The organism is Holdemanella biformis DSM 3989, from assembly GCF_000156655.1.
GTDB classification, from domain to species: Bacteria; Bacillota_I; Bacilli_A; order Erysipelotrichales; family Erysipelotrichaceae; genus Holdemanella; species Holdemanella biformis.
In genome coordinates this window covers 205,941-263,611 of the sequence record NZ_DS996843.1, presented here as the reverse complement: position 1 = coordinate 263,611, position 57,671 = coordinate 205,941, and the positions used below count along the sequence as shown (strand labels likewise).

Annotated in this window: 59 protein-coding genes and 1 pseudogene (1 of these 60 only partly in view); 51 read left to right on the top strand and 9 right to left on the bottom strand. The window is 34.8% G+C overall.

Features of this window, described 5'->3' with window-relative positions; translation table 11 throughout:
- The 25 genes and pseudogenes from EUBIFOR_RS07975 to EUBIFOR_RS13150 form a co-directional block, all read left to right on the top strand.
- Positions 1 to 358 carry the 3' portion of a conjugal transfer protein gene (locus EUBIFOR_RS07975; protein ID WP_003865505.1) on the top strand. 41 nt of this gene lie to the left of the window's left edge, so only the last 358 of its 399 coding nucleotides appear in the window; the start codon falls outside the window, past its left edge; the stop codon is at positions 356 to 358.
- Positions 336 to 2,786, top strand: a complete 2,451-nt coding sequence (gene tcpF / locus EUBIFOR_RS07970) for a conjugal transfer ATPase TcpF (protein WP_003865504.1) — start codon at positions 336 to 338, stop codon at positions 2,784 to 2,786. Before EUBIFOR_RS07975 ends, tcpF begins: the two co-directional genes overlap by 23 nt.
- Complete coding sequence (locus EUBIFOR_RS07965; protein WP_003865503.1) at positions 2,786 to 4,993, top strand: CD3337/EF1877 family mobilome membrane protein; 2,208 nt, start codon at positions 2,786 to 2,788, stop codon at positions 4,991 to 4,993. The genes tcpF and EUBIFOR_RS07965 overlap by 1 nt, the downstream gene beginning before the upstream one ends.
- Positions 4,990 to 5,997 (top strand): C40 family peptidase, encoded by a 1,008-nt coding sequence (locus EUBIFOR_RS07960; protein ID WP_003865502.1) that lies wholly within the window; start codon positions 4,990 to 4,992, stop codon positions 5,995 to 5,997. Before EUBIFOR_RS07965 ends, EUBIFOR_RS07960 begins: the two co-directional genes overlap by 4 nt.
- A gap of 16 nt (positions 5,998 to 6,013) precedes the next feature.
- Positions 6,014 to 6,925, top strand: a complete 912-nt coding sequence (locus tag EUBIFOR_RS07955) for a conjugal transfer protein (RefSeq protein ID WP_003865501.1) — start codon at positions 6,014 to 6,016, stop codon at positions 6,923 to 6,925.
- A 123-nt stretch (positions 6,926 to 7,048) separates the two neighbouring features.
- The gene (locus EUBIFOR_RS07950) at positions 7,049 to 7,417 is read left to right on the top strand and encodes a BlaI/MecI/CopY family transcriptional regulator (protein WP_003865500.1); all 369 of its coding nucleotides are present in this window, start codon (positions 7,049 to 7,051) and stop codon (positions 7,415 to 7,417) included.
- Positions 7,414 to 8,709, top strand: a complete 1,296-nt coding sequence (locus EUBIFOR_RS07945; RefSeq protein WP_003865499.1) for a M56 family metallopeptidase — start codon at positions 7,414 to 7,416, stop codon at positions 8,707 to 8,709. The genes EUBIFOR_RS07950 and EUBIFOR_RS07945 overlap by 4 nt, the downstream gene beginning before the upstream one ends.
- A 425-nt stretch (positions 8,710 to 9,134) precedes the next feature.
- Complete coding sequence (locus EUBIFOR_RS07940) at positions 9,135 to 9,563, top strand: RNA polymerase sigma factor (RefSeq protein ID WP_040466352.1); 429 nt, start codon at positions 9,135 to 9,137, stop codon at positions 9,561 to 9,563.
- Positions 9,553 to 9,795, top strand: a complete 243-nt coding sequence (locus tag EUBIFOR_RS07935) for a helix-turn-helix domain-containing protein (protein WP_003865497.1) — start codon at positions 9,553 to 9,555, stop codon at positions 9,793 to 9,795. Before EUBIFOR_RS07940 ends, EUBIFOR_RS07935 begins: the two co-directional genes overlap by 11 nt.
- Positions 9,796 to 10,208: 413 nt before the next feature.
- The gene (locus tag EUBIFOR_RS12985; protein ID WP_003865496.1) at positions 10,209 to 10,352 is read left to right on the top strand and encodes a hypothetical protein; all 144 of its coding nucleotides are present in this window, start codon (positions 10,209 to 10,211) and stop codon (positions 10,350 to 10,352) included.
- Positions 10,353 to 10,434: 82 nt separating this feature from the next.
- On the top strand, positions 10,435 to 12,003 hold the full coding sequence (locus EUBIFOR_RS07930; protein ID WP_003865495.1) for a recombinase family protein: 1,569 nt from the start codon (positions 10,435 to 10,437) through the stop codon (positions 12,001 to 12,003).
- A complete protein-coding gene (locus tag EUBIFOR_RS07925) occupies positions 11,990 to 12,871 on the top strand; it encodes a PTS system mannose/fructose/sorbose family transporter subunit IID (protein ID WP_050755962.1) in 882 nt (293 codons plus the stop codon). Before EUBIFOR_RS07930 ends, EUBIFOR_RS07925 begins: the two co-directional genes overlap by 14 nt.
- Before the next feature lie 127 nt (positions 12,872 to 12,998).
- The gene (locus tag EUBIFOR_RS07920) at positions 12,999 to 13,931 is read left to right on the top strand and encodes a phosphoglycerate dehydrogenase (RefSeq protein ID WP_003865493.1); all 933 of its coding nucleotides are present in this window, start codon (positions 12,999 to 13,001) and stop codon (positions 13,929 to 13,931) included.
- A gap of 10 nt (positions 13,932 to 13,941) precedes the next feature.
- Positions 13,942 to 14,544 carry an SIS domain-containing protein gene (locus EUBIFOR_RS07915; RefSeq protein WP_003865492.1) on the top strand — a complete coding sequence of 201 codons (603 nt, stop codon included), beginning with the start codon at positions 13,942 to 13,944 and terminating at the stop codon, positions 14,542 to 14,544.
- A 9-nt stretch (positions 14,545 to 14,553) separates the two neighbouring features.
- Complete coding sequence (locus EUBIFOR_RS07910) at positions 14,554 to 14,973, top strand: PTS sugar transporter subunit IIA (protein ID WP_003865491.1); 420 nt, start codon at positions 14,554 to 14,556, stop codon at positions 14,971 to 14,973.
- Between the two features lie 61 nt (positions 14,974 to 15,034).
- On the top strand, positions 15,035 to 16,117 hold the full coding sequence (locus EUBIFOR_RS07905; protein ID WP_003865490.1) for a PucR family transcriptional regulator: 1,083 nt from the start codon (positions 15,035 to 15,037) through the stop codon (positions 16,115 to 16,117).
- A gap of 1 nt (position 16,118) precedes the next feature.
- On the top strand, positions 16,119 to 16,589 hold the full coding sequence (locus EUBIFOR_RS07900) for a PTS sugar transporter subunit IIB (protein ID WP_040466351.1): 471 nt from the start codon (positions 16,119 to 16,121) through the stop codon (positions 16,587 to 16,589).
- 14 nt (positions 16,590 to 16,603) lie between these two features.
- Entirely contained in the window at positions 16,604 to 17,491 is an 888-nt protein-coding gene (dapA, locus tag EUBIFOR_RS07895; RefSeq protein WP_003865488.1) for a 4-hydroxy-tetrahydrodipicolinate synthase, read from the top strand.
- A gap of 58 nt (positions 17,492 to 17,549) precedes the next feature.
- On the top strand, positions 17,550 to 18,206 hold the full coding sequence (gene deoC, locus EUBIFOR_RS07890) for a deoxyribose-phosphate aldolase (RefSeq protein ID WP_003865487.1): 657 nt from the start codon (positions 17,550 to 17,552) through the stop codon (positions 18,204 to 18,206).
- Position 18,207: 1 nt separating this feature from the next.
- Positions 18,208 to 19,026, top strand: coding sequence for a transketolase (locus EUBIFOR_RS07885; protein ID WP_040466350.1), 819 nt, complete (start codon positions 18,208 to 18,210; stop codon positions 19,024 to 19,026).
- A complete protein-coding gene (locus EUBIFOR_RS07880; RefSeq protein ID WP_003865485.1) occupies positions 19,026 to 19,955 on the top strand; it encodes a transketolase family protein in 930 nt (309 codons plus the stop codon). Before EUBIFOR_RS07885 ends, EUBIFOR_RS07880 begins: the two co-directional genes overlap by 1 nt.
- Complete coding sequence (locus EUBIFOR_RS07875) at positions 19,942 to 20,772, top strand: Cof-type HAD-IIB family hydrolase (RefSeq protein WP_003865484.1); 831 nt, start codon at positions 19,942 to 19,944, stop codon at positions 20,770 to 20,772. The genes EUBIFOR_RS07880 and EUBIFOR_RS07875 overlap by 14 nt, the downstream gene beginning before the upstream one ends.
- A gap of 141 nt (positions 20,773 to 20,913) precedes the next feature.
- Positions 20,914 to 21,258 (top strand): annotated as a pseudogene (locus EUBIFOR_RS13160) (PfkB family carbohydrate kinase); the annotation flags it as partial.
- Positions 21,259 to 21,309: 51 nt separating this feature from the next.
- Positions 21,310 to 21,495, top strand: coding sequence for a hypothetical protein (locus EUBIFOR_RS13155; RefSeq protein ID WP_208853803.1), 186 nt, complete (start codon positions 21,310 to 21,312; stop codon positions 21,493 to 21,495).
- Positions 21,489 to 21,842, top strand: coding sequence for a carbohydrate kinase family protein (locus tag EUBIFOR_RS13150; protein WP_003865481.1), 354 nt, complete (start codon positions 21,489 to 21,491; stop codon positions 21,840 to 21,842). The genes EUBIFOR_RS13155 and EUBIFOR_RS13150 overlap by 7 nt, the downstream gene beginning before the upstream one ends.
- Positions 21,843 to 21,884: 42 nt before the next feature.
- On the opposite strand, the gene EUBIFOR_RS07865 is transcribed toward EUBIFOR_RS13150, so the two are convergent.
- Complete coding sequence (locus EUBIFOR_RS07865) at positions 21,885 to 24,179, bottom strand: transcriptional regulator (protein ID WP_003865480.1); 2,295 nt, start codon at positions 24,177 to 24,179, stop codon at positions 21,885 to 21,887.
- Positions 24,180 to 24,452: 273 nt separating this feature from the next.
- On the opposite strand from EUBIFOR_RS07865, the gene EUBIFOR_RS07860 reads away from it, so the two are divergent.
- The 10 genes from EUBIFOR_RS07860 to EUBIFOR_RS07815 all read left to right on the top strand — a co-directional run bounded on the left by EUBIFOR_RS07860 (position 24,453) and on the right by EUBIFOR_RS07815 (position 31,517).
- Positions 24,453 to 24,854: a PTS sugar transporter subunit IIA gene (locus tag EUBIFOR_RS07860; RefSeq protein ID WP_003865479.1), complete on the top strand. Its 402-nt coding sequence runs from the start codon at positions 24,453 to 24,455 to the stop codon at positions 24,852 to 24,854.
- 15 nt (positions 24,855 to 24,869) lie between these two features.
- Complete coding sequence (locus EUBIFOR_RS07855) at positions 24,870 to 25,346, top strand: PTS sugar transporter subunit IIB (protein ID WP_003865478.1); 477 nt, start codon at positions 24,870 to 24,872, stop codon at positions 25,344 to 25,346.
- Positions 25,347 to 25,361: 15 nt separating this feature from the next.
- Positions 25,362 to 26,123 (top strand): PTS mannose/fructose/sorbose/N-acetylgalactosamine transporter subunit IIC, encoded by a 762-nt coding sequence (locus tag EUBIFOR_RS07850; RefSeq protein ID WP_003865477.1) that lies wholly within the window; start codon positions 25,362 to 25,364, stop codon positions 26,121 to 26,123.
- Between the two features lie 12 nt (positions 26,124 to 26,135).
- Complete coding sequence (locus tag EUBIFOR_RS07845) at positions 26,136 to 26,954, top strand: PTS system mannose/fructose/sorbose family transporter subunit IID (protein WP_003865476.1); 819 nt, start codon at positions 26,136 to 26,138, stop codon at positions 26,952 to 26,954.
- 85 nt (positions 26,955 to 27,039) lie between these two features.
- On the top strand, positions 27,040 to 27,804 hold the full coding sequence (locus tag EUBIFOR_RS07840; protein ID WP_003865475.1) for a ChbG/HpnK family deacetylase: 765 nt from the start codon (positions 27,040 to 27,042) through the stop codon (positions 27,802 to 27,804).
- A 22-nt stretch (positions 27,805 to 27,826) separates the two neighbouring features.
- Complete coding sequence (locus EUBIFOR_RS07835; protein WP_040466349.1) at positions 27,827 to 28,462, top strand: beta/alpha barrel domain-containing protein; 636 nt, start codon at positions 27,827 to 27,829, stop codon at positions 28,460 to 28,462.
- Positions 28,462 to 29,400 (top strand): phosphoglycerate dehydrogenase, encoded by a 939-nt coding sequence (locus tag EUBIFOR_RS07830; RefSeq protein WP_003865473.1) that lies wholly within the window; start codon positions 28,462 to 28,464, stop codon positions 29,398 to 29,400. Before EUBIFOR_RS07835 ends, EUBIFOR_RS07830 begins: the two co-directional genes overlap by 1 nt.
- A gap of 66 nt (positions 29,401 to 29,466) precedes the next feature.
- The gene (locus EUBIFOR_RS07825; RefSeq protein ID WP_003865472.1) at positions 29,467 to 30,285 is read left to right on the top strand and encodes a transketolase; all 819 of its coding nucleotides are present in this window, start codon (positions 29,467 to 29,469) and stop codon (positions 30,283 to 30,285) included.
- Complete coding sequence (locus tag EUBIFOR_RS07820) at positions 30,285 to 31,205, top strand: transketolase family protein (RefSeq protein ID WP_003865471.1); 921 nt, start codon at positions 30,285 to 30,287, stop codon at positions 31,203 to 31,205. The genes EUBIFOR_RS07825 and EUBIFOR_RS07820 overlap by 1 nt, the downstream gene beginning before the upstream one ends.
- A 114-nt stretch (positions 31,206 to 31,319) precedes the next feature.
- Positions 31,320 to 31,517, top strand: a complete 198-nt coding sequence (locus EUBIFOR_RS07815) for a type II toxin-antitoxin system HicB family antitoxin (protein WP_003865470.1) — start codon at positions 31,320 to 31,322, stop codon at positions 31,515 to 31,517.
- A gap of 12 nt (positions 31,518 to 31,529) precedes the next feature.
- On the opposite strand, the gene EUBIFOR_RS07810 is transcribed toward EUBIFOR_RS07815, so the two are convergent.
- Positions 31,530 to 31,853, bottom strand: a complete 324-nt coding sequence (locus tag EUBIFOR_RS07810) for an acylphosphatase (RefSeq protein WP_003865469.1) — start codon at positions 31,851 to 31,853, stop codon at positions 31,530 to 31,532.
- Between the two features lie 994 nt (positions 31,854 to 32,847).
- Between EUBIFOR_RS07810 and EUBIFOR_RS07805 the strand changes: the two genes are divergently transcribed.
- Together EUBIFOR_RS07805 and EUBIFOR_RS07800 are read left to right on the top strand one after the other, a co-directional pair.
- Positions 32,848 to 33,843, top strand: a complete 996-nt coding sequence (locus EUBIFOR_RS07805) for a LacI family DNA-binding transcriptional regulator (protein ID WP_003865467.1) — start codon at positions 32,848 to 32,850, stop codon at positions 33,841 to 33,843.
- 898 nt (positions 33,844 to 34,741) lie between these two features.
- Positions 34,742 to 35,821 carry a Fic family protein gene (locus EUBIFOR_RS07800; protein WP_003865464.1) on the top strand — a complete coding sequence of 360 codons (1,080 nt, stop codon included), beginning with the start codon at positions 34,742 to 34,744 and terminating at the stop codon, positions 35,819 to 35,821.
- A gap of 147 nt (positions 35,822 to 35,968) precedes the next feature.
- On the opposite strand, the gene EUBIFOR_RS07795 is transcribed toward EUBIFOR_RS07800, so the two are convergent.
- The 4 genes from EUBIFOR_RS07795 to EUBIFOR_RS07780 all read right to left on the bottom strand — a co-directional run bounded on the left by EUBIFOR_RS07795 (position 35,969) and on the right by EUBIFOR_RS07780 (position 40,052).
- Positions 35,969 to 37,717, bottom strand: a complete 1,749-nt coding sequence (locus tag EUBIFOR_RS07795; protein WP_040466348.1) for a DUF885 family protein — start codon at positions 37,715 to 37,717, stop codon at positions 35,969 to 35,971.
- A gap of 34 nt (positions 37,718 to 37,751) precedes the next feature.
- Complete coding sequence (locus EUBIFOR_RS07790; protein WP_003865462.1) at positions 37,752 to 38,324, bottom strand: xanthine phosphoribosyltransferase; 573 nt, start codon at positions 38,322 to 38,324, stop codon at positions 37,752 to 37,754.
- On the bottom strand, positions 38,293 to 39,483 hold the full coding sequence (locus EUBIFOR_RS07785; protein WP_050755961.1) for a hemolysin family protein: 1,191 nt from the start codon (positions 39,481 to 39,483) through the stop codon (positions 38,293 to 38,295). The genes EUBIFOR_RS07790 and EUBIFOR_RS07785 overlap by 32 nt, the downstream gene beginning before the upstream one ends.
- A 146-nt stretch (positions 39,484 to 39,629) precedes the next feature.
- A complete protein-coding gene (locus EUBIFOR_RS07780; protein WP_003865459.1) occupies positions 39,630 to 40,052 on the bottom strand; it encodes a CBS domain-containing protein in 423 nt (140 codons plus the stop codon).
- Positions 40,053 to 40,164: 112 nt separating this feature from the next.
- On the opposite strand from EUBIFOR_RS07780, the gene pyrE reads away from it, so the two are divergent.
- From pyrE to guaA, 14 genes are all read left to right on the top strand, one after another.
- Positions 40,165 to 40,824, top strand: coding sequence for an orotate phosphoribosyltransferase (pyrE, locus tag EUBIFOR_RS07775; RefSeq protein ID WP_003865458.1), 660 nt, complete (start codon positions 40,165 to 40,167; stop codon positions 40,822 to 40,824).
- A gap of 152 nt (positions 40,825 to 40,976) precedes the next feature.
- On the top strand, positions 40,977 to 42,353 hold the full coding sequence (locus EUBIFOR_RS07770) for an ATP-binding protein (protein WP_040466347.1): 1,377 nt from the start codon (positions 40,977 to 40,979) through the stop codon (positions 42,351 to 42,353).
- 233 nt (positions 42,354 to 42,586) lie between these two features.
- Complete coding sequence (locus EUBIFOR_RS07765; protein WP_003865456.1) at positions 42,587 to 43,153, top strand: cytidylate kinase-like family protein; 567 nt, start codon at positions 42,587 to 42,589, stop codon at positions 43,151 to 43,153.
- Between the two features lie 174 nt (positions 43,154 to 43,327).
- A complete protein-coding gene (locus EUBIFOR_RS07760) occupies positions 43,328 to 44,680 on the top strand; it encodes an MATE family efflux transporter (RefSeq protein ID WP_003865455.1) in 1,353 nt (450 codons plus the stop codon).
- Between the two features lie 56 nt (positions 44,681 to 44,736).
- Positions 44,737 to 46,098 (top strand): replication-associated recombination protein A, encoded by a 1,362-nt coding sequence (locus EUBIFOR_RS07755; protein ID WP_003865454.1) that lies wholly within the window; start codon positions 44,737 to 44,739, stop codon positions 46,096 to 46,098.
- A complete protein-coding gene (locus tag EUBIFOR_RS07750; protein ID WP_003865453.1) occupies positions 46,095 to 47,807 on the top strand; it encodes an RNA-binding domain-containing protein in 1,713 nt (570 codons plus the stop codon). Before EUBIFOR_RS07755 ends, EUBIFOR_RS07750 begins: the two co-directional genes overlap by 4 nt.
- Before the next feature lie 125 nt (positions 47,808 to 47,932).
- Positions 47,933 to 48,385 carry a tRNA (adenosine(37)-N6)-threonylcarbamoyltransferase complex ATPase subunit type 1 TsaE gene (tsaE, locus tag EUBIFOR_RS07745; RefSeq protein WP_040466346.1) on the top strand — a complete coding sequence of 151 codons (453 nt, stop codon included), beginning with the start codon at positions 47,933 to 47,935 and terminating at the stop codon, positions 48,383 to 48,385.
- On the top strand, positions 48,378 to 48,971 hold the full coding sequence (gene tsaB, locus EUBIFOR_RS07740; RefSeq protein ID WP_003865451.1) for a tRNA (adenosine(37)-N6)-threonylcarbamoyltransferase complex dimerization subunit type 1 TsaB: 594 nt from the start codon (positions 48,378 to 48,380) through the stop codon (positions 48,969 to 48,971). The genes tsaE and tsaB overlap by 8 nt, the downstream gene beginning before the upstream one ends.
- Positions 48,968 to 49,402, top strand: a complete 435-nt coding sequence (gene rimI / locus EUBIFOR_RS07735; protein ID WP_003865450.1) for a ribosomal protein S18-alanine N-acetyltransferase — start codon at positions 48,968 to 48,970, stop codon at positions 49,400 to 49,402. The genes tsaB and rimI overlap by 4 nt, the downstream gene beginning before the upstream one ends.
- A 9-nt stretch (positions 49,403 to 49,411) precedes the next feature.
- Positions 49,412 to 50,413, top strand: coding sequence for a tRNA (adenosine(37)-N6)-threonylcarbamoyltransferase complex transferase subunit TsaD (gene tsaD, locus EUBIFOR_RS07730; protein ID WP_003865449.1), 1,002 nt, complete (start codon positions 49,412 to 49,414; stop codon positions 50,411 to 50,413).
- An 8-nt stretch (positions 50,414 to 50,421) separates the two neighbouring features.
- The gene (locus EUBIFOR_RS13265; protein ID WP_003865448.1) at positions 50,422 to 51,378 is read left to right on the top strand and encodes a GNAT family N-acetyltransferase; all 957 of its coding nucleotides are present in this window, start codon (positions 50,422 to 50,424) and stop codon (positions 51,376 to 51,378) included.
- 52 nt (positions 51,379 to 51,430) lie between these two features.
- Complete coding sequence (locus EUBIFOR_RS07720; protein WP_003865447.1) at positions 51,431 to 52,552, top strand: Mbeg1-like protein; 1,122 nt, start codon at positions 51,431 to 51,433, stop codon at positions 52,550 to 52,552.
- A gap of 1 nt (position 52,553) precedes the next feature.
- The gene (locus EUBIFOR_RS12475; RefSeq protein WP_003865446.1) at positions 52,554 to 54,053 is read left to right on the top strand and encodes an HAD-IA family hydrolase; all 1,500 of its coding nucleotides are present in this window, start codon (positions 52,554 to 52,556) and stop codon (positions 54,051 to 54,053) included.
- Between the two features lie 47 nt (positions 54,054 to 54,100).
- Positions 54,101 to 55,648, top strand: coding sequence for a glutamine-hydrolyzing GMP synthase (gene guaA, locus EUBIFOR_RS07710; RefSeq protein ID WP_003865445.1), 1,548 nt, complete (start codon positions 54,101 to 54,103; stop codon positions 55,646 to 55,648).
- Between the two features lie 192 nt (positions 55,649 to 55,840).
- Here the strand turns inward: guaA and EUBIFOR_RS12980 are convergent, their stop codons facing one another.
- The 3 genes from EUBIFOR_RS12980 to EUBIFOR_RS07705 form a co-directional block, all read right to left on the bottom strand.
- Positions 55,841 to 56,005 carry a hypothetical protein gene (locus EUBIFOR_RS12980; RefSeq protein WP_003865444.1) on the bottom strand — a complete coding sequence of 55 codons (165 nt, stop codon included), beginning with the start codon at positions 56,003 to 56,005 and terminating at the stop codon, positions 55,841 to 55,843.
- 234 nt (positions 56,006 to 56,239) lie between these two features.
- On the bottom strand, positions 56,240 to 56,413 hold the full coding sequence (locus EUBIFOR_RS13560; protein ID WP_003865443.1) for a transposase: 174 nt from the start codon (positions 56,411 to 56,413) through the stop codon (positions 56,240 to 56,242).
- A gap of 319 nt (positions 56,414 to 56,732) precedes the next feature.
- Positions 56,733 to 57,323, bottom strand: a complete 591-nt coding sequence (locus EUBIFOR_RS07705) for a transposase zinc-binding domain-containing protein (protein WP_003865442.1) — start codon at positions 57,321 to 57,323, stop codon at positions 56,733 to 56,735.
- Positions 57,324 to 57,671 lie beyond the last annotated feature (348 nt).

Genomic DNA, 57,671 nt, shown 5'->3' with positions numbered 1-57,671 from the left:
AAAAGTCTTGTATGCAATCAATGACTTTAACTTACCCTTTCCCGTTACCTTTACACAGATTACATGGTTTGTGATTACAGAATTTATCATCATTCTGTTTGGGGATATTCCCCCACTTTCCATGATTGAGGGAGCATTTCTCAAATATTTTGGTATTCCCGTTGCTCTCACTTGGTTTATGTCGCAGAAAACTTTTGACGGAAAGAAGCCGTACAGCTTTTTGAAATCACAGATAACCTATGCCCTGCGACCTAAAATCACTTATGCAGGAAAAGCCGTAAAACTGCATAAGCAGACCTTGAATGAAACAATCACGGCAGTAAGGAGTGTGAACGATGTTCCCGATAAAATATATTGACAATAACCTTGTCTGGAACAAGGACAATGAGGTGTTCGCTTACTATGAGCTGATACCGTACAACTATTCTTTCTTATCCGCAGAGCAGAAATTTATCGTGCATGACAGTTTCCGACAGCTTATCGCACAGTCCCGTGAGGGTAAAATTCATGCGTTGCAGATTGCCACAGAAAGCTCAATCCGAAGTCAGCAGGAACAGTCAAAGAAACTGGTAACGGGAAAATTAAAGGAAGTTGCCTATCAGAAGATAGACGAACAGACCGAAGCGTTAGTATCTATGATTGGGGACAATCAAGTGGACTACCGCTTTTTTCTTGGCTTTAAGCTCATGGTTACGGAAGAACAACTCAATCTGAAGAACATCAAAAAATCGGCGTGGCTGACGTTCACGGAATTTCTCCATGAAGTGAACCACACGCTGATGAATGACTTTGTTTCCATGCCGAATGATGAAATCAACCGTTACATGAAAATGGAAAAACTGTTAGAAAACAAAATATCAAGGCGTTTCAAGGTGCGACGCTTGGAAATCAACGATTTTGGGTATCTCATGGAACATCTTTACGGCAGGGACGGTATCGCCTATGAAGATTATGAGTACCAGCTACCAAAGAAGAATTATAAAAAAGAAACGCTGATAAAATACTATGACCTTATCCGTCCGACAAGGTGTGTAATTGAAGAAAGCCAGCGGTATTTACGCTTGGAGCATGAGGACAAGGAAAGCTATGTGTCCTATTTTACCGTCAATGCGATTGTCGGCGAGCTTGATTTTCCGTCGTCTGAAATCTTCTATTTCCAGCAACAGCAATTCACATTCCCCGTTGATACTTCTATGAATGTAGAAATCGTGGAGAACCGCAAAGCATTAACAACCGTCCGCAATAAGAAAAAGGAATTGAAAGACCTTGACAATCACGCTTATCAAGCAGGAAGTGAAACCAGCTCAAATGTGGTGGACGCATTAGACAGCGTGGACGAGCTGGAAACAGACTTAGACCAGAGCAAAGAAAGTATGTATAAGTTAAGCTACGTGATACGGGTGTCTGCACCCGATCTTGACGAGCTGAAACGCCGTTGTGATGAAGTCAAGGACTTTTACGACGACCTCAATGTCAAGCTGGTGCGTCCTGTTGGGGATATGCTGGGGCTTCATTCTGAATTTCTTCCTGCCAGCAAGCGATATATCAATGATTATGTGCAGTATGTAAAATCAGATTTTCTAGCTGGGCTGGGCTTCGGTGCGACACAGCAGTTAGGAGAAAACACGGGTATCTATATGGGCTATTCCGTTGATACGGGAAGAAATGTGTACCTGCAACCGTCTTTAGCTTCGCAGGGCGTAAAAGGCACAGTTACAAATGCCCTTGCGTCTGCTTTTGTCGGTTCGCTTGGCGGTGGGAAGTCGTTCTGCAATAATCTTCTTGTGTATTATTCGGTTCTCTTTGGGGGACAAGCGGTTATCTTAGACCCAAAATCAGAGCGTGGCAACTGGAAAGAAACGCTCCCAGAGATAGCCCATGAAATCAATATCGTAAACTTAACCAGCGATAAAGGAAATCCAGGACTTCTTGACCCGTTTGTGATTATGAAGAATGTAAAAGACGCTGAAAGTCTGGCAATCGACATTTTGACATTCCTTACGGGTATTTCCTCTAGGGACGGCGAAAAATTCCCCGTACTTCGTAAGGCGGTACGCTCCGTTACCCAGAGTGAAAATAGAGGGCTGTTGCACGTTATTGAGGAATTGAGAAAGGAAGATACCGCAATCTCACGCAATATCGCAGACCATATCGACAGCTTCACGGACTATGATTTTGCACACCTGCTGTTTTCAGACGGGACGGTAGAAAATGCAATCAGTCTGGATAACCAGCTCAACATCATTCAAGTAGCAGACCTTGTACTGCCAGATAAGGACACAGCCTTTGAGGAATACACGACCATTGAATTATTGTCGGTGTCTATGCTGATTGTGATTAGTACCTTTGCCCTTGATTTTATCCATTCGGACAGAAGCATTTTTAAGATTGTCGATTTGGACGAAGCGTGGGCGTTCTTAAATGTGGCACAAGGAGAAACACTCTCTAACAAGCTGGTTCGTGCTGGACGAGCTATGCAGGCAGGCGTTTATTTCGTTACACAATCTTCTGGGGACGTGTCAAAGGAAAGTCTGAAAAACAACATCGGTTTGAAGTTTGCCTTTCGTTCTACTGACATCAACGAGATAAAGCAGACCTTAGAATTTTTCGGCATTGACAAGGACGACGAGAACAACCAGAAACGCTTGCGTGATTTGGAGAACGGACAATGCTTATTGCAGGACTTATACGGGCGTGTCGGTGTGGTGCAGATACACCCAGTCTTTGAAGAACTGCTACACGCCTTTGATACCAGACCACCCGTACAGAGAAATGAGGTGGAGTGATGAAAGAAAGGATAAAAGGTGCGTTCACAAAAAAGAAGATGTTCCACTTTCTCAAAATGGCTCTGTTCGTGGTGGCACTTTCCCTTATCCTGTTTTCACTTTTGGGGACGGTGGCTCATGCGACGGGGCTTGTGGACGATACCATAAACGCAGAAAATCTTTACTCAAAATATCCCCTTTCCAACTACCAGCTTGATTTTTATGTGGATAATAGCTGGTCGTGGCTTCCGTGGAACTGGCTGGACGGTATTGGAAAATCGGTACAGTACGGGCTTTACTGTATTACCAACTTTGTCTGGACTATCAGTTTATATTTAAGCAATGCTACGGGGTATGTGGTACAGGAAGCCTATAAGCTGGACTTCATCAACGATGTGGCAGACAGTATCGGAAAGAGCATACAGACCCTTGCAGGCGTAACACAGAACGGTTTTTCCAGCTCTGGCTTCTATGTTGGTTTCCTGCTTCTCATTATCTTGGTGGTGGGACTTTATGTTGCCTATACGGGACTGATAAAAAGAGAAACCAGCAAGGCACTTCACGCTGTTATCAACTTTGTGGTGGTGTTCGTGCTGTCCGCTTCGTTTATTGCCTACGCTCCCGACTACATCAAAAAGATAAATGAATTTTCATCAGATATTAGTACCGCTTCACTTGATTTGGGAACAAAAATCATGCTCCCCAACTCTGACAGCGAGGGCAAGGACAGCGTGGACTTGATACGGGACAGCTTATTTTCTATTCAAGTGGAACAGCCGTGGCTACTTTTACAATTTGGCAACAGCAACGCAGAAGAAATCGGGGCAGACCGTGTAGAAGCTCTGGTATCAGCAAGCCCAGAGGACGAGGACGGAAAGACCAGAGAGAAAGTCGTGAAAACAGAAATCGAGGACAACGACAACAACAATCTGACGATACCGCAGGTGGTAAACCGTTTAGGTATGGTGTTCTTTCTCTTGTTCTTTAACTTAGGTATCACAATATTTGTATTCTTGCTTACGGGTATGATGTTGTTTAGCCAGATACTTTTTATTATCTTCGCTATGTTCTTGCCTATTAGTTTCCTGCTCTCTATGATACCGAGTTATGAAAGCATGGCAAAGCAGGCAATCGTGAGGGTGTTTAATACCATAATGACACGGGCAGGAATAACGCTCATTGTAACGGTGGCGTTCAGCATTTCCAGTATGTTTTATAACATTTCCACGGACTACCCGTTCTTTATGGTGGCGTTCTTACAGATAGTATGTTTCGCTGGTATCTATATGAAGCTGGGCGATTTAATGAGTATGTTCTCTTTAAATGCCAGCGACAGTCAAAGCATGGGACGAAGAATTTTCCGCAGACCGTATCTGTTCATGGCACACAGGGCTAGACGAATGGAACGACGTATGGCTAGAGCTGTTAGTCATGGAAGTATGGTTGGAGCTGGAACGGGGTCTGTCGCAGGTTCTCTTTTATCTTCTAATACAGAAAATAAGCGAAACCGTACCAACACACAGCCAAAGCGTAACAATACTTCTATGGGAAGTAAGGCAGGCTCAAAGGTGGGTGCTGTCTTAGATACGAAAAACAAGCTCAAAGATAAGGCTGGTGCGTTGAAAGAAAATCTCAAAGATATGCCGACCCAGACCGCTTATGCGGTGTATTCCGCAAAGGAAAAGGCAAAGTCCAGCGTGTCCGACTTCAAGCGTGGCATGGTGCAGGAACAGCAGTCCAGACAGTCGGGACGTATGGAAAAACGGGAACAGCATAGACAGAATATCGCTGATAAGCGTATGGAACTTCAAAAGGCACAAGAAGCAAGGCAGGCACAGCGAAAGGCTGACGGATCAGCGACAACGGGAGCTACCCGTCCCCATGAGCGACCAGCCACAGCTTCAACCATTCCAAAGCCGAGTACGGAAAAAACGCAGGAAGTCAAACGCCCTGCCACAGCGACCACTTCAAAAGCAAGTGAGCCAGTCAAGACAAATGTTATCAAAGAGCGTCCGTTATCTTCTGGTGCTTCTGATAGGAAAGCGACCCAGTCTGCACAGCCAGTACATAGGCAGAATGTAGAAAAAGTGGTATCGCAGGAAACACGCCAGAATTACATGAAAGACCGCAGGACAAAGGTTCAGCAGACCCAGAGTGTCCAGAAGAACCAGCAGACCACAGAGAAAACCCGTAACCTTGTAACGAAGAAAGGACAGAAGAAAAAATGAAACTGAAACATATCGCTATTATCGGCAGTCTGTTTCCTATCCTCTTTTCTCTGGTGCTTTTCTTTGGTGTGTTGATTAGTGCGGACAGCGACGACGAGAACAGCAATTTTTCTTCTGGCATTACAGGTATGAATTTATCCGCAGAAGTCTTGAAACATCAGCCTATGGTGGAAAAATACGCCAGAGAATACGATATCTCCGAGTATGTCAATGTGCTATTGGCTATCATTCAAGTAGAAAGTGGCGGTACGGCAGAAGATGTTATGCAGAGTTCGGAAAGTCTGGGACTACCGCCTAATTCCTTAGATACGGAAAGCTCAATCAAGCAGGGGTGTAAATATTTTGCGTCCCTGCTTTCTTCCTGCAAAAATCAAGGTATCGACGATTTGAATGTAGCGATACAGTCCTATAACTATGGCGGTGGTTATGTGGGATATGTGGTAGGAAAAGGAAAAAAGCACACCTTTAACCTTGCGGAAAATTTTGCCCGTGAAAAATCGGGTGGAAAGAAAGTAACCTACACCAACCCGATAGCTGTTGCAAAGAACGGGGGTTGGCGGTATGGCTATGGAAATATGTTCTATGTGGAATTAGTCAATCAATATCTGACCGTGACACACTTTGATAATGCGACGGCACAAGCGATTATGAATGAAGCGTTGAAATATCAAGGCTGGAAGTATGTGTATGGTGGCAGTAACCCGAACACTTCCTTTGATTGTAGCGGACTTGTGCAATGGTGCTATGGAAAAGCTGGTATCTCCTTACCGAGAACAGCACAAGCCCAGTATGACGCAACCCAACATCTTCCACTCTCGCAGGCAAAGGCTGGGGACTTGGTGTTTTTCCATTCTACCTATAACGCTGGTTCGTATGTAACCCACGTCGGCATTTATGTAGGAAATAACCAGATGTACCATGCAGGTGACCCGATAGGATATGCAGACCTAAGTAGTAGTTACTGGCAACAGCACTTAATCGGTGCAGGACGAGTAAAACAATAGAAAGGACTTGAAAAATATGTTTAAGAAGAATAAGAAACAGACAGAAACTATCAAAGAACCAAAAGAAAAAAAGGTGCGTACTGTCAAGGTAGGCACACATAAGAAAACCGTGATTGCGTTGTGGGCGGTGCTTATCGCAAGCGTGAGTTTTGGGGTATATAAGAATTTTACGGCTATCGACCAGCACACGACCCATGAAAAAGAAATCATTGAGCTTCGCTTGCAGGACACCAACGGGATAGAAAATTTCGTGAAGAACTTTGCGAAGTCCTACTACACATGGAATAACAGCAAAGAAGCGATTGAAGCAAGGACGCAGACAATCAACGGTTATCTGACAAAGGAATTGCAGGACTTGAATATAGATACAATCAGAACGGATATACCGACCAGCTCCACAGTTACAGATGTGATTGTATGGAGTATTGAACAGTCGGGAACGGACACTTTTTCTGCTACCTACGAAGTAGATCAGCAGATAAAAGAGGGAGAACAGACAAGCAATGCGAAAGCGACTTATACTGTAAAAGTCCATGTAGACGCTGACGGGGATATGGTAATCATTCAGAACCCTACTCTTGCACCAGCAATCGAAAAATCAGACTATGAGCCTAAGACACCAGAAACAGACGCAAGCGTGGACGCTGATACCGTAAACGACGCTACCGCATTTCTGGAAACATTCTTTAAGCTGTACCCGACAGCCACAGAAAAAGAGCTGGCTTATTATGTATCTGGGAATGTGCTTGAACCTATTGGCGGGGACTACCTTTATTCTGAACTGGTAAACCCTATCTTTACAAAGGACGGGGACAATGTGAAAGTCAAGGTAGCGGTAAAATTCATTGATAATCAGACAAAAGCGACGCAGGTATCGCAGTATGAGCTTGTACTACATAAGGATAGCAACTGGAAGATTGTAGGATAAATGATATAAAAATTATTATCTTGTATCTTAAAGAATTATGGAAAACTCTTGACATATAAGACTACAAAGAGTAGACTGTTATACATAAGACTACTATTTGTAGTCTCGAAAGGAGGACATTACATGGTTGAAATTCAATTAGGTGTTATTGAAGCTCGTTTCGCTGATATGATTTGGGCTAATGAACCAACGACTTCTACCGAGTTAGTAAAACTTTGTCAGCAAGAGTTTAACTGGAAGCGTACTACTACCCACACAGTTTTAAGAAGACTTTGTGATAAGGGTCTTTTTCAAAACATTAAAGGAAATGTAACATCTTTAATTACAAAACAAGATTTTTATGGTATGCAAAGCAAAAAATATGTTGACGATACATTTAATGGTTCTTTGCCTGCTTTTATAGCTGCTTTTACACAAAATAAGACTTTAACAAGCGAAGAAGTAGCGGAAATCCGAAGAATGATTGACAACGCCGAGGAGGTTAAGTCATGACAACACTTTTCTTGAAAATTACTAATATGAGTATCATAGCAAGTTGGCTTATTATTATAATAATTATGTTACGTATAGTTTTGCAGAAAGCTCCTAAGTGGATATTTTGTTTGTTATGGGGAATAGTTGCAATCCGCCTTGTTTTCCCTATATCTTTCCAAAGTACATTAAGTGTTGTATCAAATCCAGAGCCAATTAATCCTGCTACATTTCAGCTATCGCAAGGGACGATAGCACACAGTAGTGATTTAACAACCAACCAAGAATTTCCTATTTTTATACTTGTAACTTTAGTAAGTGTTATTTGGCTAATTGGTGTTATTGCAATATTGTGCTACGCAATTATTAGTTATTGGCGTATCAAGAAGCGTATGCACGAAGCGGTTCTTCTAAAAGAAAATATCTTTATTTGTGATAGTGTAAAATCTCCGTTTATATTAGGCATTGTAAAACCTAAGATTTATCTTTCTTCCAGTTTAGGAGAAAAAGAAATGGCGTATGTTATAGCACACGAAAAGGCACATTTGAGGAGAAAAGACCATTTATGGAAGCCGTTTGGTTTTTTATTATTATCTGTCTATTGGCTTAATCCTCTTATTTGGATAGCATATAGTTTGTTTTGCAAAGATATTGAATTGGCTTGTGATGAAAAAGTTATTAAAGCACTAAATTTTTCAGAGCGAAAAAACTATTCAGAGGCACTTCTTTTTTGTAGCCTGCAAAAAACAAATATAATAGCCTATCCTTTAGGATTTGGTGAAATCGGAGTAAAAGGGAGGATACGCAACGTGTTAAATTATAAAAAGCCTGCTTTCTGGATTGGCATTGTTGCTGTCATTATTTGTATAATAGTTGCCGTATGTTTTTTAACTAATTCCCCTGATAATGTAGTTGAAAACATAGAAAACGTGTCTGAAAAACAAAGTAATTATGAAAGCTCTAATACTTCAAGAGATAGCATAAAAAATGGCTTTTCCGATTTAGAAGAAATAGAACTAGTAGTTGAAGATAATTGGCCTACAAGTATTAGTCGAGTAACGAGTGAAACCACAGCAAAAAATTTATCATTCAATATTCAGATTGATAATCCTATGACCATTATACTATCCTTTGTTACCGAAGAGGGAAAAATAAGCATGGAAATTACAGATGAACGAGGAAATAAACTTTTTGATGAAACAAATATAGAAACAGGAACATTTGAGGTTAATATTGAAGAAGTTGGGACTTATACAGTAACTATACAAGCTAATAATCATACGGGAAGTTTTGAAATTAAATCGAAAAAGTAACAAAGACAAATGAGTCAGTTAACGGCAAGTAAATGGAATTTGTCTATTGTGACAGACTCGAATGTCTTTGCGATAGGTAATCAAGGAACGACAGCCAAAAGTGCTAACGCCCTTTCACATAATTGAAGAAAGAAAATAAAAGTTTAATACAAATCAAGTGCTGTAAGGGGGCTTGTATTATGGAAAGTTTTAAGCATAAGTTTATACACTCATACACTACCTAACAGCATTTTATCGACAACTGAATATCTCACAGCTTTAATAGCTCGTACAGACTATATGTTTTGTGCGGGCTTTTTTTGTACTCGAAAAAATTTTTCAATTTTTTTCAAATTCCTGCAACAAATCACACCTTGCCGTACAGATATGGTGCGGAAAGAGGGATAAACACTTTTCACGTCATAACGGAAAGGGGGTGTGATGATATGAAACCGTCGGACTTCCAAAGAACGATACAATGTCAATTCGACTGCAAGCTCAAACGTGTAGTAAAAGGCATTGTCCGTAATTACCGCAAAGAATTAAAGCGACGAAGAAATAAGGAAATTTCCTATTGTGAACTTCCAGAAATCGTCGTGGAAAAGCTGGCTGTCTGGGACGAATACGAAAGCGATTATACCGCCTTTGATGTATGCGGTATTGAGGTTCGTGTTCTTGATGATGATTTAGCAGAAGCGATTAAGTATCTGTCTGAAAAGGACAGGGAAATCTTGTTGATGTACTTCTTCTTAGGCATGAGCGATACAGAAATCGGCGACAGATTAAAGATTAACCGTTCAACGTCGTTTCGCAGTAGGAAGAACTCACTTGAAGAAATCAAGAAAAAGTTAAAGGAGACCATGAATGATGAATAACACACGCCCGTCATTTTACCTTATCTCGTCGGCTGTGGACGGGAACGTAAATTCGATTGAAAAGATACTGGCATTTTATGACCCGTACATATCAAAATGTTGTTTACGTCCATTCTATGACAGATATGGTAATGTCTGCATAGTCGTAGACATGGAATTAAAGGGACGTATCAGAGAAGCACTTATCAAAATGATTTTGGACTTTGATATTCCTTTAGAAACCGAAGAATAACACGCAGTAACCGCAGAGCATGATTTGTTCAATCCCCTCTTTCCTGCTCTGCCCCTGCTTTTACATGAAAGCAACAGGCTTTCGCCACAGCTCTTTGACAACTGAATAAAGCAGACAGATACGTTTGTGAGATAGCGAGCCACGGGGACTGTACGCCACGACCTTTTCAAAAGAAAGCGAGCGACCCACGCAGTGATCCGAGAGCGACTGTTGGAAAAGTCGTTTTGCCACGACCTATCCTCACAGAATAATGATACGTCCGCATGGTGCGGTTCTGCCCACAGGAATGGGAATAGTTGAGATACTAACGGAGCTTTCCAAAGCCGTCTGCCTGCTTCTGAAATTGACAAAATCTTTCATAAAGTACAAGCATTTTTGCATATCTTCTTAATATATTGTTGTGAGGTGGTCGAATGAAAAATGATGTGAAGATAATCTGTAAAAATGTTTTTAAAAACAATGATAAACGGATGTTTAAGAAAGCATACACTTCTATATGGATAGAATTGATAAGTGAACTTGAAAAAAATAAGGGGCAGGTTACTCCTGCTAGATGATAGACAAATTATCCTGCTAAATGTTATAATAATATTGCAGAGATAGTTTGTTTTGTCTTCTCTTAAAAGGGGAAAACAAATTATGACAAATCAAATAAAAGTTGCTTTATATTGCCGTTTATCAGAGGAAGACAGAAACAAACAATCAGAAAGTGACGATAGTAACAGTATTCAAAATCAAAAATCTATGTTGCTTCAATATGCATTAGAGCAAGGGTGGGAAGTTTACAATATTTATAGTGATGACGATTATACAGGTGCAGACAGACGCAGACCAGCTTTTAATCAGTTGTTAGAAGACGCTGAAAAACGAAAATTCAATATTATTCTTTGTAAAACACAATCCCGATTTACTAGAGAACTGGAATTAGTAGAAAGATATATACATGGACTTTTTCCAGTTTGGGGTATTCGTTTTGTTAGTATTGTTGATAATGCTGATACTGCGAATAAGGGAAACAAAAAATCACGCCAGATTAACGGTTTGGTAAATGAATGGTATTTGGAAGATATGTCTGATAATATCAAAAGCGTGCTTACGGACAGAAGAAAAAATGGTTTCCATATTGGTGCATTTGCCTTATATGGTTACAAAAAAGACCCTGACATAAAGGGACATCTGATTATTGATGAAGAAGCGGCACAAATCGTTAGAGAAGTTTTTACCCTCTTTTCACAGGGATATGGTAAAACAGCTATTGCTCGTATGCTGAATGACCGTGGTGTACCGAACCCGACAGAATACAAACGACTTCATGGGTTACGTTATAAGCAACCCACAAGAAAAAACAGCACACTTTGGAAATATTTTGCTATTTCTGATATGTTGTGCAACGAAATGTATATCGGAAATATGGTACAAGGAAAATACGGTAGTGTTTCTTACAAAACCAAACAGAACAAACCCAGACCAAAAGATGAGTGGTATAGGGTTGAGGGGACACATGAAGCTATCATTGACCGAGAACTTTGGGATAAAGTACAATCGCTGATTGAGCAAAAGGCAAAACCTTTTTCCGTCGGTACTATCGGGTTATTTGCTAAAAAAACTCGTTGTATGTATTGTGGTTATACAATGCGTTCTAATAAGCAGACAGATGGCAGACGGTATCTGCAATGTTCTAATCGCCACGTATCAAAAGACGCTTGTATCGGTTCTTTTATATCTGTTCCCAAACTGGAACAGGCTGTAATTACAGAATTGAACCGTATGTCAATGGCATATCTTGATAAGGATGAACTGGAACAAAATGTCACTTTTAATAATAATTTAAAAGAAAAGCAAGAAGCCCTAAAATCTACTATTTCTACTTATGAAAAGAAAATTGCCGAATATACAAAAGGTATTCGTGAACTATATTTAGATAAGGTAAAAGGTATTCTTTCAGAACAAGATTATTTAGATTTATCAAAGGACTTCGTTACTCAAAAAGAAAGGCTTGAAAAACTGGTGGCTGATACGCAAAAACAGCTTGATACGCTTGAAAGAAAAATGGAAAACGGCGATAATCGTCGCCAGTTAATTGAGCAATATACAAATCTTGAACACTTAGACAGGGAAATTGTAGAAAAACTGATTGACTATATTCTTGTTGGCAAAAAAGACCCTGTAACTAAGGAAGTACCTATCGAAATTCATTGGAACTTCTAATTTTTATTCTTATTGTTGTTCTTACAAAGTTGCACCAGAAGAAAAACAAACATTAGTCAGCAAAAAAGATTTAGTAAAAGCATGGTGGCGTTGGACTACAGCAGTAGAAGTTCCTGTTAGTTTTGACCGTATGCAAGCATTAGCATTTGGATATTCAATGAATGGCGTAATGCGTAAAATTTATAAAGATAAACCTGAAGAATTAAAGGATGCTATGAAGCGTCATACTTCAATGTTCAATACGAACTGTGACTGGGGAAGTATCATTCATGGTATTACTATTTCATTAGAAGAACAACGTGCATTAGGACATGAAGATGAAATCACTCCAGAAATGATTCAATCATTAAAAATTGGTTTGATGGGACCTTTAGCAGGTATTGGTGATAGTGTTGACCAAGGTATCGTTGCTACAATTCCATTAGCAATCTTTGTTCCAATGGCACAACAAGGATCCGTTCTTGCAGCATTTATTCCAGGATTGATTTATATCGCATGGTCATATTTCTGGTCATGGACATTATTTAATAAAGGTTACACTTTAGGTAAGAACTCAGTATTGGAAATCTTGCATTCAGGTGCAATCAAAAAAGTTATTGATATTGCTAGTATTGTTGGTTTATTCATGATTGGATGCTTGTCAGCTTCTTATGTAAAAGTTTCTACTATCTTAGAATTTGCTAGTGGAGCTGATGGAGCAACAACAACAGTTCAATCAATTCTTGATGGTATTTTACCTAACATGTTACCATTCGTTGTCGTTATGAGTATGTATCTATATATCACAAAGCGTGGACCAAAATTCATCCGATTGATGGTTTACACAATGGTAATCGCTGTTGTACTAACATTCTTCCATATTATCTAGTGAATGAATTACAAGGACAAATCTATGGAAGAAATGATTTGTCCTTTTCTTTTTTAGAAAATTATAATTGAACAGTTGAATAACTGTTGGTATAAAAAGTTTATTTTAAACGGAAAGGAACAATAAAATGAAAGTATTAATTACACCTAGAGGATTCGCAAATTATGGTTTAGATGAAGTTGAAAAGATGCGTAAAGCAGGCTTGGAAGTTCACTATAATGACACAGGCTTAGCTTATACGCATGAAGAATTTAAAGAATTAGCTAAAGATGTAGATGCCATTATTGTTGGTGTTGATAAAATGGATGCTGAAATGATGGCGGGATGTCCTAATTTAAAGGCTGTATGTAAATTTGGTGTAGGAACAGATAATATCGATTTAGAGTATGCTAAAGAACATGATATTTATGTAGGCCGTTGTGTTGGAGGAAATTCTCGTTCTGTAGCTGAACATGTTATGGCATTGATGTTTGCAGAATCAAAAAATCTTTATTACTCAATTGATGAAGTAAAAGATCACAAATGGGCTAAACCAACAGGATTAGAAATTTATGGTAAAAAATTAGGAATCATCGGATTTGGGATGATTGGTAAATATCTTGCAGATTATGCACATGGAGTTGGAATGGAAGTATATGCATATGATGCTTTCCCTATTTCTGAGGAAGCTGCAAAAGAGCATCATGCAAAAATTGCAACTTTAGATGAAATTTATACAGAATGCGACTATATTTCATTGCATGTACCATTATTAGATTCAACGAAAGATATGATTTCGACTGAACAATTTAAACAAATGAAGACAAATGCATGTGTAATTAATGCAGCAAGAGGTGGAATCGTAAACGAAGAAGCATTATATGAAGCTTTATCAACTAAAGAAATTCGTTCAGCATGTTTCGATGTATATAGTAGTGAACCACCAAAAGAAGGAGATAAATTATTGGCATTAGATAATTTCTATTTAACTCCTCATACAGCTGCTCGTACAAAAGAGTCAGAAACACGTACTTGTGAAATGTCTACAAATATTATTATGGAACAATTATTAGGAAAGTAGGTATAATTTTATGAGTAAAGATGCTGTTAATTTCTTAACAAATTTAAAAGAAGAAGTAAATAAATATATCGCAGACGTAGATTTAGAAGCGGTTGAAAAAGCTGCCGATATCATTATGGATGCAGAATCAAAAGGAAATCGTGTTCATGTAACTGGAATTGGAAAACCAGGCCATGTTGCAGGATATGTAGCTAGTTTATTATCTTCTACAGGAACACCAACTTATGAATTGCATGGTACAGAAGCCGTTCATGGATCAAGTGGGCAGGTTTTACCTGGTGATGTTGTAATCGCAATCAGCAATAGTGGGGAAACAACAGAACTTCAGGCAACAGTAAACACTTTACTTGCAAATGGTGCACATATTATTAGTTGTACAGGAAATGATCAATCTACATTGGCAAAGGCTAGTGAAGTTTGTTTAAAGGCACATGTAGATAAAGAGGGAGACAGTTTAAATAAACCTCCAAGAGCATCGATCATTGCTGAAATCATTGTGTTACAGACTTTGAGTGATGTTCTTGAAGAGAGAAAAAATTTAACATTAAATCAATATGTTAAATGGCATCCAGGTGGAAGCTTGGGAAAAAGCATTCGTGAAATGCAAAAGTAAGGAGTAAATATGGAAAAGTTTAATATTGTAATTGGAACTCATGGTAGATTTGGTGAAGAATTAGTTAAATCTGCATCAATGATTGCAGGGGATATGTCTCATGTTAAGACTTGTTCATTGCTTCCAGAATATTCATTTGAAGAATATATGAAAGTTGTAGATAGCACGTTATCTACATTGGATAATGGATTTACTATTGTATTAGTTGATTTATATGGTGGTACTCCATGCAATACATTTACTGTATTGTCACAAAAGTATAATTATGATGTATTAACAGGTTTAAACTTGCCAGTGTTAATTGATTTGTATTTAAAACTTGCAAATGCAGATGCAGTGGATGCTGAACAAATCGTCAAAGAAACAATGGATACATATGCACAAGCTTGTGTTCATACAAATAAGCAATTGTATGGAAACAACGATTAGTAAGTTGGTATTTAGCAAAGAAAAATGGTAATCTTTATTTAGAGATTATGAGGTGGTCTAAATGCTGATTGGCGAAATTTTTGATGAGTTTATTAGTGTTATTCATGAAAACCAAAAATATGTTATTGGTATTATAAACGAAAATAAAGAAGTGACACTTTGTAGTGATAAAAATTTACTTGGGAACACTATTGATTTTAATCGACCAGATAAGAATAATGTCTTTTTTGAAGTGAATGTGAAAGGACAAGAATTTGGCTATTTATGGGTAAATGGTTATGATGATAGCTTACAAATGATTGGTAATCTTTTACATGAATCTTTAACGGTTCGTTTAATGTTTGAAATCAATCAGGCAAACTTAAATAGAAAAATCACAAAGGATGATGAATTAGTAAAATGTCTATTAAATGAGAAGGATTTTGATATTAAAAGAATAATCGATTTGATGGATGATCTAGGTTTGAATAAAGATAAAACACGTGTAGCAATCTATATGATATCAAGTCGTGGAGATGTAAAAACACAAGACGTGGCTAGATTGAAAATGAATCCGGATAGTCAACAAATCATTTATTCTTTATTGAATGATCGATGTTTACTTGTTTATAAGGATATTCCTGACAAATTAAAGCAAAAAGAGGAAATTGAAGAGTATATTCAAAAGTACATACATAATTTAATTGATTGGGATTTCCACGATTTCTATTATTTTGTTGGTTCAGTTCAGCATAAGTTAAGACAATATGTAAGTTCTTATCAACATTGTCTATGGTTAAAGAACAATGTTAAGTATGAAAAGAATGTTCCCATATTTTTTGAAAAATATGTTACTGAGTATTTTTTATCAAAAATCGATGTAAAAGACGTGGATTGCGTGTACAATTATTATATTGACAAAGGAAAAGAAATTGATTTTGAAGAATTAACAGAAATTAGTGAGGCGTTATTAAATAATGATTTTAATTTAACGCAAGCAGCAGAAAGTTTGTTTTTACATAAAAATACATTAATATACAAGCTTAAAAAGCTGGAAGAAATCTTTCAGATTGATATACGTGGTAGTTTTCAAGGTAAAATTCTTCTAATATTGATTTCACATGCCGTAAAAGAGCAAAGTAATAAGGTTCAGGTGGGTGATTGAGATGAAGGGGTTAAATATAAAACTTGTACGTATCGATTCAAGGTTATTACATGCAACGGTACAATTAAACTGGAATCAGTTTATAAATGCAGATCAAGTTTGGGTCGTAGATCCGCATTATGTTACAGATCCATTTATCGCAAATGTAATGCAGTTATGTTTGCCAAAAACTATGAAGGTCAACTTTTATTCGGTCGAGCAGTTTATAGATAGAATTAATGAAAATCCTCCAATGAAGGTGATGGTTATTTTTCCGAATTTGGAAATTGTTAAACAAGCGGTTGATAAAGGATTTAAAGTTAAAGAAATTCAAATGCCATACCCTGCAGTTAGGGTTATGTTAAAAAGCTTATCCGAATACTTCTCTGATGAAGACATCGAAAGAATTCGTTTCATTCAAGAGCATGATATTAAATTATTTTTTCAAACCACCCCATACGATAATAAAGACTACTCTATATTTAAAAAATAAAAGGAGAAGTCAAAATGTTCGAAGGAATTATTACACCAATTGTTACCCCATTTAATAGAGATAAGGAAGAATCAATAAATTATGAAGCAACTGAAAAATTGATTAACTATTTAATTGAACATGGTGTTAAAGGTATATTTATTTTAGGTAGTAATGGAGAATTTCACGTTGTAGATGAAGATGAAAAGGTGGAATTCGCTAAAAAAGTTGTAGAAATTGTTAATAAACGAGTACCTGTATTTGTTGGTACAGGCTGTTGTTCAACTAGAGCAACTGTTCGTTTGTCGAAGAAAATGGAAGAAATCGGTGCAGATGCACTAAGCGTCATCACTCCATATTTCTTAAAACCTACAGATGAAAATTTATATGCGCATTATAAGGCTGTTGCCCAAAGTGTAAACATTCCTATTGTTTTATATAACATTCCAAAGGCAACAGGATGTCCATTAAGTCCAGAATTAGTAGATAGATTAGCTGATATTCCAAATATTAAAGCTATTAAGGACAGTAGTGGAGAATTAGAAAGAATCCAGGCATATGCTAAGATTGCTGAAAATAAAGACTTTGAATTATTAATCGGTAGTGATTCAAAAATCTCTTATGCGTATGGACTTGGTGCAACTGCAGCTGTAGCAGGAACAAGTAATGTAATTGTAGATACATTGGTAGGATTAGATAAAGCTTTAAATGAAGGCGATACTGAAACGGCAGAAAAACTTCAAAAAGATATTGATGTTTTACGTGGTGTATTAAAACTAGGAACTGTTCCTAGTGCAATGAAGCGTTCTGTAGAATTAGCTGGAATTGCTGAAGTTGGTCCAGCTCGTATGCCTGTACAAGAATTATCAAAAGAAGATGACGAAAAAATCACAGAAATGCTAAAATATTATGGCTTAAAATAAAAAAACTAGGAGATGATTTCGTTAGGAAGTCATCTCTTTTACTTTAGAAGGAATAAAGATGAATAAATATTTTGATCATACATTATTAAAAGCTTTTGCAACACAGAAAGATATTGAAGAACTTTGTGAAGAAGCGTTAGAATTAAACACTGCTTCTGTATGTGTAAATCCTAAATGGATTGCATACTGTAAAGACAAATTAAAGGCTAGTGATGTAAAAGTATGTACAGTAATTGGGTTTCCTTTAGGTGCGGATGGGCTGGATGTAAAAAGTTCAGCGTGTAGACAAGCTCTTGAAAATGGAGCAGATGAAATTGATTATGTCATTGATATAGGAGCTGCACTTATGCATGATTGGAAACACATTCGTAAGGAAATGCTTATTATGACGGAAATTTGTCATAATGAACACAAATGCGTAAAAGCAATATTTGAAAATTGTTATTTAAGTAAAAGTGAGATTAAAGAGCTTTCTTCAATCGCACGGGATATACAACCAGATTACATTAAAACAAGTACTGGATTTGGAACTGGTGGAGCTAAGCTGGATGATGTTTTATTGATGAAAAAATATGTAGGTGACAAAGTAAAAATCAAGGCAGCTGGTGGAATTCATACTTGGAAAGAATGTAAAGCGTTTATAGAGGCGGGTGCAACAAGGATTGGCGCAAGTGCAACTATAAATATATTAAATGAATATAAAGTGGAGGAATAAAATGGAAATCAAAGAATTAAAACTTCATGCAAACAATATTCGTAAGAATATATTAACCGAAGTATATAGTGCCAACTCAGGACATCCAGGAGGATCCTTGAGTGGTGCAGATATTTTAACAGAAATCTATTTTGAACAGATGGATATTAATAAAGAAAATATAGATTCAATTGATCGTGATCGTTTTGTATTAAGTAAAGGGCATGCGAGTCCATTATTATATGGAACGTTAAAAGAAAAGGGGTTGTTAGATGATGATTTGACTACATTTAGAAAGATCAATTCAAATTTACAAGGACATCCAAATATGAATGAAGTAGCTGGTGTTGATATGTCTACAGGCTCTTTAGGACAAGGTATTTCTTGTGCTGTGGGCATGGCTATTGTCAATAAGCATATTGATAAGAATACACATCGAATTTATTGCTTATTAGGTGATGGTGAATGTGAAGAAGGTCAAGTATGGGAAGCTTGTATGGCAGCAGCTCACTATAAATTGGATAATTTATGTGCCGTTTTAGACTACAATCATTTACAGATTGATGGAAATATTGATGATGTAATTTCGCCAGAACCTTTCGCAAGTAAATTTGAATCTTTTGGATGGAACGTATTGGATGTGAATGGACATGATTTTTATGAATTAAGAAATGCGTTTGAACAAGCTAAACAAGTTAAGGATAAACCAACAATGATTATTGCCCATACAATCAAGGGTAAAGGCGTTTCTTATATGGAAAATAACTATGCATGGCATGGAGCAGCACCAAACCAAGAACAGTATGAACAGGCAATGAAGGAATTAGGGGGTCTTGAATAATGGCAAAAGAAGCAACACGTAATGCCTATGGAAAGGCTTTGGCAGAATTAGTTGTAGAAAGAGATGATGTTTTAGTATTAGATGCGGATCTTACAAAATCTACAAAGACAATCGATGCCAAAAAGGCAAGACCGGAACATCATTTCAATATGGGAATTGCCGAAGGAAATATGATGGCAGTTGCTGCAGGTATGGCTGCATCAAATAAAGTGGTTTACGCATCAAGTTTTGCGATGTTTGCGGCAGGCCGAGCTTTTGAACAGATTCGTAATAGTATTTGTTATCCTAACTTGAATGTTAAAGTATGTGCAACGCATGCTGGAATTACAGTTGGAGAAGATGGTGCAAGTCATCAATGTATTGAAGATATTGCGCTTATGAGAAGTATTCCAAATATGAAAGTATTTGTACCATGTGATCAATACCAGGCAAAAGCAATTGTAAAGGCAGTAGCTGATATTGCAGGACCTTGTTATGTAAGACTGGGTCGTGGCGCAGTAGAAGATGTATATGATGAAAATTATAAGTTTGAATTGGGTAAAGGAAAAGTTTTAAGAGAAGGTCAGAAAATCGCATTGGTTGCGACAGGCATGATGGTGCAAGAGGCATTGAAAGCCGCTGAAATTTTAGCTAAAGAAGATATTTCAGTTACAGTTGTAGATATGCCTTGTATCAAGCCAATCGATGAAGAGTTGATTGAAGAAATCGCAAAATCTCATGAATTTATCATTACTTGTGAAGAACATAATGTATATGGAGGATTAGGAAGTGCAGTGAGTGAAGTAACTTCTAAGAAGAGTCCAGTGCGTATGGAAATGATGGGCATGCAGGATACTTTTGGAGAGAGTGGAACCCCAAATGAACTACTAGCTAAATATGGTTTGAATGCAGATCATATTGTTGAAAAGGTTAAAAATGAATACAGATAAAGTTCCTGATACAAAATTAAAGGGAATAAAACTGATTGTAGCTGATTTAGATGGCACCTTACTAAAATCAGATAAGTCTTTGGATGACAATATTAAAGATGTAATTTCTGGTCAAGATTATAAATTTACGATTGCGTCTGGAAGAAGTATGGTTTTAGTAAAAAAATTCATTTCTGAATTAGATATAAATTCACCTTATATCACAAATAACGGAGCAGAAATATATCAAAACGATGCTTGTGTTAAACAATATTCAATACCAGATGAAGAGGTCAGATTTATATTGAATTTGGTTCAAGAATTTAATTTGGAGTGTCATGCCAATGCAGAAAACTGTATTTATACAATGGGTAAGATTGATTTGATTTTACCTTTTAGAAAACGTTTTGAAGGCGTTTTACCAATTGTAGACAATGCATCTATCAATGCAGTTTGTGCAAATACAATTAATAAAATAATGTGTATTGATAAGGAATTAAATAAGATAGAGAAATTCGCAAAGAAAATTAATTTGTATTGTGGACATGTACATTGTGAACGTGCAGAAGGAAATGCATTTGTGATTGTGAACCGACAGGCTTCAAAAGGAAAAGCATTAAAAAATTTAATAGAGTTACTACATATATCTTCAGAAAAAGTGATCGTATTTGGTGATAACTACAATGATGTAAGTATGTTTGAAGCTGTAAAGTATTCTGTATGTATGGAAAATGCGGATAAAGATGTTAAAGATAAAGCTACTTTTATTTGTAAAAGTAATGATATGAATGGAGTATCTGATTTCATACAAAAATATATCAATCCAGGATGGCGTTAAGCCATCCTTTAATATGTGCTATCATAATCATGTTCATGGAGGATATATATTATGAAGGTAGTCACTTTTGGAGAAATCATGCTTCGTTTAAAGACACCAGAAAACTTGCGTATTATGTAAAGTGATGGTTTTGAGGCGAGTTATGGTGGCGCGGAAGCCAATGTAGCTGTAAGTTTAGCGATGTATGAAGATAAATGTGCTTTTGTATCTAAAGTATCAAACAATCCAGTGGGAATGTCTGCGTTAAGTGCAGTTTGTCATTATGGTGTGAATACAGAGTATATGCTTCGTGGAGGCAATCGTTTAGGAATTTATTTCTTTGAAAAAGGAAGTAATATTTGTAGCACTAATGTTGTTTATGACCATGCTTACAGTGCTTTTTCTCAATCGGATGTAGAAGAGTATAAATGGGAAGATATCCTAGAGCCAGGAGATATTTTCTATTTTTCAGGTGTAACACCTGCTGCAAGTGATAGTATTTGTTAATCTTTAAAGAGAGCTTTGAAGGTATTGTAAGGAAAAGGATATTCAAGTGATTTGAACTATCGTGGAAAAATGTTGTCTAAAGAACAAGCGCAAGTTGTAATGCGTGATTTTATGCAGTATGTAGATGTATGTATTGCCAATGATGAAGATTTTGAAGCAACACTAGGTATCCATGCTTTGATGGAGACTTATCTACAGGTATTGATCAGATTGATACGTATAAAGAGGGTATGTTAGAAATTACTCGTCAATTCCCAAATGTGAAGAGTGTGACTAGTGTATTAAGAAATATGCATACTGTAGAAGAAGGAGATTGGATGGGCATCTATTATGTAGATGGTAAATTCTACCAAAGTCCAATTCATAGAGTACATAGCTTAGAAGCTGTAGGTGCTGGAGATGCGTATGGCGCTGCATTTGTGCATGGACTAATCAATGGATTTGATCCACAAAAGACAGTGGATTTTGTGATCAGTGCGAGTGTATTAAAGCTTATGATTCAACATGATTTTAATGTGGTAACACAAGAAGATGTATTTAAAATCATGAATTCTAAGAATACAAACTTATCTAGATATAGTTAAAGATATCAGTTCAAATAAAATGAATTGATATCTTTTTCAATGTTAATAATATAGAATTTGGCGTAATAATTCAATTTCGCCAGAACTGAAACTATATTTTTTTATTTTTTCATCTTTGTTGATATGTTTCTGAACGATATTTTCAAAGTGTTCGTTAGTGCATTTTTGTTGATTGAAGATGTTAGAGTCGTAATTTATGTCTTTTAAGAATAAGACTGTATCCATAAAGAAAATAAAGTTTAGGATTAATTTGTTGTTTAAATCTAATTCAAGAGATTCACATATATTTTTTTCGATTTTATATAATCTCTCGTGAATTTCAAATATATTTAAAGTGTTGAAGTATGAATTAAGTGACAGTAAATATTCATTAGTGGCTCTGTTTCCATATTCATTCAAATCATGACCTTTTGTCAATTTATCGATGGAAGAATTTTTAATAACTAATCCAGGAGTTATTGCTAATAGATTAACACTTGATTTTTGAATTTCTAATAAACATTCCGATACAAGTGGAAAAGATGAGAATCCTAGTATATAGGTTGTTGTTTTAGTATTCATGAATAAACTATTTGAAAGCTCGGCTCGTATTGAAGAATCAACTATTAACAGAACGCCTTTTCCTTTGTCAATAGATTGAATATATCTTGTGATAGAATCAAGGCTGTTTCGTTTGTTACTATCAAAAGTGTTATATGTATAAATACAATTGCTTTTGTTGTGATTGTTATATATTATTTTTAACAATTCTGAAGCTAAAAAATTGCGTGAAACTAATAGAATAGGGATTTGTATATTGCTAAATAGAGAGAAAGAATGACTTAAAATGTTTCTTATTTTAAAAATTTGTGAGGAATCGATTTTTATGTTCATTCTCGAAGCTCTTTCTTCGATGCTATTTGCAATGTTGATTACGTTACTATTAATGCTGTCTGAAGAGGGAAGGCTGAAAAATAAAGAATTTTGATTAGACTTATTAAAAATGATAGATAAAATTATATTGATAATTCTATTTTTTGATACGATATCGCAAATTGGAAATTTTTTTTCAAATGTCTTGGAAAGTAAATTATACATTTTTCCCTCTTCGAGATTTGAATAGGAAATTTCTTTTGTAGAATTTTCTAGATAAAAAGCAAACTGTTGTATAGCGCTTGGATTCCAAGTTTTAATTTCTTGGCTTTGTGATGTGGCTGCTTCTGGTGGTGTAGTAATGCTGGTAGTTGCGGTTATGTTTTTGTTAGGCTCTATAATAAATGAATCGTTGATATCGTCGATGTGAAGAGTGCGTTGGTTTTCTTGTATGTCAATGTATTCGGAAATGGTGTTTTTGTTAAGTAAAATGTCGGGTTTACTTTGCTCGGACTCAAAAAATTTTCTTGATACTATATATGATATATTTTGTTGTAAAAGACTAATGTTGTTGCTGTTTGTTATAATGGTTTCTAAAAAATCTTTTGTAATTTTGATGGTTTTTTGAAGTCGTTCTGCTTCGTGCTTTATGAATGAAATAGACAAATCAATTTTTTCGATTGATGGGCGAGATTTAAAAGATGGAATTTCAACGTATAATGGTGTTATTTGAGACAATTCTGAATTTGAATCTGCACTTGGATATAAGAAGCAAACGATAGGTTGAAGGTTATTAGAAAAAAAATCGATTTCAAATGATCGAAGCACGTTTTTTATTTCGACAGCTGTGTTTGTGTCTGATAGTTGTATGGCGATAAATATTTTGTCTTCTTGTTTCACTGAGTTAATAAAAGAAGATAAGTTGTTGGAAATTTTCCTATAGTCCACGTATATCAATTGTCCTGAATCTGTTGCGAGACCTAATTCGATGAAACGATTAAATAGTTCTTGTACAATATATTTTTTTCCAGAACCATTTTCACCTTTAATAATGATAGATTTAAGTATGTTTTGTGGTAGAAAGAAGATTGGCATTAATCTATTGATTGCGTTAAATAATGAACCATCTTGGCTTGATCCGATAATATGAAAAGCTTGAGCAAAAGATGATTTGCTTTCTGCATGAGTATAAAAAATGTATTTTTCAAAACTGGAATCTTTGCTTAATGTATCTGGAATGTTGATAAAAGGGAATTCTCTATGTATTGTTTCTTTTGAAATAAAAATAGTGGGTTTTCCGATTTTTTTTATTAGTTTGCCTTCCCTGAATAATTCGTTTAATATTCGTGAAACATTGGTTCTATCTTGATAAAGCGATTTTGCAATTATTGGAGCGGTGCAATTTTCAAACCCATAATTCTTTTTTTGTAAATTTTTTTTGGTTGATATTGTTATATATTCTAAAATTTCGCTTTTTATAGACATATTATTTTTCTCCTTTTATTAAATTTTTATGTGATATTTTATGATTATATTGTACACAAAAACAATTATTTGTTAAATAAAAAATGTATACTAATTATATTTAAAGTGTAAAAAATCTGTAAAAAAGTCATATATAAAGCATATAAACGTGTAACACGCATAATAAACTAAAAAAATATAGTGATTTGCATTTAAGTCCTTACGTGGATATTATGTTGGTGTAGTTGAAGTCGACACAACGAAAAAAATAGAATCAAAAAAGGAGTGAATACCATGATTCAAGTATTAGTTGCTACACATGGGACATTTGCAGAAGGGTTATGTAATGCATCTAAAGTCATTATGGGTCCTGTAGAAGGTTTGGATTATATAGGATTAACATTAAATGATAGCATTGATGAATTTACAGAAAAAGTAATTCATTTTTGTGAAGAATCTAAAGATGATGTTTTGTTGTTGACTGATTTGCAGGGAGCTAGTCCATTCAATGCTTCTGCAAGAGCAATTAGTCAAGTTAAAGATAAAAAGATAGTATGTGTAACTGGAGTAAACTTACCTATTTTATTAGAATGCTTAATTAAAAGAGAAACAACAGATGTTGAAGATTTGGCAAATCAATTATTAGATATAGGAAAATCTGGAATTAATAAATTATCATTAAGTATGTATCAATGAAAGGAGATTTAAATTATGAGTATTGTATTATCAAGAATCGATGATCGTTTAATTCATGGACAGGTCATGACAGCATGGGTATCGTATGTTGGAGGGAAAGAAATTTTAATTGTTGATGATAAAGTTGCAAAAGATCCATTCTTAAGTGCAGTTATCACAGGAGCGGCACCTAAACATCTTAAAGCTACAGCCGTTACGGTTGAACAAGCTACAAAAGAATTGTTAGAAAATAAAGATAATGAAGGAAAAAAATATATTTTATTAGCTAAAGGACCAGAAACATTTGAAGCTTTAATAAATAATGGAGTAGAAATTAATGAAATCAATTTAGGAGGAATGGGATCAAAACAAGGACGAGATAAATTGTATAAAAATATTGCAGCAAGTAACGATGAAAAAGTCGTATTTAAAAATTTGCTAGATAGAGGAGTGAATGTTTATATTCAAGTGGTTCCAAATATGGAAAAAGTGGATTTAAATAAATATTTATAGGAGGAAGAGAGAATTATGCATATTTCAATTTTACAGGCTATTCTTATTGGTTTGGTTTATTATTTGGGAGCTAATGGTACACCATGGTTTACAGTCAATTTAGGTTGGGCATTTAGACGTCCATTATTACAAGGTGTTGCAGTTGGAATTATTTTAGGAGATCCAGTAAAAGGTTGCATCGTGGGTGCAGCAATTAATGCTACATATTTGGCACAAATTACGGCAGGTGGGGCACAAACTATGGATGAAGGTTTGGCTGGTTGTGTAGGAACAGCATTAGCCATTATTTCTGGAACATCAGCTCAAGTGGCTGTTAGCTTGGCAGTTCCTATCTCGTTGTTAGGAAACTTGGTTTGGATGATTTATATGACTGGAGATATTGCTATTGTACATGCAATGGATAAAGTTGTTAATACAGGTGATGTTAAAAAGATTGTTCTATGGAATATTATTCCTAGTCAAATTTTTAAAATGATTTTATACGTTACTCCAGTTGCAATTGCAGTTTTCAGTGGCGCTGATGTAATTACTGGAATGTTGGATTCATTAAAAGGAACACCTGTGATTGATTGCTTAACAACAATTGGTACGATTTTACCTGCTTTAGGAATTGCTATGAACTTCAAAGCAATCTTATCTAATACAGGAAATAGAGCTTATTTATACTTTTTGTTAGGATTTGTTCTATATACTTATATGAACTTACCTTTATTAGTAATTGGATTACTAGCAGTAATTATGGCATTTTTGCAAAAATCAGAAGCTATCGCTGAATAAAGGAGAAATAATATGTCAGAAAAGAAAAGTTTAACTAAAAAAGATCTTGTAAAATCATATTTAATTTGGACGTTCTTTAGTCATTGTATGTATAACTATGAACGTATGCAAGCACCAGGCGTTGTGCATGCAATAGCACCATCATTAGCTAAATTATATGGTGAACATACAGAAGAGATGAAGGATGCGTGTAAGCGTCACATGGAATTCTTTAATACGGAACCTAATATTGGAGGATGTATTATTGGTATGACATTAGCTTTAGAAGAACAAAAAGCTAATGGGGAAAATATTGATCCAGAAATGATTTCAAGTGTGAAAACTGGATTAATGGGTCCTCTTGCAGGTGTTGGGGATACGATTTGGCAAGGAACATTGTCTCCAATTGCTTTAGGAATTATTTTAGGCATGGCTCAAGAAGGTAATTTGTTTGCCCCAGTATTATATTTAATCATAATTGGTGTTGTTTTGTATGGATTAGGTTATTGGTCTTTCATGAAAGGTTATTATGGAGGCCGAGAAGGAATTACTAAAATTATTAGTGGTGGATTAATTAATGCAGTTACAGAAAAAGCAACTGTAGTAGGAGCTACTGTTTTAGGAGGTTTAGCAGCTTCTTATGTAACTGTTTCTTCAGGCATGGTATTGCATTTATCAAGCGGAGATTTAAATGTTCAGACTTCAGTTTTAGATAGTATTTTCAAAGGAATGTTACCTTTAGGAATTACATTGTTAACAGTTGGGTTATTGAAAAAGAAAATGAATGTTAACGTAATTTTATGTATTTTGATTGCGATTGGAATTGTTGGAACATTAATTGGTTTCTTCTAAATCAATAATAAATATAGATTACGTTCAAGAAGAATAAAGAAGTGAATTGTAAATACTTCTAGTGATTAGAGGAAGGTTGAATAAAATGCGTATTATTTTAAATGGTGATGATTTTGGAAGAACACATGAAGCAAATTTAGGTGTCTTGAAAGCAATGAGAGAGGGTTATATTTCACAAACTTCGGTTATGGTGAATACAAATTATTTTGATGAAGCAGTACGTATAGCTAAAGAAGAAGGGTTTCAAGATAAAGTTGGACTTCATATTAATTTGTTTGAAGGAACTCCATTAACTGGAGATTATAAAAAATTAAAACAATATGCACGTTATGACATGTTTGATTATCGTCCTGACTTTTTTCACAAATATTTTAATTTAAATGTTGATGTTATTCAAAATGAGTTGGAAGCACAGATTAAAAAGTATTTATCTGGTGGTTTTACGCTTATGAATATTGATTCACATCACTGTGCATTTTATGAAAAACCAGTAATGACTGCTTTAATACCATTATTAAAAAAATATGGATTTAAATCAGTTAGGTATATTGGGAATAGTTATTTCAATGGTTCAAAATTTAGAGATTGGTATGGAAATCAATGGATTAAAACTATGGACGAGTTAAATTTAAAACATCCAACGTATTCTAGTAGTGTAGCAACATTTGATAAAAATATGAAAAAAAATAATCCAGCATTGATTGATGCTGATGCAGTAGAGGTTTATGTACATCCTGTTTTAGTTGAAGGATCATTTATTGATAATTTTACAGGAGGTACTCATTTATATGAAAGTTTTAAGAAGACAGGACTAGATAAGTTTGATTTTATCACAACTAAAGAAATATAAAAAAAGGAAGAAGGTATTTAAGATGGGTAGAGCAGAAACAGTAGTAAGAATTAAAGAAACAGGAATTTTCGCGGTAGTGCGTGTAGAAACAATTGAACGTGGATTAGAAATTGCAGAAGGATGTTTAAAAGGTGGAGTTGATGCAATGGAAATTAGCTACACAAATTCGAATGCAGGAGATGTTATCAAAGCTATTAAAGAAAAGTTTGGAGATAAGATTTGTGTTGGAGCGGGAACGGTTTTAGATGCAACAACAGCTCGTTTAGCAATTATGAATGGCGCAGAATTCATGGTGGCACCAAACTTTGATCCAGATGTACAAGAAATTTGTAACTTATATCAGATTCCATATGGTCCTGGATGCACATCATATTCAGAATCATTGAATGCATTAAAAGCAGGAGCTTCATTTATTAAAGCATTCCCTATTTCAAACTATTATGGACCAAACTTGGCTAAAGTATTCAAAGTACCATGTCCACAGATTCCAGTTTTAGCTAGCGGAGGTATTACTCCTGAAAATGTTAAAGAATGGGTAGGAAATGGAGCTGAAGCATTAGGCGTTGGAGGACTATTGACTAAAGGTTCTGCAGAAGATATTGCTAAGAATGCGAAAATGCTTCGTGATGAATTTGTAAAAGCAAAAGAGGCTAAATAATGGGAAAAATTTTAATTACACCTCGCGGTTATGCGAAATATGGTGAGGAATATAAAAAACAACTAGAAGCAGCTGGTTACGAAGTTGATTGGAATGATACGGGAAAACCAGTCCCTCGTGAAGTATTTGTTGAAAAAGCAAAAGAAGCTGAGGGAATTATTGTTGGAGTAGATTCATGTAATCGTGAATTGCTCCTTCAATGTAAAAATTTAAAAAGCATTGTAAAATTTGGTATTGGCGTAGATAACATTGACTTGCCAACCTGTGAAGAAATGGGCATTAAAGTAGGACGTTGCGTAGGTACAAATTCAAATGCAGTAGCTGAATTGACAGTAGGAATGATGTTTGCGTGTGCTAGAGATCTAGTTAGTAATGCCATGGATGTAAAGAATCATGAATGGGTAAAGCCTACTGGTTTCGAATTGTATGGTAAAAAAGTAGGTATCATTGGATTTGGTAACATTGGAAAACATGTGGCACGCATGGCAAATGGTATTGGAATGCAAGTATATTGCTATGATGCATTCCCAGTAAAACAAGAAGTTTTAGATGAATATCATGCAACGTTTACAACAGTAGAAGATATTCTAAAAAATTGTGATTTTATTTCTTTACATGTTCCATTAACAGAAGAAACTAAGGATATGATTTCAACTGAAGAATTTAAAATGATGAAGAAAACTGCAGTTTTAGTAAATGCGGCACGTGGAGGAATCGTTAATGAACATGCTATTTATGAAGCATTGAAAAATGGTGAAGTAAAAGCTGTAGCTAGTGATGTCTGGACAACAGAACCACCCAAAGATGAAGATTGGATTCAAGAATTATTAGCAATGAAGAATTTCATCTTGACAGCACATATTGCATCTCGTAGTCAAGAAGCTGAAATCAATACTGTTAAGCGTTCGACTGAGGTAATGTTGGACAATTTAATGTAATAACAAATATAAAATTATTTTGAGAGATGTGGATTTATACGCATCTCTTTTTTAGGAGGAATCAAAATGACAAATGAAGAATTAAAAGTTCATGCCAAAAATATTCGTAGAAATATTGTTACTGAAGTATATAGTGCAAAATCAGGACATCCAGGAGGATCATTGAGTGCAGCAGACATTCTGACTGAACTATACTTTGAACAGATGGATATCAATAAGGATAATGTAAATACAATCGATCGGGATCGTTTTGTATTGAGTAAAGGACATGCCAGTCCAGTATTATATGCTACATTGGCAGAAAAGGGATTTATTGATATTGAAGATTTAAAAGGATTTAGACATATCGATTCAAAATTACAAGGACACCCTAATATGAATTATGTTTCTGGTGTGGATATGTCTACTGGATCTTTAGGACAAGGAATTTCTTGTGCAGTCGGTATGGCTATCACAAATAAAGTAGATGGAAATAATCATCGTATCTATGCTTTATTAGGTGATGGCGAATGTGAGGAAGGTGAAGTATGGGAAGCAGCTATGGCGGCAAGTCATTATAAGCTAGATAACTTATGTGCAATTCTAGACTATAATCATTTACAGATCGATGGAAATATTGAGGATGTGATTTCACCAGAACCATTTATGAGTAAATTTGAAGCATTTGGATGGAATGTATTAGATGTAAATGGACATGATTTTGATGAACTAAGAAATGCGTTTGAACAAGCTAAACAAGTAAAGGATAAACCAACAATGATTATTGCCCATACAATCAAGGGGAAAGGTGTATCTTTCATGGAAAATAATTATGCATGGCATGGAGCTGCACCAAATGATGAACAGTATGAAACTGCAATGAAGGAATTAGGAGGTCTTGAATAATGGCAACGGCAACAAGAGAAGCGTATGGAAAGACTTTGGCAAAACTAATCGTAGAACATGATGATCTATTTGTATTGGATGCCGACCTTACAAAATCTACAAAGACAATCGAAGCTAAAAAGGCAAGACCGGAACATCATTTCAATATGGGAATTGCCGAAGGAAATATGATGGCAGTCGCTGCTGGTATGGCCGCAAGTAATAAGGTTGTTTATGCATCAAGTTTTGCAATGTTTGCGGCAGGCCGAGCTTTTGAGCAAATTCGTAACAGTATCTGTTATCCTAACTTGAATGTTAAAGTATGTGCTACGCATGCCGGTATCAGTGTCGGAGAAGATGGGGCAAGCCATCAGTGTATTGAAGACTTAGCTCTAATGCGTTCTATTCCAAATATGAAGGTATTTCAGCCATGTGATGCCAAACAGACTGAAGAAATCATCAAGGCCGTATACTCTATTGAAGGACCATGTTATGTGCGATTAGGAAGACTAGGAGTAGAGGATGTATATGATGAAAACTACAAATTTGAATTCGGCAAAGGAAATGTACTAAAAAAAGGAAGCAAGGTAGCTATCATTGCTTCTGGATTAATGGTGCAGGAAAGCTTGAAGGCAAGTGAATTATTAAATTTCGAACCAACAATCATCGATATTCCAACTATCAAACCAATCGATAAGAAATTGATTATTGAAACAGCCAAGACGCATGATGTGATTGTAACTGTAGAAGAACACAATATTTATGGAGGGCTTGGAAGTGCAGTGAGTGAAGTTCTTGCACCTGAAGGAATTGCATGCAGACAATATATGTTAGGTATGCAGGATACATTTGGTAGAAGTGGAAAACCGAAAGATTTATTGGGTTACTATGGTTTGGACGCAAAACATATTGCAGAAAAAATCCAAGAAATAGTTAAATAGTATAAAAGTACAGGCTGAATTTTGAATGTTCAGTCTGTTTTTGTATATAATTTACATGTGGGTTTGTTATACTTAGATATATGAGAATTAGTTGAAGAAAGGAAGAAAGATAGTATGGACTATGCAATGAAAGTATATCCTATACATTTAGAAAATGGAAAAACAGAATGGTGTGTTGAGTATCCGGATTTAAAAGGATGTGTAGGTGGTGGGGATACAATTGAAGAAGCAATTGCTGATGCAGAAGCTACTAAAGCTGTATATCTAAGATATCTAGAAGAAAATGAAAAAGAACAATGCTCTAAATCATGAGCATTGTCCAAGTTAATACAGAATATAAAAATCATTCTCATAATAATCAAGTGGAATCTCTTTTTCTGTCATGGAATCAATCTGAATACGATTGATGTTTTGAAGACTTTTGATTACTTTATTAATGTTTTTTTCACTTCCTTGTAACTCGGCAGTTACACTACCATCATCATTATTTTTGGCATAACCTGTAATACCTAATGGCATGGCATGGCTTTGTACTTCAAAACGAAAACCTATATTTTGAACATTTCCTTCAAAATGAAACTCTTTGCGAATTGTCCCTGGTGGCAATTCTCTTTTTATTTTCTCTTTCTTTTTAAATAATCTAAACATAATATATATTCTTTACTGTATATATTATAAGTCTAAATTTTAATAAAAAAAGACCGATATTCATAGGGAAAATAGAATATCGATCCTTTGTTTTATATAGAAACAGATAACTACGATTAGGATATTTTAATGTAAGTATATTGTTGGAATAGGAGGAATAAATACATGATAGTAATCTGTTGCTACCAAATAATTAGTTTATCTTTGAACGTGGCCTGAACCATCTCCACCAGCTAATTTCAACACTTCATCCATGCTTACCATGTTGAAATCACCTTCGACAGAGTGTTTTAAACAACTTGCAGCTACCGAAAATTCGATTATTGACTTTGCATCCTATCCTTCTAGATTTGCTGCAATCAATCCAGCACCAAAGCTATCTCCACCACCGACTCTGTCTACAATCTGCATCTTGTATTTATTTGAGAAATAGTAATCTTTTCCATCATACAACATAGCGGACCAGTTGTTGATATTGTCATTGATAGTCTCTCTTAATGTGATAGCTACTTCTTTATATCCTTCGCGAATCCATATTTAATAATAGGTTGATCCTTTTCAATATCTTTCAATGTAAATTTATTTCCTTGGGCAATATCTTCAATAAGTGTAATTTCTTGTCCATCGACATTACATATAGTCCCTTTTTCTAGAGGACATAGTGCAACAGCTACTAAGTCGTTAAAATAAATCTTATAAATTTTTGCACCATTTCTACCTGTCTATATTTTAAATGTTAGATGTAAGTGCTTACACAGAACGACCCTGTTTTTTAAATAAATCAATAGAAAAATTTAAAAAGCTTACAAATAAGTATGTTTCATATCTGTTTTTTGATAAAATGTAGAAAAAGAGATAATACCCCTTAAATACAAGTGTGAAAACGATTCCAAAAAAACTTGACTTATGAAATGTGAGTAGCTACAACAAGAAATATGATGTAAGTACTTGCAATTTTCAGTGCGTTGGAATAGGGTTGAGGAGTGAAACAATTATGAACATTTATGACATTGCCAAGTTATCAGGCGTATCGATTGCGACTGTATCGCGTGTAATCAATAATAGTCCTAAGGTTTCAGAAAAGACAAAAAAGAAAGTCTGGGACGTTATGAATGAATATGATTACACACCAAATGTGTTTGCCCGAGGCTTAGGGTTGAATTCAGTAAAAACAGTTGGCTTGGTTTGCCCAGATGTATCCGATCGTTATATGGCAAGTGCTATTGCGTATTTAGAGAAGAATTTACGTAAGTATGGATATGACTCAATATTGATGTGTAGTGGCTTTGATTATGAAGGAAAAGTAGAAGCCGTAAAAATATTATTGGATCGTAGAATCGATGCGATGATATTGGTTGGATCACATTATGCAGGAGATTGTGGACAGAATGATATTCAATATCTAAAGGATGCTGCCCAAAAAGTTCCTGTGGTACTCATGAATGGCTATATTCGAGTACCGGGAGTATATTGTATTTTAACAGATAATTATAAAGCGGTTTATGATACTGTATGTAATCTAATCGAAGCGGGAAGGAAGAAAATTGTGTTTTTGTATGATGCCAATTCGTACAGCACAACAAAAAAATTAGAGGGATATCAAGACGCACTGATTGATAATGGTTTAAAGGTGCAAGAAGAGTATAAGGTGCTTATGCCAAATAACGTATTGAAGGCAAGAGATTTACTGGCAAAGAAAAAATTGGATTTTGATGCCGTCATTGCCAGTGATGATGCGATGGCTGTTGGTGCACTTAAATATGTGCATCAAATCAACAAGTCGATTTCTGAAGATGTCAATGTCGTTGGATTCAACAACTCAGAACTATGTGTTTGTTGCTATCCGGAAATGAGTTCTATTGATTCACAAGAAGAAGAGCTAAGTGAAATTGCGGTTGATTCGCTTATTAAAGTTCTTGCGGGAAAATCAGTTCGACAAAAAATGGAGATTCCATGTAAATTTATTAAGCGAAATACAACACAGTTCTAATATTAGGAGGATTACTGTGAAGTTGATCAAGAAAAGGCTTTTTCGTAGGAAAAGTCTTTTCTTGTCGCCACGTTCTTTGATTTCAGGTGTTCCATCGTATGGCATCAAATTAAGCCTAGCGTGAAGATCGGCGCGACTTCTGAGCAATTCTTGTATTTCACTATATTGTACGGGCATGATTTTTCCTCCTTGTAGGGAACAATTATTATAATTATAATGCAACAATGCTCCCCAAAACTATAAACTCAAGACATATTATGTTCAAATCGCACTATATTCAAATAAAAAGGATTCATCTGTCATCGTAGACAGAAGCACCGGATGACCGCTGTGGGACAGCTTTTGTTCCAGTGTCAGCTTCATGAGTTCTTTTGTTGGAGGTGACACATCCTTAACTCCATGACCGAATGGAACAACAGTAATGATCACGCCTTTACGGTTCTGTACAAACTGTACAGTTCCCCAGCATTCAAAGAAAATTTCTCTGATATTGAAGAGTTCACCAAGATGCTCAAGGAGCTTTTCGATGTAGCCGTAGTGGACAACTTTCCTTTTGAGGTTTCCAGATAGCTTTGTCGGCCCCAGATATCGTATAAGACCTGAAAATACAAATTTGTATTAATCAAACAATGGAAGTTGAAGCAAGAAGCTGGGTTGTTTGTAGCCGAGTAGTTCACTACCTTAAGTAAATAAAAATACTCAAAAGTGAAAAATCAATTGAAAATATTCTTTTGGAGGTGTCATAATTTAAAAAAATGACACTTTTTCTGTTGAAAATAAATCAAAATGAGTTAAGTCTGACTCAAAATGGGGTAAAAAAGCATAAAAAGGTGTCAAAATCAGAAAATATGAACCAAAACACATTAAAAAGCGGTGAAATGAGTCAAAATCTGAAAAAATGACACCTTTTAATGCAGATTTATATCCAGTGAATTATAAGATGGATAAAGACTTATTAAGATTATTGTCTCAGGCAAATTCAAAATATACAGAATATAAGATTAAATTACAGACTTTGAATTTTGATTCAAAATACTTTTTAGATTCTATTTTGTTGAGTGAGAGTTTGAAATCAACTCAAATTGAAGGAACGCAGATTTCGCAAGATGAAATGTATTATTTAAAGTATATGGAAGAAACGGATGATAATAAAGAAATTCAAAATTTAAAGAAAACTGTGGAATATGCATATGAAAAAATTAATAATGGAAAAGATATTGATTTTGAATTGGTGAATACTATGCATAGGCTTTTGTTGGATAGTGTTCGTGATTCTAAAAAGAAGCCAGGTCATATTCGTACAACTCAGAATTGGATTGGCCCTAAAGGTGCGGGTATTGAGAATGCGATATTTACTCCTCCGGCACCAGAAAATGTAGCAGGTTTATTAGAAAATTTGTATGAATATATGAATGATGAGTTTGTTGATCCATATTTAATTAATGTGGCATTATCTCATGCACAATTTGAAACAATTCATGCATATTCAGATGGAAATGGACGACTTGGAAGAGCTTTGATTCCTATTCAAATGGCAAGGTTTGAACAAGATAAACCAATATTATATATGTCCGAAATATTAGAATTGTATAAGCCTGCATACCAATTTAATCTAATGGAAAGTCGTAAAGGAAATTATTTGGGATACATCAAATTTTTCCTTCAATGTGTAGTTGATCAGTGCAATAGTTTTATTTATAAGATGAAAGAAATCGACAGAATCTATAAGGAAGATATGGCAAAAATGGAAACGATTCACAGTACAACACTATCTAAAATTATGCCAATTATTCTTTCTCAAGTTGTATTTACAAAAAAAGAATTAGAAGATATGACAGGATTATCGAAATCAACAATCAATCGTACAATTCAGAAAATGGAAGAATTAAATGTAGTCTCGTATGATGATTCGGTACGTAAAAAGAGTTATTGTTACAGAAGTGTATATAATGTATTTGTAGGAAAAAGAAATTATTGAATGAAAAGTGTTAAATATAGTTGCATTTTCCCCTAGAAAAATGTAATTTTCTTTAAATATTCCCCTAGAAAAGTGTTAAAAGCATGGAATATTCCCCTAGAAAAATGTAAAAGATGTTGGAAATTTAAACCAACATCTTTTTAGGTTTTATCTGTTTTTGTTGATGTATTCATTTACGCTTTGTTTGACAATATTGAAGTTGACTTCACCATATTGTAGTAGGGCATTATGGAAGTCTACATTGTCAAATTTAGATCTTAATCTAGATTTGGCTGTACTCTTTAAATCCACAATTTGAAGATATCCGTAATAGTAAGATAAGAATACAGTTGGATTGTCTGCCAATTGATTGTAAATACTTTCTAATCCTTCTGAACTAAACATATCGCCATATTCATTCTTAAAATCATTGAGTGACATACCATCATAATGAATGCTGATGTCCATTAAGACAATGTATAGATTGGTAAGAATGTTATTCAAATTATAGGCTTCTAATAAGTCTTCATTATTATCTAAATAATGTAAAGACATGCTTTCCATATAAGTAGCCCATCCTTCTGACATGCCTAGATTGTTGTAGAAGAATTGGATGGGGTATTTTAAATGTTCTTTATTATATTGAGCCTGGTACATATGTCCGGCAATACCTTCATGAGCCAACGTTTGATAAAGTGTTAAGCTAGATGGATCGTCGCCATAATCACGTTTGTTGTAGCGCATTTGATAGTTTTGTGAATAATCCAAGGCGGGTGTAATAAAGTAGGCAACAATTCCACTGACAGATTGATCTTCTGGTAGTGCCTTTAAATCATATTTCATGGTTTTTACTTTTGGAAAATCCTTTTTATAGTTCTTTTGAAGGCTTTCTAGAATTTGATTTACATCTGTAAAATCTGTTGAAACAGAATCGAGTTCATACGCAATCATTGGATTGGCTTTATATAGTTTTTGGAATTTAGTAATGGCCGAATTGATTGCGGATTGTGTATTCTTTTTGATGGTTGAAATAGAATCGGTAGAACTTGTCGCATTTTCAACTAATACTTCATAATATTTCTTACCATTTTTATAGTTGGATAACCCTTGTAAAGGTTGTACTTTGGATTGTAGTGAAGTTAATGTATCTAACATAGCCTGATAACTAGGGAAGAAACTTATATCCATAGCATCTTTGACTTGTGCTTTATAAGATGTTGTTTTTTCTTCATCTAGATTTAAAGAGTCAATCGCATTATATAATGCACTTGTGATTGAACTATTCTCTTTATTATTGATGACATCTTGAATATCTTGAATAACAGAATCATAGTCAAACTGTAACGTATTCTTATCTGCTTGTTTTTTTGTATATTCCAATACATCATTTGTATAGCGAGGCACATCGTTGATGAGTGTAATCAAATCTTGAATATCTTTTTCACTTCGTAAAATGTATTCAGAAAAAACAGAAATCAAACTTTGGTGAAGTCCACTCATTGTGCTCCAACAATTGTTTAAATATTGAAATTTCTTGTTCTCTGCTTTTAAACTCAATTCATTCTCATACTTTAATTCATCATAAATGGTTTGTTGCGTCTTGTCTAAAGTACTGCGATTAAACTTGTTTAATTCTTTTTGATCTTCTTTGATTTCTTCAGTATTGTCTGTATAAAATTCACCAAGACTTACATCTACATTATTAATATCAATACCATAGTCTTCTGGATGTTCGAAGAATTGGTGCATCGTTGTATAGTCGTTTTCGGCATATTCAACTACCAATTGGTTTGTGTATTTTGTGAAGTCTTTGTTTTCTTTAGCTGCAAACGTATTGTCTTGCATTGTAGTTGAACCACATGCAGTGAGTGATAATACGGTAAAGCTAATAAATAGTTTTTTGAATGTATTTTTCATTAGAATCCCCCGAATTTTTAAAAAAATGGACTGATTATTCATCAGCCCATGTAATTTTCTTATTCTTAACACCTGCAATAGATGCCAATGCCAAAAGGTCATATCCCTTTTCAGTAATATACGCATGTCCTTTTTGGAAAGCTTTTTCAATCACCATGCCAACACCAACAATTTCAGCTTGTGCCTGCGCAATTAAGTTTTCTGTTCCCTTGAATGCTTCACCATTTGCCAAGAAGTCATCAATAAATAATACTTTATCGCCTTTTTTTAAGTATTCTTTTTCAATACAAATTGGATATGTCTTATTCTTTGTGAAAGAGAAGACTTCCGCAAAAGCAGGATCAATCATTGTGCTTGGTTGTGTTTTCTTGATGAAAATCAATGGCACATTCAAACGGATGGCTGTCGCATAGGCTGGGGCAATACCACTAGATTCAATGGTTACTACTTTTGTGATGCCTTTGTTTTTAAAGTGTTCATAAAATTCATTTCCCATTTCATCTACTAAAGAACAATCAATTTGGTGATTTAAAAAAGCATCTACCTTTAATACTTCATCATTAATAAAATGTCCTCTAGTCTCGATTGCGTTTTTCAGTGCTTTCATGTTGGTTTCCTTCCTCTTTTCGTTTTATTTGTACAATAGTTTGTCCGATACGATGATTCTTTACTTCCTTAACATATACATCCATCAAGTCTAGACTGACTTTAAAATGTGAACCTTCATCAGGAATTTGTCCATAATGATTTAGGATGTATCCACCAAACGTGTCACAATCCTCATCTTCTAATGAAATGCCTAAAGCTTTTTCAACATCTTCAATGTCAGCTTGACCATAGATTCTAAATTGATCAGAATCAATTTGTTGGATTGGATCTGGCTCTTCAATATCATCATCTTCTTGGATTTCACCAAGAAGGGTTTCAATAATATCATGCAAAGTCACGATACCGGTCATTCCTCCGTATTCATCAAGTAAAACCGCAAAGTATACTTTTTTGATTTTCATTTCCTTCAATAAAACATCGGCCTTCATATTTTGTGAAATAAAGAAAGGCTGATCCATCGCTTTATTGATGACGTTATCTTGTTCAATCGAATCTAAACGGAAATAATCACGTGTATCTAGAATACCTACGACATCATCATTATCCTCATCACATACAGGGTATAATGTGTGACGATTTTCTAGAATGGTCTTTTTCCATGTTTCTTTATCATCATTTAAATATAGACAAACAACTTCACTTCGATGTGTGCAAATTTCTTCAACGGGTGTATCATCAAATTCAAATAAGTTTTCAATAAACTCCTTTTGACTTGGTTCAACACCACCACCGTTGATAACTTCATAAATATCTTCTTCAGAATAATCTTCTTGTTCTTTTTCTACTTCAAAACGCAAGAAGAAAGTAAATGGTGTAAATAAGGATTGAATGCCTTTCGCAATAGACATAAATGTTTTTTCAAACTTGTCTGAATGAGCATTCGCAAATTTTCTTGGTAATAAATCACTCAATAAAATATATACATACACCAATAGAAGTACGACTACATAAAGTAATGGAGTATGGATCATGGGCTGTAAATAGATTACACTCATCACAATGCCAAATACTTCCATGCATAGAGATAACCATTTTAATGTAGCTTGATATTTATAAGATTCATCTTCGATTTCTTTATTTGTAGAAACGATGCTGCTTGTCATTGAAAACAAGATGTTTAGAATAAATGTAAATAAAATTAAGATGGGAAGGTTCATATTAACCCTCCTAAACTATACTGTAACGGGACTGAATCATCCGGATTCATGAAACTATCACTCCTTCATTAATACCCATTATCATACACAATTTAAAGGCTTTTTTCAATGTGATAAAGAAAACAACCAGAATAAATCCGGCTGTTTTATTGTTGCATGTATTTATCTGCATTATTCATTAAATATTGAATAATAGATTGTCGTGTCACAATGCCAATAAAAATTTGGCGATCATCGACTACGGGTACGAAGTTTTGTTTCAAAGATTGAGCGAACAATTGATCGACTGGAACATCGATTTGAACGGGTGGCGTAAAGTCTCCACGAATTAGTTCACGAATCTCCATTTGTTCTAGATCTTCTTTATGAATCGAAGGATGGTCTAATAAGTACCAAAGAAAATCCCCCTCTGTAATGGTTCCTACATAAACCCCTTCCTTATTAATAATGGGCATTGCCGTATATTTGTGCTTGCGCATGAGGGCGAGTCCATCTTCTACACTGATATTATCATATAAATATTTAACACTATTTTTAGCCTTCAGAAAAAAGAATACATTTTCCTGCATTGTCTATCACCTCAACTTTATACTACCATAATATTTATCATTTAAAAATCATACAATTATGGGAAATTGTGCAGAAATATGATAGAATTTTTATAAAAGTGGAGGCAAGAAAATGGAACAATATAAAAAAGAGTTTATTGATTTCATGTTGGAATCTAAAGTGTTAAAATTTGGGGATTTTACACTAAAATCAGGACGTAAATCCCCATTCTTTATGAATGCGGGTGGATATGTTACAGGTAACCAGTTAAAAAGATTAGGTGAATATTACGCAAAGGCCATCGTTAATCAATATGGTAAAGACTTCGATGTATTATTCGGACCTGCATATAAGGGAATTCCATTGGCTGTTGCGACGACAATCGCATTAGATCATTTATATGGAATGGAAGTTCGTTATTGTTCAGATCGTAAAGAAGAAAAAGATCATGGAGCTGATAAGGGAAGTTTCTTAGGAACAAAACTACAAGATGGTGATCGTGTCGTTATGATTGAAGATGTTACGACATCTGGAAAATCAATGGAAGAAACAGTACCAAAGGTTCGTGGTGCAGCAAATGTTGAAATCGTTGGATTGATGGTTTCTTTAAATCGTAACGAAAAGGGAAAAGGTGAAAAAACAGCATTAACAGAAGTGAGTGAATTATATGGTTTCCCAACAGCTGCTATTGTATCAATGCCAGAAGTGATTGAATATTTAGGAGATAAATTAGATCCTGAATTAAAATCAAGAATTGATGCATATTATGAAGAATATGGAGCTAAGGAATAGGGTCGAAAGATTCTATTCTTTTTATATACTTTGCGCATTGCGGTATATTTCTTACTAAAATACTTTGCGCACTACGGTATATTTCGTACTAAAATACTTTGCGCACTGCGGTATGTATGGTGTATAATGTTTTATATAAAGGAGATATCGCGATGGAAATAAAAAGAAAGATTTATTCTAAACTTTTGAAATGGAAACAGGAAACAAATGGATCCAAAGCATTGTTGATTGAAGGGGCTAGGCGTATTGGAAAATCTACAGTGGCAGAAGAGTTTGGTCGAAACGAATACAAATCTTATGTTTTAATTGATTTCAACAAGGCTTCAAATACGATTATTAAAGCGTTTGATAATTTAAACGATTTAGATACTTTTTTTCAAATTATTTCTTTAGAAATGAATGTTCGATTATTTAAAAGAGAATCGTTGATTATATTTGATGAAATACAAAGATTTCCTCAAGCTAGACAAGCCATTAAATATTTGGTTGAAGATGGACGGTATGATTATTTAGAAACGGGTTCTTTGATTTCGATTAAAGAAAATGTTGAAAATATTACATTGCCATCCGAGGAAAGAAAGATTCGTATGTACCCTGTAGATTTTGAAGAGTTCATGATCTATATGGGTGAGGAATTATTATTTGAATATATTAAAAATTGTTGGGATAAGAAAAAGCCTTTAGATGAAAAAATGCATGCGAAGGTTATGTATTTATTTAAAGAATATTTGCTGGTTGGGGGAATGCCACAGGCATTAAAAGCTTATAAGAACGGAAATAAAGATTTTTATGCGGCGGATGTGGAAAAAAGAGATATTCTTGAACTCTATCGTGATGATATCAAGAAAGCCGCTAAAAGATACAATTCAAGAGTGTCAGCTTTGTTTGAGAATATCCCAGGATATTTATCTACACATGAAAAAAAGGTTGTTTTATCTGAACTGGGAGAATCTAATCGTAGTTTTGACAGGTATGATGAGCCTTTATTTTGGCTAGATGATTCTATGATTTGTAATTTATGTTACAGGTGTACAGATCCAAATGTAGGATTTGCGTTAAATAAAGACGATTCTTATGTGAAATGCTACATGGGCGATACAGGATTATTAGTGAGTTTGGCATTTAGTGAAAATGAGTTGAGTTCTTCAAGATTGTATCAACAAATCATGAATGATAAATTATCATTAAATAAAGGTATGTTGTATGAGAATATGATTGCGCAAATGATTACATCTATGGGGAAAAAGCTTTATTTTTATACAAAGTATAATAAGGAGAAGCATAGAAATGATATTGAAATTGATTTCTTATTATCAAATGAGAGTAAAACAAATCTAAAAGTATTTCCAATCGAAGTAAAATCTTCAAAGAATTATTCAGCTACGTCTTTAGATAAATTTAAAGAATTATTTGGTAAGAAAATCGCAACACCATATATTGTTCATCCAAAAAATTTTGCAAGGAAAGATAATATAATTTGTATTCCACCATATATGATATGTGCAGCGTTGAGTGATGATTTAGAATAGGGTCGAAAAATTCTATTCTTTTTTCATGTTTTACGTTACTTTTCACTTGTTCTGAATTAAAATATAAGTAGATAGTGCAGTATAAAAAAGCGAGGTGATGGTGTATGAAAAATGCTGTACCATTACTTACAAAAACTTAATAATTTTGGTAAAATGTCTACAACAACGAGTCTTCTTGCGGGATATAAATCCAGTTGTAGAAGGCTCGATTTTTGTATATTAGGAGGTATCTTATGATAATTACAATTACACGTGAATTTGGTAGTGGCGGAAGAACCATTGCCAAGAAATTAGCTGAAAAACTAGGCTATGCTTATTACGATTATGAAATTGTGCAACAAATTGCTCAAGAAAGTGGTTTTGCGAAAGAGTATATTGAAGAAAATGGGGAAGATGCATCAAGCACAAGTACATTTGGTTTTATTTGGAATAATTATGGATATAACTTATCGGACGAATTATATATTGCACAAAGAAATGTAATTTGTGAATTAGCCGATAAAGGAAATTGTGTCATTGTAGGAAGATGCTCAGATTATATTCTTCGTGATCGTAAAGACGTATTGAATGTATTTATTCATGCAGACTTTGAATATCGAAAGAATCGTGTTGTATCGGTTTATGGACAAAATGAATTTGCGCCAGACAAACGAATCAAAGATAAGGATAAACGTCGTATTGCTTACTATAAATATTACACAGATCGTAAATGGGCGGATGCTAAAAACTATCAATTGTGTTTAGACAGTGGTGTTTTGGGTATTGATAAATGTGTAGAATTAATTGAAAAAGCCATGTAATTTTACTTTGACAAATTAAAAAAATAAAAATATAATCACTTCGTAACGAGTAGCGGAAACAGCGTAAATCCAGTTTTCTGCTACTTTTTTATATTTTTGTAAAGTGTGTTGCTTAAAAGCGTAAGTCCAACTTATGTAGGTAATGCACTTTTTTGTATTTTAAGGAGGAAAAGAATGGAAGAAAACAACAAAATGAAAAATGAGCCAGTCAATAAGTTGATGCTTCAAATGGGTGTGCCTATGATTTTATCTATGGCCCTGCAAGCTGTCTATAACATAGTTGACAGTGCCTTTGTAGGAAATATGAAAGAAGGAAGTGAAGCCGCATTAAATGCACTTACCTTAGTTTTCCCTATCCAGATGTTGATGGTGGCCTTAGCCATTGGTACAGGTGTTGGAGTAAACGCCTTACTCGCAAGAACTTTGGGACAGAGAAATCGTGAAAAAGCTTCTAAAGTAGCCGGAAATGGTTTGTTTCTAGCTACAGTTATTTATGTTCTTTGTGTATTATTCGGTTTGTTTGGCATTAAAGCCTATATATCCTCTCAAACAAGTGATTCACTTGTATTATCGATGAGTGAGGACTATCTAAGAATTTGTTGCCTATTATCCTTTGGCGTTGTGTTTTTTTCTATATTTGAAAAACTGCTCCAAGCTACAGGACGCTCCTTATATTCTACAATTGGACAAGTTGCAGGAGCCGTAATCAATATGATTCTAGATCCTATCTTGATCTATGGCTTTAATTTAGGTGTACAAGGAGCGGCTTATGCGACAGTTATTGGACAAATTTTATCGGCTTTATTATTAGTTGTGTTTCATATGCGTTTAAATAAAGAATTTGATCAAGGTATAACTTATATGAAACCAAATAAGCGTATCATCAAAGAAATTTATTCCATTGGACTTCCAGCCATAATTGCCCAGGCATTGATGTCATTCATGGTATATGCGATGAACTTAATTCTAAAATTTGATGCATCTGCACAAACGGCCTATGGCCTATTCTATAAAGTACAACAATTTGTCTTATTTATGGCATTCGGTTTAAGAGATGCGATTACACCTATTATTGCCTTTTCGTATGGTATGCAAAATAAGAAGCGTGTTAAAGATGGAATTAAATATGGCTTAATCTATACTATCGTATTAATGGTCTTGGGTACTCTAATTACAGAACTGTTCCCAAACTTTTTTGCGACACTATTTAATGCAGGACAATCCAGAATATATTTCATCAGTGCTGTTCGAATCATATCCATTAGCTTTTTGTTTGCGGGTGTAAATATCGCATTTCAAGGTGTGTATCAAGCTTTGAATGGAGGTATGGAATCCTTGATTGTATCCTTGCTTAGACAAGTCATTTTGATTTTACCTTTGGCTTGGGGATTTTCAAAACTTGTCATTCAATATGATAGGGATGTATCTTTGATTTGGTATGCATTTGTGATTACGGAAGTTTTATCTTGTGTTGTGGGATGGGTATTTTTAAGACGAATTGAGAAAAAGAAGATGGTGTTTGATTAAGGTCAAACACTTTTTCTTTTGTGTGGTGTATAATAAAGTACATATGGAGGAAACATATGGAACAAGATTCTCTATTTTCAATACAAGAAGATACAAGGCCTTTAGCCGATCGTATGCGTCCGGAAACATTGGATGAATATGTGGGACAAAAACAGCTTGTTGCCAAGGGAAATCTTTTGTGGCAAATGATTGAACATGATCAAGTGACATCGATGATTTTCTGGGGTCCACCTGGAGTAGGAAAAACGACATTAGCACGTATTATTGCACATCAGACAAAGAGTTATTTTGTGGATTTCTCAGCTGTTACTAGTGGCATTAAAGAAATCAAGGAAGTTATGAAACAGGCCGATACGCGTAGGGCCTTGGGACAAAAAACAATACTATTCGTAGATGAAATCCATCGTTTTAATAAGGCGCAACAAGATGCATTTTTACCCTATGTGGAAAAGGGAAGTATCATTCTAATTGGTGCTACAACAGAAAATCCTAGTTTTGAGATTAATTCTGCCCTTTTATCTAGGTGTAGAGTGTTTGTGTTAAACAGTCTAAATACGGATGACTTAAAAGATTTGATTATTCGTGCTATTTCCAGCTCAAAAGGATTAGGCAATTTAAAAATACATATTACGGATGAAGACATTGAGGCGATTGCCGCATTTTCTGGTGGAGATGCCCGCTTTTGTTTAAATACATTAGAGATGGTTGTTTATAATAGTCCAAGTGAATTGGATGGTATTCATGTTTCACAGGATATTTTGAAGCAGTGCCTTCAAAAAAGGTCGTTATTGTATGATAAAAAAGGGGAGGAACACTATAATATTATTTCGGCTCTACATAAAAGTGTACGAAACTCCGATGTACAGGCTGCTGTATATTGGTTAGCGCGTATGTTAGAGGCTGGAGAAGACCCTTTATATATCGCAAGAAGATTCGTTCGTATGGCTAGTGAAGATATTGGTATGGCAGATTCCAGAGCCTTAGAAATCTGTGTGGCAGCCTATCAGGCATGTCACTATTTAGGTGTTCCAGAATGCAATGTGCACTTAACGCATGCAGCTGTATATTTGGCTTTGGCTCCAAAATCAAACGCTTTAGAAGTGGCTTATAATAATGCGAAAAGTGATGCACTAAAAACATTAGATCAGCCAGTGCCTTTACACATTCGTAATGCGCCGACAAAGCTAATGAAAGATTTAGGTTATAATAAAGGATATGAGTATTCACATGATTATGAATATCACATGACAGATATGCAGTGTCTTCCAGATGCTCTAGTTGGTAAAGAATATTATGTACCAAGTGATCAGGGATCTGAAGTGAAGGTGCGAAATCGTCTTGCGCAGATTAAACAAATCAAGGCAATGGTGCATAGAAATCGTATGATGAAGCAAAATCCTAAAGGAGGAAAACCGTGAAACCACATGAGCTAATGAATGAATTACAATATGGTGAGAGTATAGAAGTAGAATGTAAAAAAGCGTCAAATTCTTTACCAAAATCTGTATGGGAAACATATTCTTCTTTTGCAAACACAAATGGTGGAACTATTTATCTAGGGGTTGATGAATCCAAAAACAATCATTTTGAGATTGTTGGAGTAGATTGTCCTGAAAAAATAATAAAAGATTTTTGGGATACAATTTCTAGCGATAAAGTAAGTTCAAATATTTTGTTGGAAAAAGATGTTCGTAAAGAATGTATTGATGGCAAAAGTGTTGTCATAATTCATGTGCCTCGTGCCGATTACAAGCATAGACCAGTTTATATAAACGGAAATCCTATGAAAGGAACATATAAAAGAAATTATGAAGGAGATTATCATTGTACAGAAAGTGAGATAAAATCATTCTTTCGAGATGCTAGCGATGAAGGGAACGATGGCACCTTGTTATCAAGCTATACAATGGAAGATATTGATGGAGATACTTTGCAGATGTATAGGAATGCATTTGAGGTACATAATCCAAATCATGTATGGAATTCATTGGATAATAAAAACTTTTTGAGAAGTCTTGGCGGATATGCTGTAAACAGAGGGACAAAAGAAGAAGGATTGACGTTAGCGGGATTATTGATGTTTGGGAAAGGTCTCTCTATACGGGAAAGATTAGAGAATTTTCGCTTTGATTTTTTAGATATGACAAATTTGATTGGAGACAGAAGATGGTCAGATCGTTTGACATATGATGGAACATGGGAAAATAACATTTACAATTTTATTAAGATAGTATTACCTAAGTTAGTGTCTGATTTAAAACGACCTTTTGTTTTGGAAGGTTTTCAACGGAAAGATGATACAGAAGTACATGCCTCTATACGAGAAGCAATGATGAATAGTATTATTCACTGTGATTATCATCAAGCTGGAATTTTAAAGATAATTAAAAAAGATAATGAATTTATTTTTTCTAATCCAGGTAGATTAAAAATATCTATTGAAGAAATTTATGAAGGTGGAAATTCAGTTGCGAGAAATCCTAAAATACAAACAATGCTGAGGATGATTGGATATGGTGAGAATATTGGTTCTGGATTCCCTATGATTTTAAAGACGTGGAAAGCCGAAAATTGGAGAAAACCAGAACTTTTAGAAAATGAAAACTTATCATGTGTTGAATTGCATTTACATATGATAAGTTTATTGCCTCAAGAGATAACAGAATATTTATCGCAAATATTTAAAGAGGATTATTTCTTGTTAAACGCAGAAGAACAAATGATTTTAAGCATTACTTATATGGATAAAGAAATTACAAATGAGAAAATACAATTATTGCTTAACACACATGTTGTTGAAGTCGGTAAATATTTATCTGATTTAGTAAAAAAAGAAATGTTGGTAGTAAACCAAAATGGTAGATGGACAACTTATAGCATAAATGAAAAGTATGGAGTATCTTTGATTTCATCTTTGGAATCAGATGAAGATTTGAATAAAACAGATAGAGAAATATTAGAATATTTAAAGAATAATAAGAAAATTACATCTAAAGATGTTATAAAGGTGACTAATATTTCATCCATATCAGGAGCTAATAAAGCTCTAAAAAGATTATTTGATAAAAATCTGTTGAAAAAAACTAGAATTAAGAATAGTGTATTTTATGAAATAAAGGAGTGTTAAAGTGGAAACCACTCAAAAAAAGTGGAAACCACTCAAAAAAAGTGGAAACCACTCAAAAAAAGTGGAAACCACTCAAAAAAAGTGGAAACCACTCTATGAGATACAAACAAAACTTGGAGGATTACATGAAAATAGAAATTCATAGTTTACAAGAAACACAGGAATTTGCCACTAAAATGGCAGATCTTTGTAGAAACAAACAATTAGTCATTACATTAGATGGAGATTTGGGTGCAGGTAAAACAACTTGGACAAAAAGCTTTGGGAAAGCGTTGGGTGTAAAGAATGTGATCAATTCACCAACTTTTACAATCTTAAAGGATTATAAACAAGAAGGTGGAGTCCCTTTCCATCATATTGATGCGTATCGTTTAGAAGGAAAATGTCAGGACTTAGGTTTTGAAGATTGTTTTGATGAAGGGATTACTGTAGTAGAATGGTCTGAATTTATTGAAGATCAATTGCCACAAGATCATATCAAAATTTCTTTTGAAGAAGGTATCGATGAAAATCGTACAGTGACATTAGAATATACGGGTCCTGTATCAAAAAGTATTGTGGAGGCATATCATGATTAGTTTATGTATGGATAGTGCTTATAAAGCATTGGTGTTAGGTTTATATAAAGATGGAACATTGATTGATGGTGTATCTATTGAAGCATTCAAGAAACAAAGTGAAACGATTTTTGTGGAATTAAATCAATTGTTTGAAAAGACAGGCTTAGACTATAAAGACGTAGATGAAGTGATCATTACAGATGGTCCTGGATCTTATACAGGCATTCGTATTGCGATGACAATTGCGAAAGTATTCTGTACACAAATGCATAAAACATTAAAGTGTATTAGTACAATGCAGTTGTTTGCGGGCATGGATGAAAGTGCCAATGTTATTTTGGATGCGCGTAGTAAAAGAGCGTATGTAGCACACTTAGAAAAGGGTGTTGTGGTTGGAAAAACACAAATTTTAGAAGTCGATCAATTGGAAAATTTCTTAAATGAACATCCTGGAACATTGTATGGAGATGGATATTTAGTGAATCAAGAAGCTGCAAGTTGTGATTTCTTGAAGAATTTTATGGAGGTACCAAGTCGTACAATTGAAAATGTACATGCCTTAGTTCCTCAATATTTAAAAGAAAGTGATGCTTATAAAGCATGATTTTTAAAGAAATGAAAGACACGGATCTTGTTCGTGTTTTAGAACTTGAACAAGCTTGTTTTAAACAGCCTTGGCTAGAAAAAGATTGTTTATATGAATTGAATGAGAATCCTTTTTCTCATGGTTGGATTTTACTAGATGAAGATACCATTGTTGGATACGCCTTTTTATGGGAAACCTTTGAAATGGCGCAGCTTGCTCGTATTGGAGTTGATCCAAACTTAAGAAAAAGAGGATATGGTAAAGAATTGATGATGTATTTGTTTGATCGAGCTCGAGAAGTGGCTTGTGAATATATGACATTAGAGGTTCGTGCTAGTAACGAGGCAGCCTTGAATTTGTATCAAAAAATGGGCTTTATTCAAGTCAATGTATCTAAAAGTTATTATCCAGATGGAGAAGATGCCATTGTGATGACATTGGCATTGTAGGAGGATTATATGATTATTATCGGAATTGAAAGTAGTTGTGATGAAACAGCCGTTGCGGTTGTCAAAGATAAAAAGGAAGTATTATCCAGTGTAGTCGCAAGCCAAATTGATGTGCATACAGAATTTGGTGGGGTCGTACCTGAAGTGGCAAGTCGTATTCATGTAGAAAATATTTCGTATTGTATTGAAAAAGCATTAAAAGATGCCAATATCACTATGGAAGATGTGGATGCGGTTGCTGTTACGCAAGGTCCAGGCTTAATTGGATGTTTACACGTTGGGGTGCAAGCTGCCAAGACTTTGGCTTTTGCCTACCATAAACCATTAGTTCCTGTACATCACTTGGCAGGACATATTTATGCCAATGAATTAGTGGTGGATATGAAATATCCTGTATTGGCATTAGTTGTTTCTGGTGGAAATACAGAACTTGTTTATATGAAGGATGAAACAAGCTTTGAAATCTTAGGAGAAACACAGGATGATGCGATTGGAGAAGCCTTTGATAAGGTGGCTCGTGTGTTGGGCCTTGGATATCCTGGTGGTCCTAAAATTGATAAATTGGCAAAAGAAGGAAAGCCAGTATATGAACTTGCTAAACCGAAAACACAGGGTCGTTATGACTTTAGTTTTTCTGGATTGAAGAGTAGTGTTCTACAATTTACGAAGCGTATGGAAAGACAAGGCAAGACATTTGATATGGCAGATTTAGCTTGTTCATTCCAAGAATGTGCATTGGATGAAATCTTCTCTCGTGTAAGAGCCGTATTAGATGATCATAAAGATATTCGCCATTTCGTTGTAGGTGGTGGAGTAAGTGCCAACTCAAGACTTCGTGAAAAAGTAGAAGAATTAAGAAATGAATATCCAGAAGTTGAATTTACCGTGCCTCCAATGTATTGTTGTACAGACAATGCGAGTATGATTGGTGTTGCAGGAACCATCGCCTATCTTTCTGGAAGAAGAGGGAATGCAAGTTTAACTGCCGATTCAAGTCTAGAAATCCAATAGGAGGTTTTATGCAAGAGCTACGTTTACTTCAAGAAAAAGATTTAGAAAGTATATATCCAATCTATGTACATTATGTAAAGACAAGCGTTGCAATTTTTGATGTTGTGTCAGATTCTTTTGATGTATTTAAAGAACATATGATGGAAATTTCAAAGACAAATCCATTTTATGTCGCACTTAATGAGGATGTTCTAATTGGCTATGGCTATGTGCACCCGGCTTTTTCTAAAGAGGCGTATAAGTATTGTGTAGAACTTACTATTTATTTTAAAGAAGGAAAACATTATGGTTTACCTTCAAAAATGTTAGATCAGCTTGAAGCGGATTGTAGAAAGCTAAACATGCGTTGGATCATTTCATGCATTACGGATTCGAATGAAGAAAGTATTGCCTTTCATAAAAAACATGGCTTTACTATGTATGGGGCATTACCTTCTTGTGGTATAAAATTTGATGTGTGGCATGGTGTAGTTTGGCTTTGTAAGAGACTAAATGAGGTTAAAAAGGATTTTTCTTGTGCAAGTAATGCAACCATCTTAGGTAATGTTTCAATTGGTGAAGGTTCAAGTGTTTGGTATAATGCCGTGATTCGTAGTGAAGAAGAAACGATTGAAATTGGGCAAGAAAGCAATATTCAAGATCAGTGTGTTTTGCATACGGATTGTGGTTATCCATTAAAAATTGGTAATCGTGTTACGATTGGTCATGGGGCCATTGTGCATGGTTGTACGATTGAGGATGAGGTGCTTATTGGTATGGGCGCTATTATATTAAATGGAGCTTGTATTGGAAGCCATAGTATAATTGGTGCTGGTTGTGTTGTACCTGAAAATATGGTGATTCCACAAAGGAGTGTTGTGGTTGGAGTACCGGCTAAAATCATTAAAAAGACTTCAGAATCTCAGGTTTCTGACATTCTTTCAAATGCAGATCATTATGTAAAATTATCAAAAAAATTGGGTTAGTCATTTGGCTAATCCTTTTGTATATTGTAAAATCGATGTAGTGAGGTTGACTATGGAAAACTTATTAAATTATGTACATTTAAGAAGAGATATCGACTTTTCTATTCGTCCCTTTAATGAGGTGGATATGTTAGTATGTGCCGATTTATCTTATGTGGATTGGGATGGCATTGTGGAAAAGGACGAGGTTTCTTTAGAAGAAGCATGTCGTAAATATCTTTCTTTATATAGTGAAGAGGAATTAAAGAGTAAGTATACATTTTCAATGAATCTTCCACATTTGATTGATGCGTTGCAAGATACGATTCGTTATGGGAATATAAAGTTAAAGAACTATAAAAAAGTCTATAGCGATGAAGATGTGATTCAATTTAGTGTGGTAACACTTGTGTTGCCAGATGGATCTTTCGTTATTTCTTTTAGTGGTACAGATGGTAGTATTACGGGCTGGAAAGAAAATTTAATGATGACCTATAGCAAGGATCTTCCTTGTCAAATCCTGGCGAAGGATTATGTTAAGAAAACCATTGCGGATATTCCTGAAACGAGTTATTTGTTTGGATTAAAAAAGAAAAAAGTCTATCCAAAGATGTATTTGACGGGGCATTCAAAGGGTGGAAATCTAGCGATGTATGCCTATTTAAAAAATCCAAAACTACAGGGATATATTGAAAGTGTGAAAAGTTTTGATGGGCCTGGCTTTGCGGATGGTTTTTGGCAAGGTGATGAGGATGTATCTAAGATCACAAACTATATTCCTAAGGATAGCATTGTGGGTCGTGTTTTAGATCATAGAGAACAAACGAAAGTCATGGATGCCCAAGGTTCTGGTCTAGTTCAGCATGATACGCTTATGTGGAGTGTGGATGTAAAAGACTTTAATTATTGTGATGCACTCACAAAAGAGAGTGATGATTTATTGGAATATGTAAATAAGTTATTAATGGATCGTCCACTGGAAGAAAAAGAGCGTTATTGTCATTTGATTGGAGAATTATTTGATCGTATGGAAATTTATACGATTGCGGATTTAACTGAATTTTCATTTAAACAGGCATTGTCTGGAATTAAGGAGATTCGTCAATTGAATGCAGAAGAAATTAAGTTTATGTTTGAAGTTGTGAAATTTATTGCGGTGCAATCCGCTCCAATATTAGTGAAAGGAAGAAAGTAAAATGAGAAAAATAGGTTGGATTGGTGCTGGCATTATGGGTCAGCCAATGGTTATTCATTTGTTGAATAAGGGTTATGAAGTGCATGTGTACGCAAGACATCCAGAAAGGGTAGAACAAGCTAAAAATGCAGGTGCCATTTTAGAAGATTCGATTGAAGATTTAACGGCACATGTAGATGTGATTTGTACAATGGTCGGTTTTCCTAGTGATGTTAAAGAAGTATATGATGTGATTTTTAGTTGTATTGAAAAAGGTAAAACTTGTATTGATTTTACAACTTCAAGTCCAAAGCTTGCCAAAGAATTGTATATAAAAGGAAAAGAGCTTGGTGTTCACGTATTGGATGCGCCAGTGACTGGTGGAGATACGGGAGCTAAAAATGGTACTCTAACTGTTTTGGTTGGTGCAGACAAAGAGGATTTTGAAACAAATAAAGAAATCTTTGAAGCGTTTGGAACACAAATTGAGTATTGTGGCAAGGCGAGTTGTGGACAACATGTCAAGATGGCGAACCAAATCATGATTGCGAATACGTTACAAGGTATTTGTGAGGCCATGTCGTATTTGAAATGTAAAGATGTGGATGAATCTTTTGTATATCGCTTCTTGCGCAATGGGGCTGCTGGATCTAAACAATTGGAATTCCAAGGTAAGAAGATGTTAGAGAATGATTATGCGCCTGGTTTTTATGTGAAGCATTTTGTGAAGGATTTAAAAATTGCAGTACAAGAGGCACATTTTCCTTTGTATGGTGTAAATCGGGTCATTAAAGAATATGTGGATCTAATGGATCGTGGCATGAGTGATTTGGGTACGCAGTGTTTGATTGAATATTTTAGAAAGCCACAAATTAAAGCGGTTATCTTTGATATGGATGGTTTGATGTTTAATACGGAAAAGATGTTTAAGGATGAGTTTAAAGAGAAGGCTAAAGAATTAGGCGTTTCTTGTCCAGACTATTTTCCAGAACCTTTAATTGGTTGTGATTCAAGAAAGGTTGCAGAGTTTGAAATGATGTATCCAGGTGTGACAAGAGTTATGGAAGAAATTCAGGAAGAGCGTGTGGATTATTTCTTTACATATTTTAAAGAGCCTGGTAGTGCCAATATGGTTGGATTACAGAATTTAATTGAGTATATTGAAGAGAATAAGATTCCTTATGCGGTTGCCTCAAGTTCGCATCCGCAAGCTATTAAAAAGTTCTTGTCGCATGCAGGTTTTGTGTTAAGTCCAAATGTGATTGTATCTTCTAAAGAGGGATATAAATCAAAGCCGGCTCCAGATGTTTTCTTGGCTGCAGCAAAAAGATTAGGAATGGAACCAGAAAATTGTTTAGTGTTAGAGGATAGTAAGCATGGAATTATGGCAGCTGCCAATGCGAAGATGCATTCCATTTTTATTCAAGATCAGATTGCGCCAGATGACGAAATGAAGGAGTATATCCAAGAATCTTGTACGGATTTAAATGGGGTAATTGATTATTTAAAGCGTTGTAAATAATTGGTTGCTACTTTATAATATTGTTGAGAAATTAATAGGAGGACGTAATGAAAAAAGAATTAGTCATTGTTCTTGATTTTGGAGGACAATATAATCAGTTGGTTGCACGTCGTGTTCGTGAGTGCAATGTATATTGTGAAATTTATTCATATAAAACAGATTTAGAAAAAATCAAAGCTATGAATCCAAAAGGAATTATCTTAACTGGAGGACCAAATAGTTGTTATGAGGCAGATTCACCTACATATTCAAAGGAATTATTTGAATTGGGTATCCCAGTTCTTGGACTTTGCTATGGCGCACAATTGATGATGCATGTATTGGGTGGAAAAGTAGAAAAAGCAGATCACCGTGAATATGGTAAGACAGAGGTTCTTGTGGATAAGACTTCTTCTAAAATCTTTGAGGGTGTATCTGAAAAAACAATTTGTTGGATGTCACACTTTGACTATATTTCACAGGTAGCACCTGGATTTGAAATTACGTCTCATACAGATAACTGTCCTTGCGCATCAAGTGAAAATGCAGAAAAAGGATTATATGCTATTCAGTTCCATCCAGAAGTATTACATACACAAGAAGGGTCAAAAATGTTATATAACTTTGTTCGTGGTGTTTGTGGATGCAGTGGTGATTGGAGAATGGATAACTTTGTTGAAGAACAAATTAAGGCTATTCGTGAAAAGGTTGGAGATGGAAAAGTTTTATGTGCCCTTAGTGGTGGAGTAGACTCTTCTGTTGCAGCTGTATTATTATCAAAAGCAATCGGTAACCAATTGACATGTGTATTTGTTGATCATGGTTTACTTCGTAAAAATGAAGGGGATGAAGTAGAGGCTGTATTTGGTCCAGAAGGTCCATATGAATTAAACTTCATTCGTGTAAATGCGCAACAAAGATATTATGAAAAGCTAAAGGGTGTTGAAGAGCCAGAAGCAAAACGTAAGATCATTGGTGAAGAATTCATTCGTGTATTCGAAGAAGAAGCTAAGAAAATTGGAAAAGTTGATTTCTTAGTTCAGGGAACAATTTATCCAGATGTTGTTGAGAGTGGTTTAGGTGGAGAATCTGCTGTAATTAAATCTCACCACAACGTTGGTGGACTTCCTGATCATGTAGATTTCAAAGAAATTATTGAACCATTGCGTGACTTGTTCAAGGATGAAGTTCGTAAAGCTGGTTTAGAATTAGGTATTCCTGAATACTTAGTATTCAGACAACCATTCCCAGGACCTGGTTTAGGAATTCGTATCATTGGTGAAGTAACTGAAGAAAAAGTAAAAATCGTACAAGATGCAGATGCCATCTATCGTGAAGAAATCGCAAATGCTGGATTGGATCGTTCAATCGGTCAATACTTTGCAGCATTGACAAATATGCGTTCCGTAGGTGTTATGGGTGATGAAAGAACATATGATTATGCCATCGCTTTACGTGCCGTTAATACAATTGACTTTATGACTGCTGAATCTGCTCAGATTCCATATGAAGTATTAAATAAAGTTATGTCTCGTATTATCAATGAGGTTCGTGGGGTTAACCGTGTAATGTATGACCTTACTAGTAAGCCTCCTGGAACAATCGAGTTCGAATAAAGAATAAATGCTAGAATCGCTTTATATAAAGCATATTCTAGCTTTTTTTAAATATATTAAGATTTTGGTTTCGGAACAGAGAAATACGATATGTGAAATAGCACTAAAATATCACAAGATATGAATTATCAGAAACGACAAAAAGGACTATTGAAAATAGCCTGCATTTTGTATTTGTCTTTAATTGTTGAATCATTTTTTTACAATCATCTTATGATCACATTCAGGGCAGTGCATCATATAGTTTTTTTCAGGTTCATTTGGAAATAATTCGTTGATTAACCATCTAGGTACTTCTTCTTCGTAACCGCATTTTGTACATTTCATCAATACATCTTTTTCTGTATGTTCTGTCATTCTTTGAGTTTTCTAAAGGATTATAGGTATAGGTATACTGCATTATAGATCCACATTTACATTGGATTGGGTCTTAGGTTAAAAGAATCAATCAAGTGTGTGCGGTATCTAAATTTATTGAGTTTGTTTTTAAGAGTTTTGGTTCTTGTTTCACGAGAATAATCCTTATTCTTTAAGATTTTAAGAAGTGCATGTACTTTATCTAGAGTTTTCTAAAGATGCATTAGCATAGAATCAATAATATCGAGTGGTTAAGAAATGGTAGTCTGGAATATGTATAATAAGGTGGTTTATAAAGTTGATTGCGTTATCTGTGACATCATATCTTTTTTCATCCTTGTGATCATTGTAGAACCAGCTGACAGTATTTGATTCTTTATTGTATTCTGTGATTCTATTTTCAGCCATGGGGTCTGGCTGCATAGCGAATAAAGTAGTTTACGCAGCCTTGAATATCTTTACTATTTTTATTAGCCGAAGTATCGTTAGAATCGTTGTCATTGGATTTGAACTTGGCATAGACATAGAATCCTTTAGGATGATCTTTATAGAGTCTGTTCTTTTCTTCAGGTTTCTTTAATCCACCAGCTTCCTGGATGAGTCGAATTAGTTCAAACTGAAAAGTATTTCTAAGCTTCGTGAAATTGAAATGATGAAAAGTTTTGATTTTGTCTTTTTTAAGGAATAGATCAATTCAGGGATAAGGCAATGGATGTGTGGATTTTGTTTAAGGTCTTGTAAAAGTATGTATAGTGGCAATCATACCAAATTCATTACGAATAGGAATATCTTTGAATATATAGTGAGTATCAGAAAGCTTTTTCTTTTTAAGTTTATCGGCAAGAGATTTATTGGTAAGAATAGAAATTGTGTTTCTGGAAGCAACAAACAAAAGATTGAGTCTAGAACGATCCTGTCTGAACCAGTTTCTAAGTTCTTCAGGAATAGTAAATACAATGTGTCTATGAGGGCAGTCAAGACAAAAAGAAGTGGCCTTGGCTGCAAGCTGTTTGGCATATTTAACACCACATGCATTACAAAATCTAGAATGACAGGAATGAGGGATGACATTCCAGTTGTCACAATCGGGACATTCAAACTGATCAAAGCCAAGATAATATGTGTGGCAAAGAAGAGAACGTTCTACATTGTCTAAAATGCATGGACGAGCCTTACCGGAAGCATCTAATTTTCGGATATATTCAATATTGTCGAAAAAAATGTTCTTGATGGGATGAATAAAATTGAAGTTTCTAACATCACAATTTAAAAGTGATAGAGTTTCAATTGGAATGTTTGAATGATAAATAGTGTCCATAAATGAAGTATAGAATTAAATAGAGATGTAAACAAACTAGGTAAATGATAAGGATTTGAATATGTCCAATGTGAATTTAATGTGAACATGTGAGAATATCGATAAATATCACATATACACATTAGTGATATAATAATAAAAATAAAATAATTTAGAAAGTCTCAAATCTATCTGTTAAATCTGTTGTGAATAGAGTATAATAGAGTCAGATAGAACAGGAGGACTTGTCTTATGAAGGTGTTTTCAATGTCACAAAGAATCTATTATAAAGATTTAGAACCAGAAGCTGAATCCATCATTAAAAAGGATCTTGAACTGTATAACTGCATGCTTCATAAGGCCTTCAAG

What these genes read in the sequence shown, in the direction of transcription:
- EUBIFOR_RS07705 (WP_003865442.1), bottom strand. Translation starts at nt 57,323, where the DNA reads ATGGACACTATTTATCATTCAAACATTCCAATTGAAACTCTATCACTT.
- EUBIFOR_RS07935 (WP_003865497.1), top strand. Translation starts at nt 9,553, where the DNA reads ATGATGAATAACACACGCCCGTCATTTTACCTTATCTCGTCGGCTGTG.
- EUBIFOR_RS07760 (WP_003865455.1), top strand. Translation starts at nt 43,328, where the DNA reads ATGGAAGAAAACAACAAAATGAAAAATGAGCCAGTCAATAAGTTGATG.
- EUBIFOR_RS07910 (WP_003865491.1), top strand. Translation starts at nt 14,554, where the DNA reads ATGGAAAAGTTTAATATTGTAATTGGAACTCATGGTAGATTTGGTGAA.
- EUBIFOR_RS07805 (WP_003865467.1), top strand. Translation starts at nt 32,848, where the DNA reads ATGAACATTTATGACATTGCCAAGTTATCAGGCGTATCGATTGCGACT.
- EUBIFOR_RS13560 (WP_003865443.1), bottom strand. Translation starts at nt 56,413, where the DNA reads ATGGCTGAAAATAGAATCACAGAATACAATAAAGAATCAAATACTGTC.
- EUBIFOR_RS07815 (WP_003865470.1), top strand. Translation starts at nt 31,320, where the DNA reads ATGGACTATGCAATGAAAGTATATCCTATACATTTAGAAAATGGAAAA.
- EUBIFOR_RS07800 (WP_003865464.1), top strand. Translation starts at nt 34,742, where the DNA reads ATGACACCTTTTAATGCAGATTTATATCCAGTGAATTATAAGATGGAT.
- EUBIFOR_RS07920 (WP_003865493.1), top strand. Translation starts at nt 12,999, where the DNA reads ATGAAAGTATTAATTACACCTAGAGGATTCGCAAATTATGGTTTAGAT.
- tcpF (WP_003865504.1), top strand. Translation starts at nt 336, where the DNA reads ATGTTCCCGATAAAATATATTGACAATAACCTTGTCTGGAACAAGGAC.
- EUBIFOR_RS07940 (WP_040466352.1), top strand. Translation starts at nt 9,135, where the DNA reads ATGAAACCGTCGGACTTCCAAAGAACGATACAATGTCAATTCGACTGC.
- deoC (WP_003865487.1), top strand. Translation starts at nt 17,550, where the DNA reads ATGAATAAATATTTTGATCATACATTATTAAAAGCTTTTGCAACACAG.
- EUBIFOR_RS07790 (WP_003865462.1), bottom strand. Translation starts at nt 38,324, where the DNA reads ATGAAAGCACTGAAAAACGCAATCGAGACTAGAGGACATTTTATTAAT.
- EUBIFOR_RS12985 (WP_003865496.1), top strand. Translation starts at nt 10,209, where the DNA reads ATGAAAAATGATGTGAAGATAATCTGTAAAAATGTTTTTAAAAACAAT.
- EUBIFOR_RS07845 (WP_003865476.1), top strand. Translation starts at nt 26,136, where the DNA reads ATGTCAGAAAAGAAAAGTTTAACTAAAAAAGATCTTGTAAAATCATAT.
- EUBIFOR_RS07795 (WP_040466348.1), bottom strand. Translation starts at nt 37,717, where the DNA reads ATGAAAAATACATTCAAAAAACTATTTATTAGCTTTACCGTATTATCA.
- EUBIFOR_RS07830 (WP_003865473.1), top strand. Translation starts at nt 28,462, where the DNA reads ATGGGAAAAATTTTAATTACACCTCGCGGTTATGCGAAATATGGTGAG.
- EUBIFOR_RS07780 (WP_003865459.1), bottom strand. Translation starts at nt 40,052, where the DNA reads ATGCAGGAAAATGTATTCTTTTTTCTGAAGGCTAAAAATAGTGTTAAA.
- EUBIFOR_RS07960 (WP_003865502.1), top strand. Translation starts at nt 4,990, where the DNA reads ATGAAACTGAAACATATCGCTATTATCGGCAGTCTGTTTCCTATCCTC.
- EUBIFOR_RS13150 (WP_003865481.1), top strand. Translation starts at nt 21,489, where the DNA reads ATGTTAGAAATTACTCGTCAATTCCCAAATGTGAAGAGTGTGACTAGT.
- EUBIFOR_RS07835 (WP_040466349.1), top strand. Translation starts at nt 27,827, where the DNA reads ATGGGTAGAGCAGAAACAGTAGTAAGAATTAAAGAAACAGGAATTTTC.
- rimI (WP_003865450.1), top strand. Translation starts at nt 48,968, where the DNA reads ATGATTTTTAAAGAAATGAAAGACACGGATCTTGTTCGTGTTTTAGAA.
- EUBIFOR_RS07810 (WP_003865469.1), bottom strand. Translation starts at nt 31,853, where the DNA reads ATGTTTAGATTATTTAAAAAGAAAGAGAAAATAAAAAGAGAATTGCCA.
- EUBIFOR_RS07950 (WP_003865500.1), top strand. Translation starts at nt 7,049, where the DNA reads ATGGTTGAAATTCAATTAGGTGTTATTGAAGCTCGTTTCGCTGATATG.
- EUBIFOR_RS07865 (WP_003865480.1), bottom strand. Translation starts at nt 24,179, where the DNA reads ATGTCTATAAAAAGCGAAATTTTAGAATATATAACAATATCAACCAAA.
- dapA (WP_003865488.1), top strand. Translation starts at nt 16,604, where the DNA reads ATGTTCGAAGGAATTATTACACCAATTGTTACCCCATTTAATAGAGAT.
- EUBIFOR_RS07720 (WP_003865447.1), top strand. Translation starts at nt 51,431, where the DNA reads ATGGAAAACTTATTAAATTATGTACATTTAAGAAGAGATATCGACTTT.
- tsaD (WP_003865449.1), top strand. Translation starts at nt 49,412, where the DNA reads ATGATTATTATCGGAATTGAAAGTAGTTGTGATGAAACAGCCGTTGCG.
- EUBIFOR_RS07915 (WP_003865492.1), top strand. Translation starts at nt 13,942, where the DNA reads ATGAGTAAAGATGCTGTTAATTTCTTAACAAATTTAAAAGAAGAAGTA.
- EUBIFOR_RS07880 (WP_003865485.1), top strand. Translation starts at nt 19,026, where the DNA reads ATGGCAAAAGAAGCAACACGTAATGCCTATGGAAAGGCTTTGGCAGAA.
- EUBIFOR_RS07825 (WP_003865472.1), top strand. Translation starts at nt 29,467, where the DNA reads ATGACAAATGAAGAATTAAAAGTTCATGCCAAAAATATTCGTAGAAAT.
- EUBIFOR_RS07840 (WP_003865475.1), top strand. Translation starts at nt 27,040, where the DNA reads ATGCGTATTATTTTAAATGGTGATGATTTTGGAAGAACACATGAAGCA.
- EUBIFOR_RS13265 (WP_003865448.1), top strand. Translation starts at nt 50,422, where the DNA reads ATGCAAGAGCTACGTTTACTTCAAGAAAAAGATTTAGAAAGTATATAT.
- EUBIFOR_RS07855 (WP_003865478.1), top strand. Translation starts at nt 24,870, where the DNA reads ATGAGTATTGTATTATCAAGAATCGATGATCGTTTAATTCATGGACAG.
- EUBIFOR_RS07955 (WP_003865501.1), top strand. Translation starts at nt 6,014, where the DNA reads ATGTTTAAGAAGAATAAGAAACAGACAGAAACTATCAAAGAACCAAAA.
- tsaB (WP_003865451.1), top strand. Translation starts at nt 48,378, where the DNA reads ATGATTAGTTTATGTATGGATAGTGCTTATAAAGCATTGGTGTTAGGT.
- pyrE (WP_003865458.1), top strand. Translation starts at nt 40,165, where the DNA reads ATGGAACAATATAAAAAAGAGTTTATTGATTTCATGTTGGAATCTAAA.
- EUBIFOR_RS12475 (WP_003865446.1), top strand. Translation starts at nt 52,554, where the DNA reads ATGAGAAAAATAGGTTGGATTGGTGCTGGCATTATGGGTCAGCCAATG.
- tsaE (WP_040466346.1), top strand. Translation starts at nt 47,933, where the DNA reads ATGAAAATAGAAATTCATAGTTTACAAGAAACACAGGAATTTGCCACT.
- EUBIFOR_RS07850 (WP_003865477.1), top strand. Translation starts at nt 25,362, where the DNA reads ATGCATATTTCAATTTTACAGGCTATTCTTATTGGTTTGGTTTATTAT.
- EUBIFOR_RS07930 (WP_003865495.1), top strand. Translation starts at nt 10,435, where the DNA reads ATGACAAATCAAATAAAAGTTGCTTTATATTGCCGTTTATCAGAGGAA.
- EUBIFOR_RS07765 (WP_003865456.1), top strand. Translation starts at nt 42,587, where the DNA reads ATGATAATTACAATTACACGTGAATTTGGTAGTGGCGGAAGAACCATT.
- EUBIFOR_RS07900 (WP_040466351.1), top strand. Translation starts at nt 16,119, where the DNA reads ATGAAGGGGTTAAATATAAAACTTGTACGTATCGATTCAAGGTTATTA.
- EUBIFOR_RS07875 (WP_003865484.1), top strand. Translation starts at nt 19,942, where the DNA reads ATGAATACAGATAAAGTTCCTGATACAAAATTAAAGGGAATAAAACTG.
- EUBIFOR_RS07785 (WP_050755961.1), bottom strand. Translation starts at nt 39,483, where the DNA reads ATGAACCTTCCCATCTTAATTTTATTTACATTTATTCTAAACATCTTG.
- EUBIFOR_RS07755 (WP_003865454.1), top strand. Translation starts at nt 44,737, where the DNA reads ATGGAACAAGATTCTCTATTTTCAATACAAGAAGATACAAGGCCTTTA.
- EUBIFOR_RS07965 (WP_003865503.1), top strand. Translation starts at nt 2,786, where the DNA reads ATGAAAGAAAGGATAAAAGGTGCGTTCACAAAAAAGAAGATGTTCCAC.
- guaA (WP_003865445.1), top strand. Translation starts at nt 54,101, where the DNA reads ATGAAAAAAGAATTAGTCATTGTTCTTGATTTTGGAGGACAATATAAT.
- EUBIFOR_RS07770 (WP_040466347.1), top strand. Translation starts at nt 40,977, where the DNA reads ATGGAAATAAAAAGAAAGATTTATTCTAAACTTTTGAAATGGAAACAG.
- EUBIFOR_RS12980 (WP_003865444.1), bottom strand. Translation starts at nt 56,005, where the DNA reads ATGACAGAACATACAGAAAAAGATGTATTGATGAAATGTACAAAATGC.
- EUBIFOR_RS07905 (WP_003865490.1), top strand. Translation starts at nt 15,035, where the DNA reads ATGCTGATTGGCGAAATTTTTGATGAGTTTATTAGTGTTATTCATGAA.
- EUBIFOR_RS07820 (WP_003865471.1), top strand. Translation starts at nt 30,285, where the DNA reads ATGGCAACGGCAACAAGAGAAGCGTATGGAAAGACTTTGGCAAAACTA.
- EUBIFOR_RS07945 (WP_003865499.1), top strand. Translation starts at nt 7,414, where the DNA reads ATGACAACACTTTTCTTGAAAATTACTAATATGAGTATCATAGCAAGT.
- EUBIFOR_RS07885 (WP_040466350.1), top strand. Translation starts at nt 18,208, where the DNA reads ATGGAAATCAAAGAATTAAAACTTCATGCAAACAATATTCGTAAGAAT.
- EUBIFOR_RS07860 (WP_003865479.1), top strand. Translation starts at nt 24,453, where the DNA reads ATGATTCAAGTATTAGTTGCTACACATGGGACATTTGCAGAAGGGTTA.